General features: G+C 60.9%; 50 protein-coding genes (1 of these 50 running past the window's edge). 22 read left to right on the forward strand and 28 right to left on the reverse strand.

Features of this window, described 5'->3' with window-relative positions; translation table 11 throughout:
- The 5 genes from GA0061102_RS13645 to GA0061102_RS13665 form a co-directional block, all read right to left on the reverse strand.
- A partial coding sequence (locus GA0061102_RS13645) for a transposase (RefSeq protein WP_139115058.1) occupies window positions 1-278 on the reverse strand: 278 nt, incomplete at its 3' end.
- A 109-nt stretch (window positions 279-387) separates the two neighbouring features.
- Complete coding sequence (locus tag GA0061102_RS13650) at window positions 388-2790, reverse strand: hypothetical protein (RefSeq protein WP_092848366.1); 2403 nt, start codon at window positions 2788-2790, stop codon at window positions 388-390.
- Window positions 2791-2851: 61 nt separating this feature from the next.
- Complete coding sequence (locus GA0061102_RS13655; RefSeq protein WP_092848376.1) at window positions 2852-4147, reverse strand: adenylosuccinate synthase; 1296 nt, start codon at window positions 4145-4147, stop codon at window positions 2852-2854.
- Between the two features lie 203 nt (window positions 4148-4350).
- Window positions 4351-5148 carry a class I SAM-dependent methyltransferase gene (locus GA0061102_RS13660; protein WP_245298007.1) on the reverse strand — a complete coding sequence of 266 codons (798 nt, stop codon included), beginning with the start codon at window positions 5146-5148 and terminating at the stop codon, window positions 4351-4353.
- 193 nt (window positions 5149-5341) lie between these two features.
- Window positions 5342-6196, reverse strand: a complete 855-nt coding sequence (locus GA0061102_RS13665) for a GNAT family N-acetyltransferase (protein WP_092848385.1) — start codon at window positions 6194-6196, stop codon at window positions 5342-5344.
- A gap of 325 nt (window positions 6197-6521) precedes the next feature.
- On the opposite strand from GA0061102_RS13665, the gene GA0061102_RS13670 reads away from it, so the two are divergent.
- Together GA0061102_RS13670 and GA0061102_RS13675 are read left to right on the forward strand one after the other, a co-directional pair.
- Window positions 6522-7844 carry a UDP-glucose dehydrogenase family protein gene (locus tag GA0061102_RS13670; protein ID WP_092848387.1) on the forward strand — a complete coding sequence of 441 codons (1323 nt, stop codon included), beginning with the start codon at window positions 6522-6524 and terminating at the stop codon, window positions 7842-7844.
- Window positions 7845-7858: 14 nt separating this feature from the next.
- On the forward strand, window positions 7859-8863 hold the full coding sequence (locus GA0061102_RS13675) for an NAD-dependent epimerase (protein WP_092848390.1): 1005 nt from the start codon (window positions 7859-7861) through the stop codon (window positions 8861-8863).
- A 162-nt stretch (window positions 8864-9025) separates the two neighbouring features.
- Here GA0061102_RS13675 and GA0061102_RS13680 read toward each other — a convergent pair whose 3' ends face one another.
- The 3 genes from GA0061102_RS13680 to GA0061102_RS13690 form a co-directional block, all read right to left on the reverse strand.
- Complete coding sequence (locus GA0061102_RS13680) at window positions 9026-9754, reverse strand: class I SAM-dependent methyltransferase (RefSeq protein ID WP_092848393.1); 729 nt, start codon at window positions 9752-9754, stop codon at window positions 9026-9028.
- Between the two features lie 69 nt (window positions 9755-9823).
- The gene (locus GA0061102_RS13685; protein ID WP_092848397.1) at window positions 9824-10213 is read right to left on the reverse strand and encodes a RidA family protein; all 390 of its coding nucleotides are present in this window, start codon (window positions 10211-10213) and stop codon (window positions 9824-9826) included.
- Between the two features lie 60 nt (window positions 10214-10273).
- A complete protein-coding gene (locus tag GA0061102_RS13690; protein WP_245298008.1) occupies window positions 10274-11203 on the reverse strand; it encodes a DMT family transporter in 930 nt (309 codons plus the stop codon).
- A 215-nt stretch (window positions 11204-11418) separates the two neighbouring features.
- On the opposite strand from GA0061102_RS13690, the gene GA0061102_RS13695 reads away from it, so the two are divergent.
- Window positions 11419-11844, forward strand: coding sequence for a hypothetical protein (locus tag GA0061102_RS13695; protein WP_092848400.1), 426 nt, complete (start codon window positions 11419-11421; stop codon window positions 11842-11844).
- A gap of 51 nt (window positions 11845-11895) precedes the next feature.
- Here the strand turns inward: GA0061102_RS13695 and GA0061102_RS13700 are convergent, their stop codons facing one another.
- The 6 genes from GA0061102_RS13700 to GA0061102_RS13725 form a co-directional block, all read right to left on the reverse strand.
- Entirely contained in the window at window positions 11896-12507 is a 612-nt protein-coding gene (locus GA0061102_RS13700; RefSeq protein WP_092848403.1) for an alpha/beta hydrolase, read from the reverse strand.
- Window positions 12508-12521: 14 nt separating this feature from the next.
- Window positions 12522-13454, reverse strand: coding sequence for a VOC family protein (locus GA0061102_RS13705; RefSeq protein WP_092848409.1), 933 nt, complete (start codon window positions 13452-13454; stop codon window positions 12522-12524).
- A 167-nt stretch (window positions 13455-13621) separates the two neighbouring features.
- Window positions 13622-14323, reverse strand: coding sequence for a uracil-DNA glycosylase (gene ung / locus GA0061102_RS13710; protein ID WP_092848417.1), 702 nt, complete (start codon window positions 14321-14323; stop codon window positions 13622-13624).
- Window positions 14324-14470: 147 nt separating this feature from the next.
- Window positions 14471-15100, reverse strand: coding sequence for a septation protein IspZ (locus GA0061102_RS13715; protein WP_092848421.1), 630 nt, complete (start codon window positions 15098-15100; stop codon window positions 14471-14473).
- Between the two features lie 90 nt (window positions 15101-15190).
- Window positions 15191-17638 (reverse strand): GcvT family protein, encoded by a 2448-nt coding sequence (locus GA0061102_RS13720; protein ID WP_092848427.1) that lies wholly within the window; start codon window positions 17636-17638, stop codon window positions 15191-15193.
- Between the two features lie 9 nt (window positions 17639-17647).
- The gene (locus tag GA0061102_RS13725; RefSeq protein ID WP_092848438.1) at window positions 17648-18526 is read right to left on the reverse strand and encodes a choline/ethanolamine kinase family protein; all 879 of its coding nucleotides are present in this window, start codon (window positions 18524-18526) and stop codon (window positions 17648-17650) included.
- A gap of 308 nt (window positions 18527-18834) precedes the next feature.
- Here GA0061102_RS13725 and GA0061102_RS13730 point away from each other — a divergent pair, with 308 nt between their 5' ends.
- Window positions 18835-19644, forward strand: a complete 810-nt coding sequence (locus tag GA0061102_RS13730; RefSeq protein ID WP_092848441.1) for a DeoR/GlpR family DNA-binding transcription regulator — start codon at window positions 18835-18837, stop codon at window positions 19642-19644.
- Window positions 19645-19668: 24 nt separating this feature from the next.
- Here GA0061102_RS13730 and GA0061102_RS13735 read toward each other — a convergent pair whose 3' ends face one another.
- Window positions 19669-20598 carry a LysR substrate-binding domain-containing protein gene (locus GA0061102_RS13735; RefSeq protein ID WP_092848444.1) on the reverse strand — a complete coding sequence of 310 codons (930 nt, stop codon included), beginning with the start codon at window positions 20596-20598 and terminating at the stop codon, window positions 19669-19671.
- A 117-nt stretch (window positions 20599-20715) separates the two neighbouring features.
- Between GA0061102_RS13735 and GA0061102_RS13740 the strand changes: the two genes are divergently transcribed.
- Window positions 20716-21738, forward strand: a complete 1023-nt coding sequence (locus GA0061102_RS13740; protein WP_092848453.1) for a YeiH family protein — start codon at window positions 20716-20718, stop codon at window positions 21736-21738.
- On the opposite strand, the gene GA0061102_RS13745 is transcribed toward GA0061102_RS13740, so the two are convergent.
- The 7 genes from GA0061102_RS13745 to GA0061102_RS13770 all read right to left on the reverse strand — a co-directional run bounded on the left by GA0061102_RS13745 (window position 21701) and on the right by GA0061102_RS13770 (window position 32167).
- A complete protein-coding gene (locus tag GA0061102_RS13745; protein ID WP_425348532.1) occupies window positions 21701-23524 on the reverse strand; it encodes a bifunctional diguanylate cyclase/phosphodiesterase in 1824 nt (607 codons plus the stop codon). The genes GA0061102_RS13740 and GA0061102_RS13745 overlap by 38 nt on opposite strands.
- Window positions 23525-23660: 136 nt before the next feature.
- On the reverse strand, window positions 23661-25445 hold the full coding sequence (locus GA0061102_RS13750) for an IlvD/Edd family dehydratase (protein ID WP_092848882.1): 1785 nt from the start codon (window positions 25443-25445) through the stop codon (window positions 23661-23663).
- A 7-nt stretch (window positions 25446-25452) separates the two neighbouring features.
- Entirely contained in the window at window positions 25453-26337 is an 885-nt protein-coding gene (locus tag GA0061102_RS13755; protein ID WP_092848459.1) for an NAD(P)-dependent oxidoreductase, read from the reverse strand.
- A 3-nt stretch (window positions 26338-26340) separates the two neighbouring features.
- Window positions 26341-26484, reverse strand: coding sequence for a hypothetical protein (locus GA0061102_RS32945; protein ID WP_159432163.1), 144 nt, complete (start codon window positions 26482-26484; stop codon window positions 26341-26343).
- 189 nt (window positions 26485-26673) lie between these two features.
- Window positions 26674-29871, reverse strand: coding sequence for an efflux RND transporter permease subunit (locus GA0061102_RS13760; protein ID WP_092848463.1), 3198 nt, complete (start codon window positions 29869-29871; stop codon window positions 26674-26676).
- Between the two features lie 120 nt (window positions 29872-29991).
- On the reverse strand, window positions 29992-31182 hold the full coding sequence (locus GA0061102_RS13765) for an efflux RND transporter periplasmic adaptor subunit (protein WP_092848469.1): 1191 nt from the start codon (window positions 31180-31182) through the stop codon (window positions 29992-29994).
- A 172-nt stretch (window positions 31183-31354) separates the two neighbouring features.
- Complete coding sequence (locus GA0061102_RS13770; protein WP_092848479.1) at window positions 31355-32167, reverse strand: alpha/beta hydrolase fold domain-containing protein; 813 nt, start codon at window positions 32165-32167, stop codon at window positions 31355-31357.
- A 234-nt stretch (window positions 32168-32401) separates the two neighbouring features.
- On the opposite strand from GA0061102_RS13770, the gene GA0061102_RS13775 reads away from it, so the two are divergent.
- Complete coding sequence (locus tag GA0061102_RS13775; protein ID WP_092848486.1) at window positions 32402-33313, forward strand: LysR family transcriptional regulator; 912 nt, start codon at window positions 32402-32404, stop codon at window positions 33311-33313.
- A gap of 61 nt (window positions 33314-33374) precedes the next feature.
- On the opposite strand, the gene GA0061102_RS13780 is transcribed toward GA0061102_RS13775, so the two are convergent.
- Window positions 33375-33833 (reverse strand): carboxymuconolactone decarboxylase family protein, encoded by a 459-nt coding sequence (locus GA0061102_RS13780; RefSeq protein WP_092848488.1) that lies wholly within the window; start codon window positions 33831-33833, stop codon window positions 33375-33377.
- Between the two features lie 135 nt (window positions 33834-33968).
- Here GA0061102_RS13780 and GA0061102_RS13785 point away from each other — a divergent pair, with 135 nt between their 5' ends.
- Complete coding sequence (locus tag GA0061102_RS13785; RefSeq protein ID WP_092848491.1) at window positions 33969-34853, forward strand: sigma-70 family RNA polymerase sigma factor; 885 nt, start codon at window positions 33969-33971, stop codon at window positions 34851-34853.
- A 5-nt stretch (window positions 34854-34858) separates the two neighbouring features.
- Here the strand turns inward: GA0061102_RS13785 and GA0061102_RS13790 are convergent, their stop codons facing one another.
- Window positions 34859-35620, reverse strand: a complete 762-nt coding sequence (locus GA0061102_RS13790; protein ID WP_092848494.1) for an AraC family transcriptional regulator — start codon at window positions 35618-35620, stop codon at window positions 34859-34861.
- A 140-nt stretch (window positions 35621-35760) separates the two neighbouring features.
- Here GA0061102_RS13790 and GA0061102_RS13795 point away from each other — a divergent pair, with 140 nt between their 5' ends.
- From GA0061102_RS13795 to GA0061102_RS13825, 7 genes are all read left to right on the forward strand, one after another.
- Window positions 35761-36708, forward strand: coding sequence for a DMT family transporter (locus GA0061102_RS13795; protein ID WP_092848497.1), 948 nt, complete (start codon window positions 35761-35763; stop codon window positions 36706-36708).
- Between the two features lie 82 nt (window positions 36709-36790).
- Complete coding sequence (locus tag GA0061102_RS13800; RefSeq protein WP_092848502.1) at window positions 36791-37513, forward strand: GntR family transcriptional regulator; 723 nt, start codon at window positions 36791-36793, stop codon at window positions 37511-37513.
- A 101-nt stretch (window positions 37514-37614) separates the two neighbouring features.
- Window positions 37615-38895 carry a cysteine desulfurase-like protein gene (locus tag GA0061102_RS13805; RefSeq protein ID WP_092848510.1) on the forward strand — a complete coding sequence of 427 codons (1281 nt, stop codon included), beginning with the start codon at window positions 37615-37617 and terminating at the stop codon, window positions 38893-38895.
- A 181-nt stretch (window positions 38896-39076) separates the two neighbouring features.
- The gene (locus GA0061102_RS13810; protein ID WP_092848517.1) at window positions 39077-39859 is read left to right on the forward strand and encodes an HpcH/HpaI aldolase family protein; all 783 of its coding nucleotides are present in this window, start codon (window positions 39077-39079) and stop codon (window positions 39857-39859) included.
- A 187-nt stretch (window positions 39860-40046) separates the two neighbouring features.
- Window positions 40047-41255, forward strand: coding sequence for a pyridoxal phosphate-dependent aminotransferase (locus GA0061102_RS13815; protein WP_092848885.1), 1209 nt, complete (start codon window positions 40047-40049; stop codon window positions 41253-41255).
- 80 nt (window positions 41256-41335) lie between these two features.
- Window positions 41336-42133, forward strand: a complete 798-nt coding sequence (locus GA0061102_RS13820; RefSeq protein WP_092848524.1) for an ABC transporter substrate-binding protein — start codon at window positions 41336-41338, stop codon at window positions 42131-42133.
- A gap of 196 nt (window positions 42134-42329) precedes the next feature.
- The gene (locus GA0061102_RS13825) at window positions 42330-43004 is read left to right on the forward strand and encodes an amino acid ABC transporter permease (protein ID WP_092848530.1); all 675 of its coding nucleotides are present in this window, start codon (window positions 42330-42332) and stop codon (window positions 43002-43004) included.
- Window positions 43005-43069: 65 nt separating this feature from the next.
- On the opposite strand, the gene GA0061102_RS13830 is transcribed toward GA0061102_RS13825, so the two are convergent.
- Window positions 43070-43585, reverse strand: coding sequence for a MarR family winged helix-turn-helix transcriptional regulator (locus GA0061102_RS13830; RefSeq protein WP_092848533.1), 516 nt, complete (start codon window positions 43583-43585; stop codon window positions 43070-43072).
- Between the two features lie 97 nt (window positions 43586-43682).
- Entirely contained in the window at window positions 43683-45251 is a 1569-nt protein-coding gene (locus tag GA0061102_RS13835) for a phytoene desaturase family protein (RefSeq protein ID WP_092848542.1), read from the reverse strand.
- Between the two features lie 396 nt (window positions 45252-45647).
- On the opposite strand from GA0061102_RS13835, the gene GA0061102_RS13840 reads away from it, so the two are divergent.
- From GA0061102_RS13840 to GA0061102_RS13850, 3 genes are all read left to right on the forward strand, one after another.
- Entirely contained in the window at window positions 45648-46430 is a 783-nt protein-coding gene (locus GA0061102_RS13840; protein ID WP_092848551.1) for a cyclase family protein, read from the forward strand.
- A gap of 77 nt (window positions 46431-46507) precedes the next feature.
- On the forward strand, window positions 46508-48097 hold the full coding sequence (locus GA0061102_RS13845; protein WP_092848554.1) for a phytoene desaturase family protein: 1590 nt from the start codon (window positions 46508-46510) through the stop codon (window positions 48095-48097).
- A gap of 24 nt (window positions 48098-48121) precedes the next feature.
- A complete protein-coding gene (locus tag GA0061102_RS13850; RefSeq protein ID WP_092848557.1) occupies window positions 48122-48628 on the forward strand; it encodes a MarR family winged helix-turn-helix transcriptional regulator in 507 nt (168 codons plus the stop codon).
- Between the two features lie 57 nt (window positions 48629-48685).
- Here the strand turns inward: GA0061102_RS13850 and GA0061102_RS13855 are convergent, their stop codons facing one another.
- A complete protein-coding gene (locus GA0061102_RS13855) occupies window positions 48686-50245 on the reverse strand; it encodes an indolepyruvate oxidoreductase subunit beta family protein (RefSeq protein ID WP_092848560.1) in 1560 nt (519 codons plus the stop codon).
- A gap of 9 nt (window positions 50246-50254) precedes the next feature.
- Window positions 50255-52408: a thiamine pyrophosphate-dependent enzyme gene (locus tag GA0061102_RS13860; protein WP_092848562.1), complete on the reverse strand. Its 2154-nt coding sequence runs from the start codon at window positions 52406-52408 to the stop codon at window positions 50255-50257.
- A 376-nt stretch (window positions 52409-52784) separates the two neighbouring features.
- Between GA0061102_RS13860 and GA0061102_RS13865 the strand changes: the two genes are divergently transcribed.
- From GA0061102_RS13865 to GA0061102_RS13885, 5 genes are all read left to right on the forward strand, one after another.
- A complete protein-coding gene (locus GA0061102_RS13865; RefSeq protein WP_092848570.1) occupies window positions 52785-54320 on the forward strand; it encodes an ABC transporter substrate-binding protein in 1536 nt (511 codons plus the stop codon).
- Window positions 54321-54547: 227 nt separating this feature from the next.
- Entirely contained in the window at window positions 54548-55555 is a 1008-nt protein-coding gene (locus tag GA0061102_RS13870; RefSeq protein WP_092848579.1) for an ABC transporter permease, read from the forward strand.
- Window positions 55548-56441, forward strand: a complete 894-nt coding sequence (locus tag GA0061102_RS13875) for an ABC transporter permease (protein ID WP_092848588.1) — start codon at window positions 55548-55550, stop codon at window positions 56439-56441. The genes GA0061102_RS13870 and GA0061102_RS13875 overlap by 8 nt, the downstream gene beginning before the upstream one ends.
- Window positions 56438-57310 carry an ABC transporter ATP-binding protein gene (locus GA0061102_RS13880; RefSeq protein WP_092848591.1) on the forward strand — a complete coding sequence of 291 codons (873 nt, stop codon included), beginning with the start codon at window positions 56438-56440 and terminating at the stop codon, window positions 57308-57310. Before GA0061102_RS13875 ends, GA0061102_RS13880 begins: the two co-directional genes overlap by 4 nt.
- On the forward strand, window positions 57307-57671 hold the 5' portion of the coding sequence (locus GA0061102_RS13885; protein ID WP_092848599.1) for an ATP-binding cassette domain-containing protein. 484 nt of this gene lie beyond the right edge of the window; 365 of the gene's 849 nt are visible here — the first part of the coding sequence; it begins with the start codon at window positions 57307-57309; its stop codon lies off the right edge, out of view. Before GA0061102_RS13880 ends, GA0061102_RS13885 begins: the two co-directional genes overlap by 4 nt.

Below are 57671 nucleotides of genomic sequence, written 5' to 3' on the forward strand. Positions count from 1 at the left end.
ATCGTCTCCACATTACGCCGGCATTCACGCTCCAGTCGCCGGGAGGAGCGCACCTCGTTGAAATAGCCGTAGATGTAGAGCTTCAGCAGATCACGCGGATCGTAGGGGGGACGACCTGTCGAGGCCTCAACCGCTCGCCTGAATCCGAGCTGCGCAACATCAAGCCCATCGACAAAGGCATCGATCACCCGCACCGCAGCATCTGCCGCAACGTAATCCTCGATCCGGGCTGGCAACAGCGACGTCTGACCCCGATCAGTCCCTGAAATGTATCCCATGAAAATGGCCGCATCGTTTCCAATGCGGCCACCTTAATTGATTTGCCGGACTTCTCACACAGGCTGCGCGCAAGCCCGCCTTTTTCATGTCTTTCGATGCCTGGAGAGCTTACTGGCCGCTCGAAGCAACGCCGCCAAGAGCCTGCCACTCCGCAATCGCCTTGTTGAAGGCATCCGTGCCGGTCGGGCCCTTTTCCATAGTCAGCAAGGCACGACGACCGTTGCGGTAGACGACGGGAATGTCGATCCAGTTACGGCTCTTCAAAAGGTCGAGGTTGGTCTTGCGCGCATCCGGGAAATCGTTGAGAGCGACCATATAGACATCATCGGTAACCTTGGCCGGCACAGCGATGAGGGCATCGCCGCGATCCTGCTCGGTCGCCTTCAGTGCAACACGTTGCACATTGTCGATCGCCCCACCCTCGAAATTCGCCGGCACCTGGAAGGCAAGCTCGATCAGATGGCTGGCAGGAAGCGAAGGGTCCGCATTTCGAGAAACGGTGATCGTTGCCGCCAGGCCGCGATCCGGAACGGTGATAAGACCCTGCACCGAGGGCTCGGGCCGGCCATCGGCGCCTTTGCCTTGCTGCAGCGACCAGCTGACCGTGCCCTGGAAGGCGGAAGGCGACGTCTGGCCGAGGCGCTCCTCATAAAGGAAAACCTTCTGTCCGTCGGTAGCCGAAGCCGTCTGCTGCGCAGCCGGTTGTGAAGGATTGGCGGTGGCGGCCTGCTGTTGATTTGCGGCGGCGGGGGCCTGCTGGCTCGTCGAAGCCTGAGTATCGGCGGCAGGCGGCTGGGCCTGGGGCACACCCGCATTGTTCGCAGGCGGCGTCGTTGCCGCAGCACCAGCAGGCGGCGTTGCCGCAGCGGCCGGAGCCTTGGAAGCCACATTTTGCTCGGCCACGGACTTGCCTTCGACAACGCCAGGCTGAGCACCTGCTGCGGGACCTTTATCCTCTTCCGTGCCATTGGACAGGAGCCGCTGCGTGAACTTGGTATTGACCGTATTGGGATCGCTGTTCAACGCAGCGACATCGGTATTGCCGGCGCCCGCAGGCTTGGCGGCAGCCGCACTATTCTGCGGGAGCGTCGCCGAAGGCTGGGCCGGTGCGCTGTTCGTAGCTTTGTTGCTTGCCGTATTGTTGTTTGCCGGATCCGAGGCGGGAGGCGTCGCGGCACTCTTCGGTGCGGAGCTGACGAGCTTCGTCACCATATTGTTGAGCGCATCGCGGTTCAGCCAAGCGGCATAGCCACCACCGCCCACAACCGCGAGGCCGACAAGCGTCAGGATGATACCGGTGACATTGATGCGGCGACGCTTCGGCTCCATGCGGAAGCTTTTGCCCTGCAGCTTCGCAGCCATCGCCTGATCGAGATCCGGCGGCATGGACGAAGCTCCTCCACGATCCCCTTCCGCGCGCTTGTCGAAACCGGCAAGCTCCTTCAGCTCGCGCCAGCCATCGTTGTCAGTATCGGCATCGGTGCCCGTTTTGCGGGGAGAATGCACGTCGGCGAAGAGATCGACGTCCTCGAAGGCGTTGTCCGACAGCTGCTGGGCGGGCTGCATCGGTTGAGAAGCAGCCGGGCCTGGCTGCAGCTCTTCGAACACATCCGCGTCCCAAGCGAAGGCTTTGTTGGCAGCTGGTGCCGGCGCCTTCACATGTTCGGGTGGCTCTATAGGATGACCGAACACCGTGTCGGCAAAAGCTGCAGCCGGCATGACCGGCTCTTCACGATGCGGAACGGCGGGCTCGGGAGCAGCGCGGTGCAGCGGCGCATCGACCTCAGCCCAGATCTGCTCCACCTGGCTGATGACGTCGTCAACCGCTGCTCTTCCAACCTGCGGCGCAGGAGCCGCATGGACGGGCTCGGCGGCAACAGGCACCACCTCTTCCGCAGGGTGCTGGGGTTCTTCGTGGTAGGTTTCCGGTTCGTCGTGATGGACCGGTTCGTGGGCCGGCTCCACATGAGCCTCGGCATGATGATGCTCGCCAACGTCATGGTGCGCAGCAGCAACATGCTGCCCTTCCTGATGAGGCTCGCTCCATTGCTCTGCGGGCGCAGGCTCCTCTGGCCAATGCTGCTCAACAGATACAGCCGCCTCGTGATGGGCAGGCTCTTCATGGACCGGTTCTGGAGCGCTCGTCTCCTCATGGGCGTGAATCTCGGCAGGGGCCGGCTCAGGTTGATGCGCATGGAGCTCCGGATGAGCTTCGACATGATGTTCTTCGACCGGCTCGGGAGCCGCCGCTTCATGTACGACAGGCGCTTCGGCGGCCGGCTCTTCAGCCGCCGGCAGAGCCTCGGCATGTTCGGCTTCGACCTCGACGATCGCGGCTTCGAGCTTGTCGAGCTGGCGGCGTAGCATCTCTTCCGGCGGGCGCGGCTTCATGCTCTCGAGCTGCCGCTGAACGGCACCACGAGCCCGATCGTAAACCTTGACCCGCATCTCGGGAGTATTTTCCGTCAGGCCGTCAACGGCCCGTCGAATGACTGCTACAAAATCCGCCATCAGTACTTTCTCATGATGCCCAGCGAGCAGCCGGGCCGGGATTCGTCATAGGTTCGCGACTTTAGCCCTCAAAGGGGTCCGTCACAAGTATGGTGTCCTCGCGCTCAGGGCTGGTCGAAAGCAGCGCCACCGGTGCACCGATCAGTTCTTCAACCTGGCGGACATACTTGATCGCCTGGGCTGGCAGATCGGCCCATTTGCGTGCGCCGACGGTCGACTGCTTCCAGCCTTCAAGCGTGATGTAGAGCGGCTCGACACGAGCCTGCGCCGCCTGGCTCGCCGGCAGATAGTCGATCTCCTTGCCATCAAGCTTGTAGCCGACGCAGATCTTCAGCTCGTCGAGGCCATCGAGCACGTCGAGCTTGGTAAGCGCGATACCGGTGATACCCGAGGTCTTCACCGTCTGGCGCACCAGCACGGCGTCGAACCAGCCGCAACGGCGAGGACGGCCGGTATTGACGCCAACTTCGCGGCCGACGGTCGACAGATGCTTGCCGATCTCGTCGTGCAGTTCGCATGGGAACGGCCCTTCGCCGACGCGGGTCGTATAGGCCTTGGTGATGCCGAGGACATAGCCGAGTGCCGTCGGTCCGAGACCGGAGCCGGCAGCGGCCTGTCCGGCAACCGTGTTGGACGAGGTCACGTAAGGATAGGTGCCGTGGTCGTTATCGAGCAGCGCGCCCTGCGCACCTTCGAAAAGGATACGGGCGCCGGCCTTGCGCTGCTCGTCGAGCAAGCGCCACACCTGATCGATATAGGGCAGGATGTGTTCGGCGACGGAGGTCAGCTCGTGATGCAGGGCATCGAAGGAGATTTCGTCGACGCCCATGCCGCGGCGCAGCGCATTGTGATGGGTCAGAAGCCGGTCGATCTTGGCCGGCAGAGTCTCCGGCTCGGCGAGGTCGATAACGCGGATGGCGCGGCGGCCGACCTTGTCTTCGTAAGCCGGGCCGATACCACGGCGCGTCGTGCCGATCTTCGTGCCGCTGTTGGAAGCGGCATCTTCCCGCATGGCATCGAGGTCGCGATGCAGCGACAGGATCAGCGGCGCGTTTTCGGCGATGCGCAGCACGTCGGGCGTAACGGCAACGCCTTGTGCACGCAGTTTTTCAACTTCGGCGACGAAATGATGGGGATCGACCACGACGCCGTTGCCGATGACGCTCAGCTTGCCGCGCACGAGGCCGGAGGGCAGCAGCGCCAGCTTGTAGCTGACACCGTCGACGACAAGCGTATGACCGGCATTGTGCCCGCCCTGAAAGCGCACAATCACATCGGCGCGTTCCGAAAGCCAATCGACAATCTTGCCCTTGCCTTCATCGCCCCATTGTGAACCGATCACTACAACGTTCGTCATTCTTCAATTCCCGCTTCCTGCGCACGGAGGCGCGCCTTGCTCAAACCCGCGCATCTATAGAGCTTTGTTTTTGGGAAAGCGACCCTGTTGTCTCAGGAGATTCCGCTTTTTGCATGACGAATCAGCACGCCCAACAGGATTTCTCCCTCGGAACGGCCGGACGGGGCCAGGATCGACCGCGTCCGGCCGGCGTCGATTCCCGATCAGATACCGGGTTTATGTGCGACGACGTGAAAGTATTCATGCTCAGGCAACGCAACGTCGCCGATCGCCTCTCCATCCAGGTCGAGCAGCAGCGCAGGCGTTGCAAAGCCGGCCTCGGCCAGCTGCGACTGGAGCTGCATGGGTGTCGTCGCATAGACCATCACGCCGAAATCGTGTGCGCCGTGCAACAGGATGGTATGTTCGCCATCGCGCTGTTCGAGGGGCCTCAAACGATGCTGACGCAAGGTACCGGCGATGCGCCCTTCGACATAGCGAAGCGTCCTCAGCCCGAGCCGCACCGGATTGGCCGTCCATTCCAATCTGCGATAGTCGATATGATGCTCGAAACCATGCCAGCCGCGATGAAATGTGGAGAAGACGAAAGCACCACCGGAGGCAAGAACACGGGTCGCCTCGAGCAGAACAGCCCGCCGGCCATCGGCATCGACCGAGTCGATACCATTATAGCTGAAGACGACAAGATCGAAGCTGGCATCCTGGAATGCCGACAGATCGCGCGCATCCATGATCTCGAAACGGAGATCGGGGTGATTATGGCGACAAAGGTCGACCATCTCGGGCGTGTAGTCGATACCGACGTAGTCGCTGGCAGTCGCACGCAAGAGATCGGCTGTGCGGCCCCCACCGACACCGATATCGAGAATGCGCCCCCTGCCCGCTCGCGGGGTAGCAATGGAGAAAGCGATGCGCTCGCCTTCATTGAGATAACCGCTGCTGCGGCGATAATCCCGCAAGGCCCAGGGATTGCGCCAGGTCTGCCGGTTAATACTTTCCATGACATGCATAGCCGGACTCCAACAAAGAAAATGAACAATCATTGTTCGATTTTTCCCCTAGGCGCCCCCGGACGATCTATATATTAGCTGAATCGGAGATGCAGCTGCTAAGGTTGTTTAAACCTCCAACCGAGCCATTAATCGTCTGTTAGGGTTAACGACACGGCTTCTTGCCGGCGAAACGTGAGCGGCGCTAGCCGAGTTCGAGCGTGGTCACGCCGAACACGCGATCGAGCGGTATCTCCGGCGCCTTGCCGCGATACATGCGGGCCGTCTCGAAGACCGGCGACAGACCACAGTCTTCTGCGAGTTTGATACCTTGTACATTGTCTGCCGGCACGTCCAGATAGACCGGTGCCCCCTCGGCCTCGCCCAGCAGCCTTGCCAGCAAGGCCCGCGCTACGTCCGGCTTGTTGGCGAAAAGCGGACCGATCTTATAGCCGTGGAAACAGCGGCGAATGGTCCCGTAGCCGCGAACCCTGCTGCCACCGCCGACGATGAAGGTTGTCCGTCTTTCCGGTGCCCCACACCATGCCTTGATGAAGGAATGGCGCAGACCGGGGAAGATTCCAGCATCGTAATGCACCAGCCCTTCAAGCTTGCCATTCGTGACCGGCACGACCTGCCCCGACTGATCTCCTATGTCGGGTGCTTTGGCGATGCCGGCGTAGCGCAGCGTCCGATAGGCTGTTTCGAAGCCGTGGCGGCGGTAATAATCCTGCTGTGCAACGACGCCGTCCAACCCGACAATACGATTACCGGCGAGCATCATGCCCTTGTTCCAGAGCTGCTTGCCATATCCTCTGCCGCGAAATTCCGGGTGCAGCATGTAAAGGCCGAGAAAGGCAAAGCTCTCGCCATACCGGACGACCGAGATACAGCCGACCGGCACCTCTCCAATCGCGCCGACGAGGAAACCCGATGGATCCGCCTCCCAGAATGCAGGGGCATCATCGACACCGGGATTCCACCCCTCCTGCCGAGCCCATTCCAGAGCGAGTTCCAATTCCCCGGCTCGCATTGTACGCACGGCAAAAGTCGATTTCATGCAATAGTCCCGAACCGCCCATTCTATTTCGTTCCAGCGGAACGATTACCCTTGATTCATCATGCGGCAACATGTTGCCGATCACAAGCGAGAGGTATGATAAGCTTAAAGTACAAAGGCTTCGTTTAACTTTGCACCCAGGTAACGGCACCAGTAGAACGACGGAAATGCAAACAGCTTCTGTGACACTTCTGTCGCAATTGTCCCGGCCGAGGATATCGCATATAGGCGGCACGAATGATCCTGTGTATAAGCGCAGGTGATCGCCAATGCCGGCTCCGCGTCTTAACGCCGGGCCTGGCGCCAGCAAGAGGATTGAAGTTTCATGCGCATCACGATGATCGGCTCGGGGTATGTAGGGCTTGTGTCTGGCGTCTGCTTTGCCGATTTCGGCCATGACGTTATCTGCGTCGACAAGGACGCCAGCAAGATCGCAGCGCTGCAGCACGGCGAGATGCCGATCTTCGAACCAGGCCTCGAACAGCTCGTCGCAGATAATGTCCGTGCCGGGCGCCTCTCCTTCACGACGGAGGTCGAGACGAGCGTTGCCGGAAGCGACGTCGTCTTCATCGCCGTCGGCACGCCTTCTCGCCGCGGCGACGGCCATGCCGACCTCTCCTACGTTTACGCCGCCGCGCGCGAGATCGCAGAGCACGTCAAAGGCTTCACCGTCATTGTTACGAAATCGACCGTGCCGGTCGGCACCGGCGACGAAGTCGAGCGCATCGTCCGCGAAACCAATCCGCAGGCCGATGTCGCGGTCGTCTCCAATCCGGAATTCCTGCGCGAAGGTGCTGCCATCGAGGACTTCAAACGTCCGGACCGCATCGTCATCGGCCTCAATGACGATCGCGCCCGCGGCGTCATGACCGAAGTCTACCGGCCGCTCTACCTCAACCAGGCACCGCTGCTCTTTACCGCCCGCCGCACGTCGGAGCTGATCAAATACGCCGCCAACGCCTTCCTTGCCATGAAGATCACCTTCATCAACGAGATGGCCGACCTCTGCGAAAAGGTGGGAGCCAATGTGCAGGAAGTCTCGCGCGGCATCGGCCTCGATGGCCGCATCGGCTCGAAATTCCTACATGCCGGCCCCGGTTACGGCGGCTCCTGCTTCCCGAAGGACACGCTGGCACTGGCAAAAACCGCCCAGGATTTTGACAGCCCCGTGCGCCTGATCGAAACCACGATCTCCATCAACGACAACCGCAAGCGCGCCATGGGCCGTAAGGTGATCGCGGCGATGGGCGGCGATATCCGCGGCAAGACCATTGCCGTGCTCGGCCTGACCTTCAAGCCGAATACGGACGACATGCGCGACAGCCCGGCGATCTCAGTCATCCAGACGCTGCAGGATGCCGGCGCGACGGTGACGGGCTACGATCCGGAGGGCATGGACAATGCGCGCCTGTTGATCGACAACATCGCCTATGCCGACGACGCCTATGCTGCGGCGCGCGGTGCCGATGCGCTCGTCATCGTCACCGAGTGGAACCAGTTCCGCGCGCTGGACTTCGCCCGGCTCAAATCCGTCATGAACGCGCCGGTCCTTGTTGACCTTAGAAACATCTATCGCCATGACGAGGTCACAAAGCACGGCTTTGCCTATACAAGCGTCGGCAGACCCTCTAACGACGCCACACTGTAAGCAAAGGCCGACCAATGCGTTATCTTATCACCGGCACCGCCGGCTTCATCGGATTCCATCTCGCCAAGCGCCTGCTCGATGAGGGTCATTTCGTGGTCGGTTTCGACGGCATGACGCCCTATTACGACGTCAAGCTCAAGGAAAAGCGGACCGCGATCCTCGCCCGTTCCAACGGCTTCAAGGCCTTGACAGGCATGCTCGAGGACAAGGCTGCGCTGGACCGCGCGGCGGAACTCGCCGAGCCTGATGTGATTGTTCATCTCGCAGCCCAGGCGGGTGTGCGCTACAGCCTCGAAAATCCGCGTTCCTATGTCGATTCCAATGTCACCGGCTCGTTCAACGTGCTGGAATTGGCAAGAAATCTGCAGCCGAAACACCTGCTGCTGGCATCGACCTCCTCTGTCTACGGCGCCAACGAAAAGATCCCGTTTGCCGAAAGCGACAAGGCCGACGAGCAGATGACGATCTACGCGGCAACCAAGAAGAGCATGGAGCTGATGGCGCACAGCTATGCCCATCTCTTCAACGTGCCTACGACCGCCTTCCGCTTCTTCACCGTCTATGGCCCCTGGGGCCGCCCGGACATGGCGCTCTTCAAATTCGTCGACGCCATCCGTAACGACAGGCCGATCGAAATCTATGGCGAAGGCAAGATGAGCCGCGATTTCACCTATATCGACGACCTCATCGAAGGCATCGTGCGCCTCATCGGCGTCGTTCCTTCGGAGGAAAGCCGGGTCGTCTCGGAGACGGTCATCGACACCCTGTCGAAAAACGCGCCCTTCCGCGTCGTCAATATCGGCGGCGGCCAGCCTGTGGGATTGATGACCTTCGTCGAAACCATCGAGACGATGCTCGGCAAGAAGGCGATCCGCAAGATGCTGCCGATGCAGCCGGGCGACGTGCACAACACCTATGCCGTGCCGGACCTGCTGGTGGCACTTACCGGCTTCAAGCCGCACATCGAAGTCGACGAGGGCGTACGCCGCTTCGTCGAGTGGTATCAGGAAAACTACTAAGCGAAACCGGGCTGCCCGGCCGGGCGAGAGCAATTCCAGGAAAAGTGCGCAGCGGTTTTCCGTCCGGAATTGCGTCAAAACAATAAAGCAGAGCGGTTCGGAGATTCCGTGAAGACCTGAACCGCTTTACTCCCGGCCGAAATGGGAGCGCCCTCCCCGCCGTCAGGTTCGTGTCGAAATCAGCAGAAACATCGGCCGCTCGCGCTCGATCACCCAATCCGGATGCAAAGCCAGATCTTCGTCGCTCGGTGACCATTCCTCGACATGGGCAATGGCAAAACCGGACTTGATCAGCAGATTGAGCGTCGTGCCCATGGTGCGATGCTGCTTCAAGACACCTTCGGCGAGCCAATTCGTCAGCCTCTTTCCCTCGATCTGGTAGGAGCTCAGGGGCCAGATCTTTCCGCCATCCTCATCGGTCAGCCATTTCGGCTGCCGCGGTGCCATGTAGATCGGATGCTCAATCGAAAAGATCAGCCGCCCGCCGGGCTTCAGCGCCTGCCGGATCGTCGTCAGAAGTCCGGCGAAATCCTCGATATAGTGGAACGCCAGAGAGCTGTAGACGAGATCGAAGCTCGCCTTGGGAAGCTGCAGCTTTTCCAGATCCATCCTGTCGTAGCGTATGCGTGGGTCCGTCGTCTCTGCACGGGCGCGCGCAAGCATCTTGTCGGATACATCAAGCCCCAGCACGCTGATAGCACCCTGCTCGGCTGCCCAGCGGCAAAACCACCCGAAACCGCAACCGAGATCCGCAACGTCGAGGCCATACAGATGTGGCAGAAGAGCCTGCATTGCCGGCCACTCGGCCGCTCCTGCCAGACCCTCTACCGACCGCCGAAGCTGGCTATAGCCCTCGAAGAAGCCTGGATCGTCGTAAATATTCTGGGTCATCACAGCCTCATGAAACGCGGCAGGCCGATCCGACGGCGCCAGTTGCAGGAGCCGTGACAGCCGTACGCATCACATCACCTTCGCCGCCGTGATCTCGACCTCCACCAAAAACTCGGCCCGGGTAAAGCCGCTGACGATCAGCAGCGTCGAGGCCGGTTTCGGATCCAGCGTATAGCGGTCGCGAACGGCCATATAGGCCGGAATATCCTCGCGCGTGGTCACGAAGCCGGCGATGCGGATCACGTCGGCAAAGCTCATTCCGGCTTCATCGAGAATGGCGTTGATCGCTCTGAAACAAAGATCGGCCTGCGACGTAACGTCAGGCGGAATGCGGTCATCGAGACCGATGCCGAGCTGGCCGGATGTGACCAAAAGACTGGCGCCCGGCGACACCAGCAGACCGTGATTGTAATTGCCAAAGGGACGGCGGACGGACGGCGGATTAAATATCTTCTTCATCGATATCGACTCCTCGTGATTGGGAGATTTCAGCATTTTGAGACTGAGCCGACAAGCCGTTCAATGCGCTTGTGCTGAAGTAACCGCCCGATTTCGCCGTACCTCCAGCAGGATGTGGCCGAAAAGCGCGGCAAGGACGATCGGCCCGCCGATCAGCGTTGCCGTCGACGGACGCTCGGCAAAGACCATCCAGACCCACAGCGGCGTCAACGGCACTTCGAGCGCCGTCAGCAGCGCTGCATCGGAGGCCGGAACGAGCCGTGAGCCGAATGTATAAAGACTAAGACCCATCGCATTTTGAATGATGCCGAAAGCAATGATCAAGCCGAGATCCTGACCCGAGACGGCAAGCGGCGACGCAAACCAGAAGGTCGTGAAAGAGCAGAGCCAGGCAGAAAGCGCCATGGCCGGCAGCATAGGCACGTCGCGATGCCGCCGCATGATGACGGCGAGAGCAGCGACCGTCAGCGTCATGACGGCGGCCAGCCCCTTGCCGAGCCAGCTGCCGCCGTCGCTCGCGTGCCCCGAAAGCATGACAAGCACGCCGATGAAGGCGATGCCGCTGGCGATCAGCGTCCGCACATTCGGACGCTCGCCGATAAAGAGGAAGGCGACGCCCGCGGTGACGAAAGGCACGGTGGCATAGATGACCATGGCATCGGCAACCGACGTATAATAGATCGAGCCGATCCCGCTGATCATCGACGCCGTGGAAAAAATCGTCGCGGCCAGCGAAGGGCCGCGCATGGAGCGCAGGATGCGAAAGGCGTTGCGGCGTTCGATGTAGAAAAACAGCGTGAAGACACCCAGGCCGGAAACGACCCCGCGGCAGAAGAGAATGGTCATGAGGTCGGCATGGATGGCTCGCACGAAGAGGCCGGAGGTCGACCAAGCCAGCGCCGAAAGCGCGACATAAGTCACGCCCAGCCTATATTGTTGCTGTTCCACCAGCGTTACCATCAGCTCCTCCGTCGCCTTGCGGCAGATCATTAGCGAGTGCCAATGAGGCTCACAAGCAAAGCTTGCGCCGCGGCATGTCGTGTATGCCGGAAGATGGTGAGGGTTGCAGGAAGGCCACGCCCCCGATCCGGTCGGTTGAGCGGCGGATAGCCGACGCATTTCCGAACGCAAAGTTGGGCATATTCACCTTGCAGATATTATTTGCCCGTCTACGGTTTGCACGGTTTCGATCAAGGGAGAATCAATTGCGCTTGCTGTCAGCCACTTTGTTCGCATGCGGCTGCGTCAGCCTGGTCGACGCACCGCTATGGCCGCCGGCAGAAACCTATGTCGACACGACGATGCAGTGCAGTCAAAGCAGCAATCCTGCCCGTTGCCAGCATATGCGCGATCGGTGGAAAGCCGAGTATGAAGAAGCGATCGCCGGCGGATACCGAGCGCAGAAACATGTGGCCTTGTGCCTGAGCACCGGCTGCGATGGGGCGATCCAGCCCGACAAGATGCTCGGCTGCGCCTGGCGTATCGTCATCGCCGATGTAACGCACGCTCAGCCGGACAGTATGGATCGCGCCAATCTCAATCGCTTCTGTGGAACGGACTATATCGACGCAAAGGGAAAGCTCGAAGCCGCCTCGCAAGCCAAAGCGATGCAGCGGCAGATCGGCAAATAACGGGCCGCGGAACAGCCTGTGACTATTCCGCGGCCATGGTCTTGATCGGCCTTACGCGTAGGGCGCGAGGAAAGCACGGATGGCTTCGATCTCGTTCGGCCGGATGTCATGGCCGCCGGCATGCCAGTCGAGCCTCACCTGTGCCTCTTGCCGCGTAAAATAGTCGGCGAGCGCCTTGGTGACCGGTGCGGGCGCGATCGGATCCCGTTCGCCCGCGGTGATCAGCACGCGCCTGCCCTGCAGCCTGGCATTGTCCTTCGGCTCGAACGGGATGAGCGGATGCATCAACACGGCCGCATCGAAAAGGTCGCCATGCTCGATCAGCACATTGGCGAGGATGTTGGCGCCATTGGAAAAGCCAAGGCCGAGCACCTGCGACGCGCTGTATTCCGCCGCCAGGCTTGAGACGTAGTTCGCCATCTTTTCCGTCGCCCGGGCGAGGTCAGTCATGTCATAGACGCCCTCGCCCGTACGGCGGAAGAAGCGCGCAGCCCCATGTTCCGAAACGTCGCCACGCGGCGATACGATGGTCGCGTCCGGCAACAGACGGGCGGCGAAATCGAAGAACTGGTTCTCGTCACCGCCAGTACCGTGGAAGGTGAAGAAAATGGGCTTTCCGGGTGCACCGGCCTTCAGCCGGTGCACATAACTCGTGTCAATCATGGTCTTTCCTCCGATTAGCCTTCCAGCGGCTCCAGATGCTGCTCGATCAAGCCGCGCAGATGCGTGTGCTGTTCGGGCAGCTTCAGCGCTTCGCCGAGATGAGCCGTATCCTCGTCGCGGTTGAAGCCGGGTTCATTGGTGGCGACTTCGAACAGCACGCCGCCCGGTGTGCGGAAGTAGATCGCCCAGAAGTAGTCACGGTCGATGACCGGCGTGACCTGATAGCCCGTATCCATCAGCGCCTTGCGCACTTCGAGCTGCTTTGCGCGGTTCTCGACGGCAAAGGCGACATGGTGTACGGAGCCGGCACCCGGAAGCGCGCGGTTGATGTTCGGCATCGTCTCGAGGTCGACATAGTCGGCACCGTTGCCGCCGGGAATGGCAAGCCGCTTGACGCCCTCATGCGTGTCGACAACTTCGTAGCCCATGTACTTCAGCAGTTCCGCCGTGGCGCCCTCGTCCCGCAGCCGCATGGCAACGGAATGGAAACCCCTGATAGCGTGCTCGGCATCGACGCCGCCATGCGTCCAGGGCAGGCGGTTGTCATCCTTCACCTCGACGAGAGCAAAGCCATCGCCATCCGGACCTGCAAAATGCAGGCGCTTTTGGCCGAAGGATTCGTCAACCTTCAGGCCTTCGACACCACGCTGACCAAGTCGCTCGGTCCAGTAACCGATGGCACCTTCCGGAACGGAATAGATCGTATTGCCGACTTCTCCGGTACCCGGGCGACCGCGCGCCATCTTCGGAAACGGGAAGTAAGTCATGATCGTGCCGGGTGTGCCGATCTCGTCACCATAGTAGAGGTGATAGACGTCGGGAGCGTCGAAATTCACCGTCTTCTTGACGCGGCGCAGGCCCAGCGTGTCCGTGAAGAACTTATTGTTGGTGCGAGCGTCTTCCGCCATCGAGGTGACGTGGTGAAGACCTTTGATCTGATTAAGCATCTCTGACCCCTTGTCTCGCCTGCACCGGCAGGCGTTTCTCATGGGCAGAAGATGGTCTTGTGGGCGGCTTTTCGATAGCCCCCAATAGCCAAACGGATTGTCTTCAATGAGTGAACGATAAATTCGGATCGTTCAATGACGCGCAATCTCTTCCGAAAAGCGACACCTCACTGAGCTTCCGGATTGCTCGGCAAGGCCCAGTCGATCGGTTCCCTGCCATGTTCGGCAAGATAGGCATTGGCCTTGGAAAAATGCCGGCAGCCCAGGAAGCCGTTATGGGCTGATAGCGGTGATGGATGCGCCGCCTTCAGCACCAGATGGCGCTCCGTATCGACAAAGGCTGCCTTCTTCTGCGCATAGGAGCCCCAGAGCATGAAGACGACGCCATCGCATTCGTCATTGACCTGGCGGATGACGGCGTCGGTGAAGCGCTCCCAGCCCTTGCCCTGATGCGAGGCGGCCTGCGATTCCTCGACCGTCAGCACGCTGTTGAGCAGCAAGACGCCCTGCTTCGCCCAGCTTTCCAGAAAGCCGTGGCGCGCCGGCGGAATGCCGAGATCAGTTTCAAGCTCCTTGTAGATATTGACCAGTGACGGCGGAATGCGCACGCCGGGGCGGACGCTGAAGCAGAGCCCATGCGCCTGGCCGATGCCGTGATAAGGATCCTGCCCGAGAATGACGACCTGCACCTCGTCGAGCGGGGTCAGATCCAGCGCCCGGAAATACTCGCTGCCGCGCGGAAAGATCACCTTGCCGCGCTGCTTTTCCTCGACAAGAAAGGATTTGAGCTGCTGCATGTAGGGGCTTTCGAATTCCGGAGACAGCGCCTCTTTCCAGCTTTCTTCCAGCTTGATACCCGCTTCCGCCATTGACTATGCCTCCATCTTCGTCAGCAGTTCGATTGAGGGCGAAAGCGCCGGCAAGTCAAGAAAATGACTTGCATTGCAGCAGGCAGATCACAGCTTTCCAGCAATAGCGCGGTTCGATCCCGGCTTATGTCGGCAATGACGACTGCCCTAGGCGGACGTCGCTGCCGACGGCAATTGCGCCATCTCTCCCGTCGAGATCAATAGGGCTTCGCGTTCGGTAGCGAGCATGGCTCGCATCCGTCGCCTCACCGTGAGGCGTATGGCAGCAAATCCAGCCAGCATCAGCACCACTTTGCTGCCGATACTAAAGGTAGGCATGACGACTGCCCATGTGGACAGATCCCAGGCGATAGCAACAAAGGCGTTGAGTGCGGCAGACAAGAACATGAGGCTGGCCCAGACAAAGCCCAAATAAATTGCGACATCAGGCGCGACTGTGCGGACAATAGCCGGCAGGTACCGGTTCATCCAGCCTGGCTTGAGCATCACCACGCCGACAATCGAATAGATGACGCTCGGCTTGAATAGCACGAAACGGGGATCGTCCGTCAGCAGCGTTGCCGCGCCGGCAGCGATGACCAGAAGGAGGCTCAGCCACTCCATGGTACCGATTGGCTTCCGTCGGAGGTATTGTATCCCGATTTGGACAAGACCAAACGCTATCGCCGAGCAAGCCGAAAGGGCCGCATTATGCGTGAGGGAAAGCAGAACGACGAAAAATAGGCTTGACGCCAAATCGGCGAGCAGCAGCTTGACCGCATCAAAAAAGCTTTTCATCACACCCTAGCTCTCACTGCGACGTCTGTGATGTTCATAAAGCCACTGGCCATCGCCAGCAAGAGATTGCCCGCAACCCCTTCCGGCAAATCACCCCTTGATCCGCGTCATCTGCGGATCATAGAGCGGCTTCAGCGACACCCGGCACGGCACGCGACGCTGCGCGACATCAAGTTCGTAGCGACCGGAAAGCACAAAATCTTCCGTCACTCCCCCGGGATCGCGAACATAGCCATAGCCGATGGCCTTGCCGACGGTGTAGCCGTAGCCACCGCTCGACAGCCAGCCGACACGCTGACCATTGCGATAGATCGTCTCACGGCCGAGAAGCACGATCTCGGGATCTTCGGGCACGAAGCAGGCAAGCATCTTCTTCACGCCGGAGGCCAGTTGCTGCTCGATGGCTTCCCGGCCGCGGAATGCGACGTTCTTCTTCATCTTCACCGCCCAGGTAAGCCCAGCTTCGACCGGCGTATGATCCGGCCCGATATCGGAACCCCAGGCGCGATAGCCCTTCTCCAGCCGGCAGCTTTCGATGGCACGATAGCCGGCATTGACAAGGCCATGCTCGCGGCCAGCGGCCATCAGCACGTCATAGACGGTGGCGACATATTCCACCGGCACATGCAACTCATAGCCGAGTTCGCCGACATAGGTGATGCGCAACGCCCTGACGGGGCAACCGGCGATACCGACGGTTCTCACTTTACCGAAGGGGAATGCTGCGTTGGAAACATCCGCCGATGTCACGGCCTGCAATATCTCGCGCGACTTCGGCCCCATCAGCGACAACACGGAATAGGCAGAGGTCACATCCACCAGCTCCGCATGCATCTCTGACGGAATATTCCGAGCAATCCAATCGAAGTCATGCGTGGCGAAGCCGGTGCCGGTGGTGATATAGAATTCGTTCTCGGCGACGCGGGCGACCGTGACGTCGCATTCGATGCCGCCCCGGTCGTTCAGCATCTGCGTATAGGTCAACGCACCCACAGGCTTGGCGACATCATTGGCGGCAATCCAGGAGATCGCTGCCTCGGCATCCCTGCCCTTCAGCACGAATTTGGCAAAGGAGGTCTGGTCGAAGATGACAGCTGCCTCGCGAACCGCCTTGTGTTCGCGGCCGGCGGCATCGAACCAGTTCTGCCTGTTATAGGTATAGACGTCCTTAGGCTCCTCCCCCGAAAAGAGATCGGCAAACCAGTTCGGCCGCTCCCAGCCGAGCTTTTCGCCGAAGCAGGCGCCCTGCGCCTTCAACCGATCGTAGAGCGGCGACTTGCGGCACGGCCGGCCGCTGGAATGTTCCTCGAACGGCCAGGCCATGGTGTAATGCTTGCCGTAAGCTTCGAGCGTACGGGTGCGCACCCAGTCGATATCGAAATGCGGACGGCCGAAGCGCCTGATATCAACAGGCCAGAGGTCATAAGGCGGCTCGCCCTTGACGACCCATTCGGCGAGCGCCATACCCGCGCCGCCCGCAGAGGCGATGCCGAAAGCGTTGAAACCGGCACCAACGAAGAAGTTCTTCAGCTCAGGCGCTTCGCCGAGGATGAAGTTGCCATCGGGCGTAAAACTCTCCGGACCGCAGAGCAACTGCTTGACGCCTGCCGTCTGCAGCGCCGGCACCCGCACCAGCGCCTGCTCCATGATCTGCTCGAAATGATCGAAATTGCTGTCGAGCAGCGTGTAGTGGAAATCCCTGGGGATGCCGGCGAGCGCCCAGGGGATTGGATTGGGCTCATAGCCGCCCATGACCAGTCCGCCGACCTCTTCCTTGTAATAGGTTAGCCTGTCAGGATCGCGCAGCGTCGGCAGATTCGAAGGCACGCCGAAGGATTCGGTGATGAGATATTGGTGCTCGACCGAGACGAGCGGCACATTGACGCCGAAACGGGCGGCAAAGGTCCGCGTCCACTGCCCCGCGCAGACGACGACGCGCTCGCATTCGATCCGTCCCCTCTCGGTGACGACGGCGCGAATGCGGCCCTTTTCGATCTCCAGATCGAGAACTTCCGTATCCTCGAAGATCGAGACGCCGCTCATGCGGGCGCCCTTCGCCAGCGCCTGGGTGATATCGGAAGGGTTGGCCTGCCCGTCGGTCGGCAGGAAGGCAGCACCGACCAGATCCTCGATATCCATCAACGGCCAAAGATCGAAGGCTTCCTTGGGCGTCAGCAGATGCATCTGCAGGCCAAACGACTGCGCCGTGGTCGCCTGCCGCTTGACCTCCGTCCAGCGCTCCTCGTTGCAGGCGAGACGCAGACCGCCATTCATCTTCCAGCCGGTGGCAAGGCCGGTTTCCGCCTCGAGCTTCTTATAGAGATCGACGGAATAGCCGAGCATCTGCGTAATATTGGCACTGGTGCGCAGCTGACCAACGAGACCAGCGGCGTGAAATGTCGTGCCCGAGGTCAGCTTCCTGCGCTCCAAGAGCACGGTATCAGTAAAGCCGAGCTTGCCGAGATGGTAGGCAGTCGAGCAGCCGATGATGCCGCCGCCGATGACGACGGTCTTTGCTGTAGTCGGCAGTTCCTTCATCGTGTCACCTCAAGAGTTGCGAAAGCTCTGCCAGGCGCTTTCAAACCGCCGCAGATTTTCAGCTGTATAGGAGGAATAATCGAAATCGATGTCGGAATGGATTTCCGAAACCATGCTCCACATCGTCTCGCGCAGGAGCGAAGCGCATTTCATCGCCTGATAGCGTCGGCGCAAATCGTTGCTGACACCAGCCTCGAAATAGGCTTCCAGCATCGCCTCTTCCTCCGCTTCGGTGAATTCATTGTTGGAGGCTAGCCCGCCAAGATCGAAAAGCGGCGTGTTGAAGCCGGCATAGTCCCAATCGATCAGCCAGAGCCGCTTGCCATCATCGAGGAAATTCGCCGCCAGTAGATCATTATGGCAGAAGGCGATCTCGAAAGGTCCGGCCGCACACTCGAGCCGCTCGGCGATATCCAGAAAGGAAGGCAGCAGCGGTTTATGACGACTCCCGCCGGCCTCCAGGAGAGCCGCATAATCTCTTACCACATGAAAGACCCAGAAGATCGCCGCCGGCCCGCGAAAATGCCTGGCGACATCGCGATGGCAGGACCGGATGAGCGGCACGATACGGCTGATCATTGCCGGGGTTCGGATATCATCGGCCGACAGCGGCCTTGCGTCGATGTAATCGAGCACCAATATGCCGGGCTCGTAATAGATCACGGCAGGCGAGAGACCGGCTGCATGGGCAGCCCGGCTCGCCGCTACCTCATTGGTGCGGCTGATGTGGTGGACGGGAATGTCCGACCCGAGCCTGACCACGAAACGCTGGCCGTCGTTGGTGACCAGATAGTTGCGATTGGTAATGCCGCCAACGAGTGGAGCGATCTCGAGCGGCCCGCGCCAAATAGCGAGAGAATGTATCCTATCTTCCGGCGTCGCAGTCATTCCCCCTCCGGCGCTACTGCTCAGCATTCTCTGGACGGGAAGGTTCCTCACAAACGCCTAGCTGTCAAGATCAATCCACAAAATGAAACGAATGTTTGGTTTTTTGTTGGATTTGAGAGCAAATCCCAATTGGATCGGCGACAGATATTGCAATAGAGCGCTTCACCGTCGGCCAGATTTGCCTTAAAAACTGCAGCGCGAGGCGTGCGGATTGATTTGCAAACCTAGATGCTTCTTTGGCGTCAGCGCCTGCTCGATCCGCAAGCCGCAATATGTTTTGGGATCATACCCTCAATAGGATCAGAACCATGTCGGGCATGTCCCAGGCACCGCTTCACGCCAATCATCGCGAGCGCGAGATTCTCGAAGAACTCCGGCTGGCTGGCGGCGGTAGCCGCATTCAGTTCCTTGCCGAACGGCTCGGCGTTTCGGAAGAGACGATCCGCCGCAATATCCGCAGCCTGGAGACCAACGGTCTTGTCACCAAGGTACATGGCGGCGTCCATATCAAGGACTCGATGATCGAGCCGCCGCTGCACCTGCGGATGAACGAGAATGCCGAGGCCAAGCGGATGATCGCTACCTCGGTGGCAGCCATGATCGAGGACGGCGATACGCTCTTCCTCGATGTCGGCTCCACCACAGCCTTCATCGCTGTCGCCCTGCAAAAGCACCAGAAGCTCTTCGTCGTCACCAATGCCCTGTCGGTGGCCCATGCGCTCGCCACCCGCAACGGCAACCGCGTCTTCTTCGCCGGCGGCGAATTGCGCGGCCACGACGGCGGCGCCTTCGGCATGGAAGCCGCCAATTTCCTGCGCCGCTTCAACATACGTCATGCGATCCTGTCAGTCGGCGCCATCAACGCCACATCCGGCTTTATGCTGCACGATCTCGAAGAGGCGGAATATTCGCGGGAAGCGGCAAGCCGCGCCGAAAATTGCATTATCGTCGCCGACAGCGCCAAGTTCGGACGCAGCGCCCCGATCATCCTGAACGAGCCGTCAAGCTTCGACACGCTGGTCACCGACGACACACCGCCGGCCGATATCCTCGCCATGCTCGAGCGCAACGAGATAGAACTGGTGGTCGCCAACCGGCAGCGGATGGATCGGCGATAGCCGATCAGCCGGCTATTGCTACCGTCAAGCCTTTTCGCCGTGCCCATCCGGATCGAAATTGACGAATTTGCGGTAGCTCTTGCACATAGTCTCCAGCGTATGGGCGGCCTTGCTGGCATGGCGCTCCTTGTGGCGCAGCAGACGAAAGCTGCGGGCCGGAAGATCGAACGCCGCCTGCACCAGAAAACCCTGTCCGAGATAGGCCTTAGCCGCCGCGCTGGAAATGGCCGCCGCACTGTGCCCGGCGCAGACTGCCGATAGCACGGCCTCGTTCGAGGGAAGGACGAGCGCAACCTTGAGGTTACGCGCCAAAGCGCCAAGCTTGGCAATCGCATTCTCGAATTCAGAACGGGTGCCGGACCCCTCCTCGCGCATCACCCAGGACGTATCGGCAACGAGGTCGGCAATCGTCAGCTGCCGCCCATTCGCCCAGGGATGATAGGGTGGCACGACGACGACAAGCGCATCCTGCGCAACGATATTCATCGACAGAGCCGGCGCATCCACTTCGCCCTCGATGAATCCCAGCTCGGCCGCGCCATCGATGACAGCCTCGGTGACGGTTCGCGTATTGCCGATCGTCAGATCCAGCTCGATGCCGGGATAATCACGCTGAAACCGCATCAGCAAAGGCGGCAGCCAGTAGCTTGCGATTGTCTGGCTGGCATAAAGGCTGAGCCGGCCGCGCTGCAGACCGCCCAGTTCGGACAGCATGAGTTCTGCCGAACGCACGCGAGCAAGCGTCGCCTTGGCCTCGCCCAGGAACGACCGCCCCATCTCCGTCAGCTCGATCCGCCTGCCGACGCGATGAAACAACTCCACCCCGTAATAGGCCTCGAGGTTCTTGATCGCCGAACTGACGGCCGAGGGCGTCAGGTTGATGGCCTCAGCGGCATTGGTCAGATGTTCGCGCTCGGCGACGGCGACGAAAATTGCGAGTTGCTCGAAGGTCATGGGAAATCATTCTAATTTATCGAACGAAACATAGGATAATATTCGATGGATGTCGACATCCGCAGGTGAGACTTTCCAGCCGTCAGCAAACTCAGAAAAAACGAATGGCGGCATGACATGTCCATTGCTCAACAAGCACACAAGATCCTCCCAGGCCTCGCTCTCACCTGTGCCGTCGCAATTGTCGCCTATGCCGGCGAGCATGTCGAAGTCGGCCTTTTCGGCGGCCGCTGGATCGAAAGCCTGGTGCTTGCCATAGTGCTCGGCATTGCCGTTTGCACCTTCAAGCCGCTGAAGCCGTCCATGAAGCCGGGTATCGATTTCAGCGCCAAGATCCTTTTGGAAATCGCCATCGTGCTTCTCGGCGCATCCATCAGCCTCTCGGCCATTCGCGGCGCGGGCGTCTGGCTGATTGCCGGCATCGCCATCGTTGTCGTGCTTTCGATCGCCGCAACCTACATGATCGGGCGGCTGCTCGGCCTGCCGCCGAAGCTCGCAACGCTCATTGCCTGTGGCAATTCGATATGCGGCAACTCCGCGATCGTCGCCGTCGCTCCCGTAATCGAGGCTGACTCGCAGGAGATTGCGGCAGCGCTCGCCTTCACTGCGGTGCTGGGCATCGCCGCCGTCTTCCTGCTGCCGTTTCTCTACTTTCATTTCGGCATGAGCGTGCCGCAATATGGCACCCTGGCCGGGCTGACCGTCTATGCCGTTCCGCAGGTGCTTGCAGCAACCGCCCCCATCGGCCTTCTCGCCGTCCAGACCGGCACCCTCGTCAAGCTCGTCCGCGTTCTGATGCTCGGGCCCGTCATCTTCCTGCTCGGCATCATCACCAAGGTCGAGACGACCGAACCGAATAGAAATGGCAGCCGTCACCCCTCGCTGGTTCCGTGGTTCATCTGCGGCTTCCTCGGGCTGATGGCGATGCGTTCCTTCGGCCTTATTCCAGGCGTTCTGGTCGCTCCGATGGAATCGGTATCGGGCATCCTGACCGTCATTGCCATGGCAGCACTCGGGCTTTCGGTGAATGTCCGCTCCGTCGCCCATGCAGGGGGCCGCGTCATCGCCGCCGCCACGCTGTCGCTGCTGATGCTGGGCGTAATCAGCTACGGTCTGATCGTCGCGTTGCAGATCCAGTAGAATCGCCCGCGCCGCCAACCGTGGATCGGCTCCTGCCTTTTGCATGAGCCGATTTCAGCAGGGCTGCGATCTGGCTTTCCGGCGATGGATAGCCGATGGCGTAGCCTTGAAGTTCGTCGCAGCCGACCTCAGCCAGAATGCGCGCATGCTCTTCGGTCTCCACGCCCTCAGCAATAACCTCGACATTCAGGGCCCGTGCTATGTCGACGATCGAGCTGACCAGCCGGCGCTGCTCATCCGACACCGTCACAGCCGTCACCAGTTGCCGATCGATCTTCAGCCGTTTCGGCTTCAGCTTCACAAGGCCGATCAGCGAAGCATGGCCCGACCCGAAATCGTCGATCTCGATATCGATCCCCATCTTCTTTATCCCGTCGATATTGGCAAGCACCCTGTCGTCGGGATCGTCGAGGAAGATGGTTTCCACGAGTTCAAAGGCGATGGCATGGCGCGGTATCTTCAGCGCCTGCAGCCCCTCGATCAAATCGGGATCCGCGAGACGGCGGCCGGAAATGTTGACGGCGATACGCGGCGGCACGAGACCGCGCGAAACCCAGGCGGCGCGGTCGGCTAGCGCCCACTTCAGCACGGCGGCATCGATCTCAGGGGTCAGTCCATATTCATCGGCTACTTTGAGGAAAGCGGCAGGGTTCAGCAGCCCCTTCTCCGGATGCCGCCAGCGAGCCAGCGCCTCCAACCCGACAATGCGGCGGCTGCGGGCGTTCACCTGAATCTGATAGAAGGGTTCGATCTGCCGCAGCACCGGCGCCAGCCGCAGCTCGTCGGCCAGCCGACGCTCCGCATGCAACTCAGCCTGGAGCGCCGGCGTAAAGAACTCCACTCGGTTGCGGCCGAGCTTCTTGGCCTGGAAGAGCGCCACGTCTGATTCCGCCAGCAGATTGCCTGCATTGCCTGCCTGGCTCAATGCCACCCCAATGGAGGCGCCGACGCGCAGCATCTCGTTGCCAAAGCGCACTTCGCGCCGCAATCGCGAGAAAATGTCGCTCACGATGGCTTCCAGCCGCTCGGTGCTGCCGACATTGACCAATATGGCCACGAATTCATCGCCACTAACGCGGGCGACAATATCATGGGCGGTGATCGCCGCGGAAATACGCGCAGCCACGCTTTGCAAAGTCGCGTCGCCGGCCGCATGTCCCCATGTATCGTTGATCTCCTTGAAGCCGTCGAGATCGATATGGAGCACAGCCAAGGTTTCGATCGTCGCATCCTTGCGCAATTCGGCAAGCCGGCGGTCGAAGTAACGCCGATTGGGGAGTCCGGTCAGATAATCATGATCGGCAGCATATTCGATACGGGCCCGGCTCTGCTCGAGCGCCACCGCGCGTGCCTCGGCAATCGCCTTCTGGCTGGTTAGTTCCCGATTGAGCAGGACATCGGCGGTGACATCCCATTCCGCGCCGATGAAGGATGGCGAGCCGTCAAGACCTTCGTAGAAGTGCGCTCGCGACCGTATATAGCGCACCTCCCCGCTGGGCAGAATGATGCGAAACTGGGAATTGTAGAAGCCCCGCATGTCGAGAGCGACCTGAAAGTCTCTGACGGCCTTCTCGACATCCTCGGGATGGAGTGCGTTCATCCAGACATCGGATGACACCCGGCGATCCTGCAGCCCGGTCCCGTAGAGCCGGTGCATCTGCAGGTCCCAGAGCAGTTCCTTGTCATCGACATTGTGCTGCCAGACGCCGATTTGAGACGCGTCGAGCGCTAGCTCCAGCCTCCTCAGCAGGTCCTGGAACTCTTCTTCGGTTCGCCCTGATGCCACCTTTGCCAAAGAGCCTCCCTTCGGAAACTGGAGAGATTACATAGCCGCAACCCGGTAAACTTGCACTACTCCACTTTCTCGAACTTTAACGGCAGCTCGATCCGCCCTTCACGGCCGGATTCCGGCAAGATTCCCGTTAGTGATTATGCCGTGGCGGACTGGCCGCGATATTGCGGAAATCGGCTGCACCGTCGAGCACGGCGCCATCGGAAAGCTGCGTCACCGAACGGCGATAGATGCGCTGCCACGGCGTCGCATCCGGCGGCACTGCCGGCACGCCGTCGCCCTTGCGACGCTCGATTTCCGCCTCGTCCACCAGCATGTCGCAGCGGCCATGATTGAAATCGATGCGAATCATGTCGCCGGTCCGCAACCATGCAAGCCCCCCGCCGGCAGCGCTTTCCGGCGAAGCATTGAGGATCGAGGGGCTGTCGGCCGTGCCCGACTGGCGCCCGTCGCCGATGGTCGGCAGGCTGCGGATGCCCCGCCTCAAAAGAGCATCCGGCGGCTGCATGTTGACGACTTCGGCCGATCCCGGCCAGCCGATCGGCCCGGCTCCGCGGATCACCAGGATGGTTCTTTCGTCGATGCCGAGATCCGGATCGTTGATGCGCTTATGATAATCCTCCGACCCGTCGAAAACGGCGGCTATGCCCTCGAATACGCCTTCATGACCGGGCTCCTGCAGATAGCGGCTGCGGAATTCTTCCGACACAACGCTCATCTTCATGATGGCGAAATCGAACAGATTGCCCTTGAGAACGAGGAAACCGGCCCGCTCCTTCAGCGGATCGGCGAACGGGCGGATGACCTCGCGATCTGTCGCCTCTCGGCCCTTCAGGTTCTCCGCCATCGTCTTACCGGTCACCGTCGGACAGCTTCCGTCCAGCTTTCCGGCCTGCAGCAGCTCCCACATGATGGCCGGAACGCCGCCGGCGCGATGGAAACGCTCGCCGAGATAGGCGCCCGCCGGCTGCACATTGGCAAGCAGCGGAATATCGAAACCATGCACCTGCCAGTCGTCAGGATAAAGCTCGACGCCGGCATGCTTGGCCATCGCAGCCAGATGCGGCTGCGCATTGGTCGAGCCGCCGATAGCTGAATTCACCCGGATCGCATTGAGGAAAGCCTCGCGCGTCAGCACATCCGAAGGCTTGATATCTGCAAGGACCAGCTCGACCGCCCGCCTTCCGGTGCGATAGGCCATCTGGCCACGCTCGCGATAGGCGCCGGGAATGGCGGCGCAGCCGGTCAGCGACATGCCGAGCGCTTCCGCCATGGCATTCATGGTCGAGGCTGTTCCCATGGTGTTGCAATGGCCGATCGAGGGCGCCGAGGCAAGCGACGCCTCCATGAATTCCTCTTCATCGATCTCTCCCGCGGCCAGCTTGCGGCGCGAGCGCCAGATCACCGTACCCGATCCGGCAAGCTCGCCCTCATGCCAGCCGTCGAGCATAGGGCCGCCGGAGAGAACGATTGCCGGAATATTGACGGTAGAAGCGGCCATCAGCGCCGATGGCGTGGTCTTGTCGCAGCCGGTCGTCAGGACGACGCCGTCGAGCGGATAGCCGTAGAGCACTTCCACCAGACCGAGATAGGCCAGATTGCGGTCGAGTGCCGCTGTTGGGCGCTTGCAGTTCTCAAAGATCGGATGTGTCGGAAATTCGATCGGAATGCCGCCTGCATCGCGAATGCCGTCGCGCACGCGCTTGGCAAGATCGAGGTGATGACGATTGCAGGGCGTGAGGTCGCTGCCGCTCTGGGCAATGCCGATGATCGGCTTGCCGGAGCGCAGCTCTTCCGGCGTGATGCCGTAATTCATGAAGCGCTCGAGATAGAGCGCCGTCATATCGATGTGATCCGGATTGTCGAACCAGTCCTGCGAACGCAGACGACGCTTGGATGCTCCCTTATCGCTCATCTCTTCCTCAAGCCTTTCCTTGGGCATTCTTATCTTCCAGATGCTGCAGCAGACCGCTGTGATCCAGCTCCCCGCCACCACTCTTGACGAATTCTGCAAATTCGGCCCTGACAGCTTCGGTCAGCGGTAAATTGAGCGACAGGCCTTGGGCAGCGGCAAGTGCCGTATCGAGATCTTTCAATTGATTGCGGGCGGTTCCACCCGGCTCGAAATTGCGCTCGATCATGCGCTGGCCATGCAGTTCCAGGATCTTGCTCTCGGCAAAGCCGCCGCGAATGGCGGCGCGAAAGGCCTCGCGCGAACCGCCGCCGGCTTCGACCAGCAGCATCGCCTCCGCGACGGCGCCGATCGTCACCGCAACGATCTGCTGATTGCCGAGCTTTGCGAGCTGTCCGGTGCCGCTCGGGCCAACGCGCGTCACGCGACCGAGAGGCGCCATGATCTCGCGAACGCTGTCTATGACATCGGCATCGCCGCCGGCCATGATCGCAAGCGTCCCTGCCTTCGCACCCACGACTCCGCCTGAAACCGGAGCGTCGATATGATGAATGCCGCGCTCGGCGAGCGCTGCCGCATGTTCGCGCGCAACGGCCGGCGATATCGAGCTATTATCGATCACGACGGCACCGGCTTCCAGCGCTTCGGCAACGCCGCTGCCGAACAGGACTTCGCTGACGGCACCGCCATTGGTGAGCATGGTGAAGAGCACCGCTGCTCCCCGCGCCGCCTCCACCGCCGTATCCGCGACGATGGCGCCGTCGGCGGCCAGAGGCTCGGCCTTGCTCCGGTCGCGATTCCAGACGGTCACCGCAAAGCCGGCCGCGAGCAGCCGCCGCACCATCGGCGCCCCCATCAATCCCGTACCGAGAAAAGCGATCTTCTTGCCACTCATCGACTATCCTCCGAATTGGAACGCGCGGGCTCCGGAAGCAATATGGCGATCGACCATGCCGACGCATCCGGCAATGATCTCCTGCACACTATTGCCCTTGAAACCCACCGGCTCCGCGAGCGGCTCCTCATGCTCGACGTACGTCAATCAACTCATCCAAAAGCTTGATAGACCTATGGTGCCAGCATGCAAAGGAAATCAGCGGCCATACGGCAAATTCCTCTGGAGCCCAATAGATTAGGCAAAACAGAAATATAGATCACATAAAAGAAAAGGCGGGACCTTGAGGTCCCGCCTTTGGCGCGTCGAGCACTGGAGTACCGCTTGGCACGGCCCTTATTCGGCGGCGATCGGGAGTACCTCCGCCGAATGTTCGTTGTCGTTGTGATGGTGCTGCTTCAGCGGACGGTTGCCCGTCAGGCTGCGGATCAGCACATAGAAGACCGGCGTCATGAAGATGCCGAAGAAGGTGACGCCGATCATGCCGGCAAACACCGCAACACCCATGGCCGCGCGCATTTCGGCACCGGCACCAGTCGAGGTGACCAGCGGCACAACACCCATGATGAAGGCCATGGAAGTCATCAGGATCGGACGCAAACGCAGGCGGCTAGCCTCTATCGCGGCCTGAACCGGTGTGCGCCCTTCGAATTCCAGCTCGCGGGCAAATTCCACGATCAGGATCGCGTTCTTCGCCGACAAGCCCACCAACACCACCAGGCCGATCTGGGTGAAGATGTTGTTGTCCCCACCCGTGAGCCAGACGCCGGTCAGCGCCGCCAATACACCCATCGGCACGATCATGACGATGGCGAGCGGCAAGGTCAGGCTCTCGTATTGGGCGGCCAGCACGAGGAAGACCAGCAGCAGCGCCAACGGGAAGACGACGACGCTGGAATTGCCTGCCAGAATCTGCTGGTAGGTCAAGTCCGTCCATTCGAAGTCTATACCGGGCGGCAACGTCTCATGCAGAATCTTCTCGATCGCTGCTTGTGCCTGGCCCGACGAAAAACCGGGCGCCGGGCCGCCATTGATGTCGGCCGCCAGGAAACCGTTATAGCGGTTCGTGCGTTCCGGACCGGTCGTGGCGTTCACCTTCAGCAGGGCTGAAAGTGGGATCATCTGACCCGATGCCGAACGGACCTTCAACTGGCCGATATCTTCCGGCTGAGCCCGGAACTTGGCATCGGCCTGCACGCGGACGCTGTAGGTGCGGCCGAAGGCGTTGAAGTCGTTCACATAGAGCGAACCGAGATAGATCTGCAGCGTCTGGAAGACGTCGGTGACGGAGACCCCGAGTTGCTCGGCCTTGGCGCGGTCGAGATCGGCGAAAAGCTGCGGCACGTTAATCTGGAAGCTCGAGAAGATGCCGGCGAGTTCCGGTGTCTGGTAGGCCTTGCCGATCACTGCCTTGGCCGCCTGGTCGAGCGCCTGGTTGCCGAGGCCGGCGCGATCCTCGATCTGCAGCTTGAAGCCGCCTGTCGTGCCGAGACCGTTGACCGGCGGCGGCGGGAACATGGCGATGAAGGCATCCTGGATGACGCCGAACTTCTGGTTCAGCGCCATGGCGATCGCCCCGCCAGAAAGGTCCGGCGTCTTGCGCTCGTCGAAGTCCTTCAGCGTCACGAAAACGACGCCGGCATTCGAGGAATTGGTGAAACCGTTGATCGACAGGCCCGGGAAGGCGATCGCATTGGCGACGCCCGGCTGCTTCAGCGCAATGTCCGTCATGCGCTTAATCACGTCTTCCGTACGGTCGAGGCTTGCGGCATCCGGCAACTGTGCGAAGCCGATCAGATACTGCTTGTCCTGCGACGGCACGAAACCGCCTGGAACCGTTGTGAACAGACTATAGGTTGCTCCCACCAGCGCGAGATAGATCACCATGACGATGCTCTTGCGCGACAGCAGGCCGCCGATGCCCTTACCGTAGTATTTCGAACCGGCTCCGAACGCCCGGTTGAAGCCGCGGAAGAACCAGCCGAAGACCGCGTCCATGATCCGTGTCAACCGATCCTTCGGCGCATGATGGCCCTTCAGGAGCAGGGATGCCAGTGCCGGAGACAGGGTGAGCGAGTTGAAGGCCGAGATGACCGTCGAGATGGCGATCGTCAGCGCGAACTGGCGGTAGAACTGGCCGGACAGGCCGGAGATGAAGGCTAGCGGCACGAAGACCGCGACGAGGACCAGCGCGATCGCGATGATCGGACCGGAGACCTCCTTCATGGCCTTGTAGGTAGCGTCTCGCGGACTGAGCCCGTTCTCGATATTACGTTCGACGTTCTCGACCACCACGATCGCGTCGTCCACGACAATACCGATCGCTAGCACCAGGCCGAACAGACTAAGCGCGTTGATCGAGAAGCCGAAGACATACATCACCGCAAAAGTGCCGATGATCGACACCGGGACGGCGATTAGCGGGATGATCGAGGCGCGCCATGTCTGCAAGAACAGGATGACGACGAGGACGACGAGCGCGATGGCTTCGAGCAGCGTGTCGATCACCTTCTCGATCGAGGCACGGACGAATTTCGTCGTGTCGTAGACGATCTCGTACTTAACACCCGCAGGCATGGCCTGCTGCAGCACGTTCATGGTCGAGCGCACGTTATTCGCGATCTCGATCGCGTTCGAACCGGGCGCCTGGAGAACCGCGACGGCGACGGCCGGCTTGCCGTCGAGCAGCGAACGCAGCGTATAGTCTTGCGCACCAAGCTCGACGCGGGCGACGTCGCGAAGGCGGGTGATCTCGCCGTTGGCGCCCGTCTTGACGATGATGTTGCCGAACTCCTCAGGGGTGCGCAGGCGGCCCTGGGCATTGACGTTGAGTTGCAGATCCACGCCCGGCCGGCTGGGTGAGGCACCGATGATGCCAGCCGCAGCCTGGACGTTCTGCGAGCTGATCGCATTGCTAATGTCGCTGGCGGCAAGATTATGCTCGGCCGCCTTCTGCGGATCGATCCACACGCGCATGGAATAGTCGCCGGCGCCGAAGACCTGCACCTGCCCGACGCCTTCGATCCGGGCGAGCCGATCCTTAATGTTCAGGGTCGCATAGTTTCGCAGATAGGTGATGTCGTGGTCGGCCCCGTCCGAGACGAGGTTGACGACCACGATGAAATTGGGCGAGCTCTTGACGGTTGTGATGCCGAGGGCACGGACTTCCGCGGGCAGGCGCGGCTCGGCCTGCGAAACGCGGTTCTGCACGAGCTGCTGCGCCTTGTCCGGATCGGTGCCGAGCTTGAAGGTGACCGTCACGTTGAGAGCGCCGTCTGATGTCGCCTGGCTGGACATGTAGAGCATGCCCTCGACGCCGTTGATCTGCTCTTCGAGCGGCGTCGCCACCGTTTCGGCGATGACGGTCGGGTTGGCGCCGGGATAGGTGGCGCGCACGACAATAGACGGGGGCACGACCTCTGGATATTCGGAGATCGGCAGCGCTCTGAGGCCGATCAGGCCGGCGACCACGATGAGGACCGAAAGAACACCGGCAAAGACCGGACGGTCGACAAAGAATCTGGAGATGTTCATATCAAAGCCCCCTCTGGGGTGAGAACGGATGCAAAATTCCTGTCCGACGATTTGAGAGCCGCCGGCGGATCATGTGATTTCGGAATGTCGGCCTTCTGCCCTCGGGCAGAAGGCGAAGTCTTACTGAGCGGTCGCGACCTTCTCTGCCAACTGCGGTGCGACGACTGCACCGGGACGGATGCGCTGCAGCCCGTTGACGACGATCTTTTCGCCGGCTTTCAGGCCGTTCTCGATCACTCGCTGGCCGTCAACCAGCGACCCGAGCTGGACCTGCCGGTAATTGACCTTGTTCTCGCCATCCACGACGAAGACGAACTTCTTGTCCTGGTCGGTGCCGACTGCCCGATCATCGATGACGATCCTGTTCTCGGCCTTCGGCTGACCCATACGGACCCGCACGAACTGGCCGGGGATGAGACGTCCGCCGGGATTGTCGAAGACAGCCCGAACGCTGACGGTGCCGCTTGCCGCATCGACTTCGTTGTCAATCAGCTGCAACTTACCCTTGATCGGCGTGCCGCTGTCACTGGAGGTGCCGATCTGAACCGGGATCTGCTCGACCGGCGGAACCGCGCCACCGGTCGCCGGCAGCTCCGCCAGCGCCTGGGTGACGGTCTGCTCGTTCGCATTGAAGCTCGCATAGATCGGATCGACCGAAACGAGCGTCGTCAGCGCCGGGGATGACGAGCCGGCAGCGACGAGGTTGCCGACGGTGACGGCGATCTTGCCGACGCGGCCGGCGATCGGAGCGCGGACCTGCGTATAGTCGAGGTTCAATTGTGCCGTCTGCAAGGCCGCTTGCGCCGCCTTCAGATTGGCTTCCGCTTCGGCATAGTTGCTGGTGCGCGCATCCATGTCGCTCTGCGAAATCGTCTTGTTGTCGAAGAGCTTCTGGCCGCGGCCGACTTCGACCTTGGTCAGATCGAGCTTCGCCTTGGCAGCCGATACCTGCGCTTGTGCCTGTGCGACCGTTGCCTCATAGGGTGCAGGATCGATCGTCACAAGCAGGTCACCCTGCTTGATCAAAGCCCCTTCGCGGAAGTGCACTGACTGAATTGCGCCGGCGACCCGTGGGCGAACTTCGACGCGGTCGATGGCTTCCAGCCGGCCGGAAAACTCCTGCCAGGATGTGATATCGCGCGGCTCCACGGCTGCGACCGTGACCGGGATGGCCGGCTTCGCTACCGGACCGGTTGCCTCGGTTGCCTGAGCACCGCGCGGCAGCTCCAGATAGAAAGCCGCGCCTGAAATGGCCACAGCAACACCCATGCCGGCGCCCCACAGGGCCCAGCGCTTACCGTTGGACTTCATGTTAGTCTCTCCTTTGGTCCCCTCTTGGGACGCGGGAACCGAAAATTCCTATTGTCTCGATACAGTCAGGGGCCTGAAGCGCCGCGTATCCTCGCGGAGATCGCTTCTGCCTTTGCTTCCGGCATCCCATCCAGATCGGCGTTTTCCCTCGCGATCGGAATGCTGCCGTCGATCAAGCCTGCACGTCTTCGACAAAACCCTTGAAACAACAGCATACATCGTGTTGCCATGAAGGCCTGTCCTTCGAATGCCCGCCGTAGAGAGTGGGCCAGCCTGTCCCGGCGGGGAGGACTTGCTGGCGAACACGGACGCCAGCATCTCTCAGCCGACTGCCGTATTCCATGCTCTCGTCGCGGAGCGGGTCGTCCTCGGCCGTGAGCACCAATGCCGGCGCAAGGCCCGAAAGCCGCGAACAGTATCGAGGCGCCGCATAGGGGTGACAGACACCGCCCAGGAAACCCAGGTAACGGTTCCAACCCTCCGTCCAGCGCTCGCGCATGCCGCTTTCCTCCGCCTGGAGGAAAGATTTCGACCCCATGAAAGGATCGAGCAAAGGCGATATCAACACCTGTCCGTCCAGCGAACCGGGTATTTGATCGCGCGCCTTTAAAGCGACACCCGCTGCAACATTGCCACCCGATTCCTCTCCGGCGACAAACAGCAGCGATTTTTTCGCCCCGCCCAGCGCAAGCATGTTCCGCTTGTTGCTGAGGTAAGCGAGAATCCCGTAGGCGCATTCGAGCACCTTCGGAAAAGCATTCTGATTACAGCTCGTATAATCAGCCGCAACCACGATGGCTCCGGCCTCTGCGAGGCTTGCCGCCACCGGTCTGTTGATCGCATGGTCGGTATCGAGAAAAGCGCCGCCGTGCAGATAGAGCACGAGGGGTGCCGCCTTCTTCAAACCTTCGCCGTTATAGATCCGAGCTGCCACCGGCCCCGTAGGCACGTTTTCCAGCACAACATCTTTCCACGGCGCACTCATCGACCCAAATCCCTATCTGTTCGAGTGAATATGATCCATATCCAGCAGCCCTCTAACATGCTTTCAATCATATTCTCGATAATGCGGTCTTTGGCGCCCCCATGCCGCATTGCAACAATCACGATTAGAACATATTGTTATTCCGCTTCGAGAATAAGTAGCCTATATTCGATCAGACTATTCAGGATCACAAACAATCGACCTCTTTTCTGCGAGGTCAAGGGACATCACAGAATGGACCAATTATCAGCAATGCGGGCGTTCGCGCGCGTGGTCGAGACGGGTAACTTCACCCGCGCCGCCGCAGCCCTTTCCATGCCGAAGGCGACGGTGACGACGCTCATCCAATCGCTCGAGGCGCATCTTCACGCCAAGCTTCTGAACCGGACGACCCGGCGCGTCATGGTGACGACGGACGGTGCGCTTTATTACGAGCGCGCCATTCAGATCCTCTCCGAAATCGAGGAACTGGATGGCAGCATCAGCAATTCGCAAAGCCTGCCGGGCGGCCGCCTGCGCGTCGAAATGGCCGGCGCCTTCGCAGAACGGATCGTCATGCCCGCGCTATGTGACTTCCACCAGCGCTACCCCGACATCCACATCGATCTCGGCGTCGGCGACCGGCTCGTGGACTATCTGGCCGAGAATGTCGATTGCGCCTTGCGCGCCGGCATGCCCAGCGACCAGTCGCTGATCGCCCGGCGCGTCGGCGAAATGCACTTCGTCACATGCGCATCTCCCCTTTATATCGAGAAGCACGGCGTCCCGGAACGGCCGGAGAACCTTGAAACCAGTCACCATGCGGTCTGCTACTTTCGCTCGCAAACCGGCCGTACGGTTCCTTTCCTCTTCGAACGCGGCAATGAGTCTCTGGAGATCAGCCCCCGCTATATCGTCTCGGTAAATGACGGCCGCAGCTACATTCATGCGGCGTTGACCGGCCTCGGCATCGCGCAGGTGCCGAGCTTCATGGCGCGAGATGCCCTTGCCAGGGGAGACCTCGTGCCTGTCCTCTCCGGCTGGACCCGGCCCGTTATGCCCATGCACATCGTCTATCCGCCCAACCGGCACCTCAGCAATAAGGTGCGCGTTTTCGTCGATTGGCTGGCGAAATTGCTGGTGACAGCACGGGTTGGAGAAGCCTGAGACCAGGAAATCGCCTTCTCCCCTTTCGCAGGGGAGAAGGATCGGCACGCTCCGGCGTCCTTCAGTTCCAGGAGGCTCCTGCGCGCTGGCGAACTGTGGAGTTCAGCCGGTTCCAGACATTGTCGAGCGCGATCGCAACGATGAGGGCGGACAATGCCTTCTCGTCGTAATGTCTTGCGGCTTCATTCCAAATCTCGTCGGTGACGGCATCCGGACGGTCGGCAAGCCGGGTGACGGCTTCGCCAAGTGCAAGAGCCGCGCGCTCGGCATCCGAAAAATAGGGCATTTCGCGCCAGGCAGAGACGCCGACGATACGTTCCATCGTTTCGCCCGCCTTCTGCAACTTGCGAAAGCCCATATCGGTGCAGACGCTGCAGCCGTTGATCTGGCTGACGCGAAGATGCACGAGGTCCATGGTGTTTTCCGAGAGGCCACGATCTTTGATCGAATTGCTGACGGCCATAAGCGCCTGCAGTGTTTCGGGCAGGACGAGAGCTGGGTTCTTCATGCGAGCTTGCATTGTTTCTTTCCTCTGTTTTTGAGAGCGCTGTTGCGGCTCTCGTTCAGACGATGCACTTTCCTGCCGATCCGCTGTCACACCGGCCGGATTTCGTTCGTCATAGGTCTGACGGAACACGATGAGGGAATGTGACCGATGGACGAAAAAAAGTGGCGGGCGGAAAAATTCGAGGCGAACCGGCCGCATCTGCGCGCCGTGGCCTATCGCATGCTCGGCTCGCGCACAGAGGCCGAGGATGCCGTGCAGGAAACGTGGCTGCGCCTGGTCAGAAGCGACACGTCTGATATCGAAAATCTCAGTGGCTGGCTGACGACGGTGACGGCACGCATCTGCCTCGACTTGTTGCGAGCCCGCAAATCCCGTCGCGAAGAGCCGCTGACAATCCACGTTCCCGAGCCGATGGTGGTGCATGAGGCCGGAAACGGCACCGACCCGGAACAGGATGCGTTGCTGGCCGATTCCGTCGGTCTCGCCCTCTTGGTCGTCCTGGAAAAGCTCAATCCGGCCGAACGGCTCGCCTTTGTTTTGCACGACATGTTCGACGTCTCTTTCGACGACATCGCCCCGATCGTCGGCCGCACAACGGTCGCGACACGGCAACTTGCGAGCCGCGCCCGCCGCCGCGTGCAGGACACGCCACCAACGACGGAGGTCGATCTCACCCGCCAGCGCCATGTGGTCGATGCTTTCCTGACGGCCTCCCGCGTTGGCGATATGCAGGCGCTACTGGCCGTACTCGATCCAGAAGCGATCTTCCGCCCGGATGCCGTCGCGGCTCATATGGGCTCCGTTGGAGAAATCCAGGGGCGTACCGCCGTCGCGGCAACCTTCAACGGCCGCGCGCAGGCAGCCCGGCCGGCGGTCATCGATGGCGCTGTCGGCGCCGTCGTGGTTATCGGCGGGCAGCTGCGCATAGCGCTTCGCTTCACCCTCAATGATGGCAATATGGTCACGGCTGTCGATGCGGTGGCCGATCCGGAACGGCTGCGCAAGCTCGAAATCCTATTGATCGAGCCATGAACGCGCTAACGCATCTGCGTCGGGCTCGTCCCCGTCAGCCGGCGAAACATAGCGATGAAAGCGGAAGCGTTACTATAGCCCAGTCGCGAGGCGATCTGCTGCACCGGCTCGCCGGCTTCGATCAACGACAATGCGGCAACGAGCTTCGATCGCTGGCGCCATTCGTTGAAGGAAAGGCCGAGATCGTCCTGGCATCGGCGCGACAGAGTCCGCTCGGTCGTGCCCATCCTGCGCGCCCATTCGCTGAGGGAGTGCCGATCGCCGGGATCGGCCTGCAGGGCGCTGAGCACCGGGCCGAGCAATGGGTCGTCGGAGAACGGAAGATAGTTTTCGCAGCCGGGCGCCAGGCAAATTTGGTCGACCAGAACCTGCGCGAGCCGCAGGTCTTCGACGGTTTCCGGCATGGTGATATCCCGGGCAGCAAAATCGGCAAGGATTGCCTTCAGCAGCGGGCTGATGCTCAGCATCGAGGGCTTGTCGGGCAGACCGGCGCAAAGCGCGCGCTCGACATAGACGGTCACATAGCGCAGATCATGCTGGTTATGGGCGCCATGCATCGTGTCCGGCGGCAGCCAGATGGCATAATGCGGCGGCGACAGATAGCGCACGCCCTGAATGTCGAACTCACAGACACCGATAAGTGCATAGTTGAGTTCGCCCCACGGCTGGCTCTTTCTGGGAAAGACCGTGCCCGCTTTGTAATTCTCCGTCCGAAAGGAAACGGGATTGGGCGGATCGCCCTGAATGCGTGGAAGCCTGTCCGGCATGTCGTCATTTCATTACTGATTGTCCTAATCTCGTTATATACCAGAATTCGGACAAGCGGTAGAAGAGCCTCACGGTGGCGGAGCATCTTCGCCATTGCTCGTTTCGCATCGAAGCCAGAACGACGTCGGGAGACTGTTCCATGAGCAACCAGTCGAACTCATCCGTATCCATCGTCAGTGCCGTCGGATTGGCGCCGCTGCTGACTGTGCTGATCTGGTCCGGCAACACCGTCGTCACCAAGGCCTCCGCCGGCGTGATCTCTCCGGGCTCCATCTCCTTCTATCGTTGGCTGCTCGCCTTCGTCGTGCTCCTGCCCTTCGTCGGCCGGACTGCATGGCGCAACCGTGCCGCGCTGCGCGAGCATTGGCTGAAGCTCGCCACACTCGGCGCGCTCGGCATGGTGATCTACCAGAGTCTCGCCTACGAGGCGGCCAAGACCACATCGGCCGTCAACATGGGCGTGATGGTTGCTCTGATGCCGCTGATGTCGACCTTGCTCGCCGGCCTGCTGGCAGGCGAAAGACTGACGACCGCCAGCCTCGCAGGCAGCGCCATTTCGCTGATCGGGCTTGTCTATCTGACATCACAGGGGGACCCGATGCGACTGGTGAATGGCGGCTTTCACGTCGGCGACGGCCTGATGATCATCGCCGTCCTCTCGAATGCGCTCTATGGCGTCATGCTGAAGCGCTGGGCAATGCCGATACCCATGTGGCAGCAGCTCTTCTGGCAGATCGGTTTTTCGACTCTGCTGCTGATCCCGATTTTCCTGATGGGCGATATCTCGCCGGTCACCGCCGCAAACCTGCCGCTGATCCTCTATGCTGCTATCCCGACCTCGCTCGTCGCCCCTCTCTGCTGGATGATCGGCATTCAAAAGCTCGGAGCGAGCCGGACGTCGCTACTGATCAATCTGCTACCCATCCTCGTCGCGGCACTGGCCTCGGCACTTCTTGGGGAGCAGCTGCATTCCTACCATGCCATCGGCGGCGCCCTCGCCCTCATCGGTGTCGGCCTTGGCCTGCGAAAGGCCCCGGCGAGGACCAGTCAAGCCGATGAGGCAAGCTGGGAGGCTGAGGAAGCCTGAGGGGGGGACGGAGACGCCCCTTTCCTTTCGCCTGTCCTTCGTTCTACGATGAACGAGTCCCAGCAGTGAAAAGGAAGCAAGCGTGCGCATAGCCCTGGAACCGGTGTCCTCCAGAACGACGATCCAGGAGAGCGTCTATCAGCAGCTGAGAAATGCGCTCATGGCCGGCAATTTCGATCCGGGCCAGACCCTGACGATCGCCTCGCTCGCCGAAACTTTCGGAACCAGCAACATGCCGGTCCGCGAGGCGCTGCGCCGGCTGGCCGCCGAAAATGCCCTGGAAGTCGCCGCCAACGGCTCGGCCCGCATTCCGATCGTGACACTCGCCCGTTTGGATGACCTTTGCCGCGCCCGCATCGCTGTGGAGGGCCTGGCCGCCGAGCTCGGCTTGCCGAACCTCACCCCCACCGACATTGAAACGCTCGAGCGCATCGCCGGCGAACAGCATGTTATCGGCCTCGGCGCCAACGTCTACGACCTGATGGCCAAGAACCAGCAGTTCCACTTCACCATCTACAGCGCCTCCGGTTCCGAGGTGCTGCTGCAGCTCATCGAGACTTTGTGGCTGCGCTTCGGTCCCTACATGCGCATGCTCTCCGCCTCCGTCGAGCCTTTGATGCGCAGCGGCCAGCTCGATCCTGCCGGCGAGCATGTTGCGATCGTCAAGGCGCTGAAGGCCGGCGATTTTGCCGCTGCTCGGGATGGGGTCGTCGCCGATATCAGACGTACCCATGAAATCCTGCAGGATTACTGCCCGGCAACGCAGGATGAGCCGCGCAAGGGCTCCAGCTCCTCCCGCCGCTAAGCTTCCGACATGGGGCTAAGAAATTTGGTTGAACCTTAAAGTATTTTGTGATCAAATGATCAAACTAGAGATTTCAACCCGATATCCAGAGCGAGATCCCCATGAGCTCCGCCGCTTCCGCATCGCAATTCGCCGGCCATAACAGTTTTCCGGTCGACGAGGTCCGTGCTTTGTTCCCGGCCATCCAGAAGGCGGGCGACTTCGTCTTTCTCGACAATGCAGGCGGGTCGCAGGTGCCGCAGACGGTGGTGGACGCCGTCGCCAACCATCTGATCGATTTCAACGTCCAGCGCATGGCGAAATACCAGTACAGCCAGGGCGTGGACCGCAATCTCGACGAAGCGCGCGAAAGCGTCGCCATGCTGGTCAACGCCTATCGCCCGGAAGAAATCTCCTTCGGCCAGAATGCTACCTCCTTCATTCGCCTGGTGAGCCTCGGCATTGCCAAGCTGCTCGGCGAGCGCAATGAGATCGTCATCACCGACATGGATCACGATGCCAACATCGCCACCTGGCTCGCCCTGGAAGCAGACGGCGCCAAGATCGTCTGGTGGCGCATGCGCGAGGACGGCACGCTGCATCCCGAAGATCTGAAGCCGCTCCTGAACGACAAGACCCGCCTCGTCGCCTGCACCGTCACGGCGCATTCCATCGGCACGATCGTCGATGTCGCAGCCGTCTGCAAACTGGCGCAGGCGGCCGGCGCCGAGACCTTCCTCGATTGCGTCCATTACGGCCCGCATGGCCTGATCGACGTTCAGGCCTGGGGCTGCGATTATCTCGTCTGCTCCGGCTACAAGAATTTCTCGCCGCACATGGGCTTCCTCTGGGGCCGCTACGACGCGTTGGTCAAGCTTCCCACATTCAAGGAAGACTTCATTCCGGACGTGCCGCCCTACAAGATCGAAGTCGGCACCTTCACCTATGAGAACGTCGCCGGCATGAACGCCGCAGTCAAATATCTCGAAGGCCTCGGCCGGCGCTTCCTGCCGACCGGCAACCATAGCCGCCGTGAAGCCTTGGCTGCCGCCATGGGCGCGATCCGTCAGTATGAGCTGATGCTGTCCCGCGAGATGATCGCCGTACTCAAGCGCCATGGCGCCACCATCTACGGCATCTCCGACGAAAACCGTCTCGAACAGCGCGTTCCCACAATCTGCTTCAACATGCCAGGCATCACCCCGCAGGAATTCGCCGATGAGATGGGCAAGGAACGCATCGGCTTGCGCGACGGTCACATGTTCGCACCGCGCCTGATGAGGCGCCTTGGCCTTTCGATGGAAACGGGCGCCATCCGTGTATCGCTGGTGCATTATAACAAGATCGAGGAGATCGCTCGGTTTGAGGCGGTGCTGACCAAGGTCATGGCGCGGCGCAAGTAAGCTGCGCCCATGAGCGGTGGCGGCGCCCGAACAACTCCGCCACCGCAATGCCTCCGTGTCGTCAGCTGCAATCGGCAATGACACGGAAAGCGGCCTTGAGTTCAGAGTGGAATACCGCTTCGCAGCTAGGGCTTTTCGGTCTATCCCTCGTTGAGAGGACCGCTGTAGTGTGAGGAAGAGGATGAGCGATTTTCGCCGGAATTGTATCGAGCGCAGGCTGATCGTCGGCACCTTTGCGGCCATCCCGCATCCGGTCGCCATCGAAGTTGCGGCGGCCTCCGGCGTGGATTTCCTCTGCATCGACTGGGAGCACGCGCAGATCAGCCGCGAGCGCATCGAGGACCTGATCCGCGCTGCAAATGTCCACCAAGTCCCGGCCATGGTTCGTGTACCTGGACACGCTGCCGAAGACATTGCAGCTGTTTTGGATGCCGGCGCGGCCGGCGTTTTGATACCAAGGATTTCAACCGCTGAGCAGGCTCGGGCTGCCGTACGGGCCACGCGCTATCCGCCGCTTGGTGCGCGTGGCGTCGGTCCTGGCCGCGCGGCGGCCTATGGCTACCGCATCCCCGATTATCTCGCCAAGGCCAATGCCGAACTGGTGCTTGCCATCCAGGTCGAGACGGCCGAAGGGCTGGCCAACGTTGCCGATATCGCCGCCGTTGACGGCATCGACCTCATTTTCATCGGCCCCGGCGATCTCTCGGTCTCGATCAATGCGATGGGACCGGCGGGCAAGGACAAGCTCGACGGCGCCATCCGCGCCATCGCCAAAGCGGCTCTTTCGGCCGGCCGTGCGGTCGGTATTTTCCGCCCGTCGCCAGACGATGTCCGCGCCTGGTCGGAAGGCGGAATAAGCTTCTTCGTGCTGGCCAGCGACACGATGTTTCTCGGCGCCGGCATGGCAGCGGGCATCGCTGAGGCAAAGAAGCATCAGAGCGCTTCGGAGGCCGAGGAAAAATGAACGATTCCAGGCCTTTAAAGCACACAACGACAGCAACCGAAGCGGATAAAAGCATGGACTTTTAAGCTTAAAATTTGTCCTTGAAATGCATTCGTTTTTGGATAAGCATTCGAAAATGAAGAGCAATCCAGGCGCAGGTTTGGGCCGTCGTTTCGTTCCTTCAACACCGATTTCCCAGGGGAATTCCTTGTCTCTTCTGCCGCAGCACAATTTGCCGAACGCAATCGCCGGTCGCGACGCCCTTGAAGGCATCCGCGCACAGATCCGCGACATGCGCACCGACAACATAGCCGTCCTCGCCAAGCGCGCGCGGGAACTCGGCGGCGTCATACCGCTCTGGTTCGGCGAAGGCGACATCGTGACGCCGGCCTTCATCCGCGACGCCGCAAAGAAAGCACTGGACGATGGCGCGACCTTCTATGTCCCGAACATGCGCGGTCTCCCGACACTGAACGAGGCGCTCTCGGAATATCAGACCCGCTGGCACGAGCGCCCCATCCCCATCGAGCGCACCACGGTTGCCCCCGGCGGCATGCAGGCGCTCTACATGGCGCTTGAATTACTCGTCGACGTCGGCACCAATGTCGTCTACGTCGCGCCGCAATGGCCGAACATCCACAATGCCATTCATCTGATCGGCGGCGAACCGCGCGCCGTATCGCTCGATTTCGATACCGACTGGCGCCTCGATCTCGACAAGCTCTTTGCCCGCTGCGATGCCCGCACCCGTGCAATCTTCCTGTCGACGCCCTCCAACCCGACGGGCTGGACGGCTTCGCGCGAAGAGATGCTGGCGCTGCTCGATTTCAGCCGCCGCACCGGCATCTGGATCATTTCTGACGAAGTCTATGCCCGCCTCTATTTCGACGGCGAGATTGCACCGTCGATCCTGCAGGTGGCGGAAGACGGCGATCGCGTGATTGCGATCAACAGCTTCTCGAAAGCATGGGCCATGACCGGCTGGCGCGTCGGCTGGCTGACGCATCCTTCCGCCGTCGCCGACCAACTCGGCGCGATGACGCAATATGTCAACAGCGGTACATCGGCGATGGTACAGGCGGGAGCTGCCGCGGCATTGCGCCAAGGCGAGCCGCTGATTGCCGAGATCCGCGGCCGGATCAAGGCCGGCCTCGACCTTGCCTATGAGAAGCTGCCAAAAATACCGGGCATGATCCTGCCGGAAAAGCCGCGCGGCGGCATGTACGCCTTCTTCGCGCTGCAGGGAGAGGCCGACGCGACAGCGCTTTGCGAGCGCATTCTGGAGACGGCCCGCGTCGGTCTGGCGCCCGGCTATCACTTTGGAGAATCGTCGCGCGCATTCCTGCGCATGTGCACCTTCCGCGAAACGGAACAGATGCGTCTCGCCCTCGACCGCATGGTCGATGCGATGACATGAGACGGCCGCCCGGACGGGCGGACGGGGAATACCGCGGGTAAGAGGAAAACCCGCAGCCATAACCAGAGGGAGACTAAAAAATGCATATAACTCGTCGCAGTCTGCTGGTCCTAGCGACCGCCGTCGGCCTTGCCGGCGGAAGCCACTTTACCTATGCCGCCGATGCGCTGAATGTCGGTTCCTATCCCAACAACCCGCCCTTCGAATACAAAACTGCCAATGGCGGTTTCGAAGGCTTCGAGGTCGATGTGGTCAACGAAGCGGCCAAGCGCGCCGGCATGACCACCAACATCGCCGACTATGGCTTCCAGGCCCTGTTTGCCGCAACGAGCTCCAAGCGCATCGACGTGGCGATCTCGTCCATCACCATCACGCCGGAGCGCCTGAAGTCGCAGTCCTTCACGCAGCCTTACTACGACTCCGACATGGGCGTCGCCGCCAAGGAAGGCAGCTCGATCAAGGCGCTCGCCGATCTCAAGGGCGCGGTCGTCGGCGTACTCTCCGGCTCGACCGGCGAAAAATGGGTCAATGACAACAAGGCCGCTAAGGGTTTTGCCGACGTCAAGGGCTACAATTCACAGCAGGACATGTTCCTTGATCTCGGCGCCGGCCGCATCGACGCCGTCGTCAGCGACATTCCGGGCATGCAGTATCTCTTCGTCAAGACCAAGGGCTTTGCCATCAAGGATCGCATCAAGACCGGCGAACAATACGGCCTGATGATGACCAAGGATTCGCCACTGCTCGGCAAGATCAACGACGCCATCACCGCGATGAAGAAGGACGGCACGCTGGAAAAGATCCACGAGAAGTGGTTCGGCAGCAAGGCGCCGGCAGGCTCCTCCACCGTCACCGAATTGCCTATCCCCAAGGCGTGATCAAAAGATCATCGTTGAAATGAAACTACGCCGGTCGTAACGGCCGGCGTAGATACAAGAGCAATTCCAGCAAAAGTGCGAAGCGGTTTTGCGTCCGGAATTGCGTAAAAACAAAGAGATAGAGCATTTCTGCGACTCCGTTTAATGCGGAAATGCTCTAAGAAATCTTGTCTTCGTCTTGCACACGGGAGTGCCAATGTCTTTCGTCGATACCTTCTTCAATTCCGACGTCATGATCTCGGCTTTCCCGCAGCTGCTGCGCGGGCTTTGGATGACCATCGCGCTCGGCGTGGTCAGCATCCTGATCGGCGTGACCGGCGGCCTCTTCGTCAGCCTGGTCCGCCTCTATGCCCCCAAGCCGCTGCAGCTGCTGACGATCGCCTATATCGACATCATGCGCGCTATGCCGATGCTGGTCGTGCTGATCCTGATCTACTACGCGCTGCCTTTCGTCGGCATCAGCTTTTCGGCCTGGTGGTCGGCGATCATCGGCTTTTCCATCGTGCTTGCAGCCTACTCGGCCGAAGTCTTCCGCTCGGGCATCGAAAGCGTGCCGCGCGGCCAGTTCGAAGCCGCTGCCGCTCTCGGCATTCCCTTCCTGATCACGCTCTACAAGGTCGTGCTGCCACAGGCGGTCCGCATCGTCATCCCGCCCACCACCAGCAACTGCGTGTCGATGTTCAAGGATACGTCGCTCGCTTCGACGGTGGCGCTGCCGGAACTGCTGAAAGAGGGCCAGAATGCCCAAGGCTTTTACGCCAATCCCTCGCCGCTGATCATGGCCGCGGTGATCTACGTCATCCTGCTTTGGCCGATGGTGCGTCTGGTGAGCGTACTGGAGAAGAAATTCAAAAGCGAACGCGCCCACTAAAACAACTCCGAGGAGTGCAGAGCGGTTGGGGGTTTCATGAAACGCGGAACCGCTCCGGAGGGGCGTCAATCGAAGTCGTTGCCGGAAAGATGGTTGCTGACGGAGGTCTTCACCTCACCGATATCCTGCCAAAGCTCGGTGATGATGGCGGGGTCTACATCGGCCATCATATCTCGCAACCAGCCCTCATGGGCAGCGGCCATGGCGCCGAACAGCTCCACCCCCCTTTCGGTCAACTTCGCGACCGTCACGCGCCGGTCACCGTCAGGCGTCGCGCGCCGCACCAGCCCATCCGTCTCCAACCGTTCCACCAGCCCCGTGACATTGCCGTTGGTAACCATGGTACGCTTGGAAAGCTCGCCGAGGCGTAGGCCATCGCGTTCGCGATAAAGCTGCGCCATCAGATCGAATTGCGGCAGGGTCGCGCCGAACTCGTTGCGCAGCCGGCGACGGATTTCCTGCGAAATCAGCTTCGTGGTCGACAGCATGCGCAGCCAGAGCCGTAGCTCCAGCTTTTTGCCTTCCTGCGCTCCTTGAACGATGATCTCCAGATCAACGTTTACACTCTCGGACTCTGTCATGACGTCGCCTCGGTCTATCGTTCCGCATCGCTGATCTAAGCGATCTAGGGAGCAATATTTGAAACGTCAAAGGTTTGGGCGTCAAGTCGCTTGGCAGTCACTTGGCCAGCATTTTCCCCAGCATGAAACCGGAACCGGCACCCGTTCCCGCACCCGGCCATGTCGAGGCCCCGCACATGAAGAGCGAAGCGACCGGCGTCTTGTAACGCGAATAGCCGGCAACGGGGCGGAACAGGAAGTTCTGGTCGAGGTGATGACTACCCGAGAGATTGTCGCCGCCGACGAGATTTGGATTCTCGCGTTCGAGATCGACGGGAGAAAAGACCGAACGGCCCAATATCTTGCCACGCAAGCCTGGGGCGTAGCGCTCGATGATGTCGAGGACCCGCTCCGCATAGGCATCCTTGATCGCGTCCCAGTTAGCGCCGGTGATTTCGCCTGCGGCGTCGCCACGGAATTGCGCCGGCAGGACGCGCACCTGTATCCAGAGCACATGCTGCCCGGGAGGCGCGCGCGAGGGATCGATGGCTGTAGGCTGGCCGACCACCAGGGCAGGCTCGACAGGCAGCAGGCCGCCCATCGCCTCAGCATAGACGCGGGACATCATTTCGAGATCCGGCGCGATATGCACATAGGCGAAATTCTGCAGCGCCTTGCCCGCCGTCCAGTCCGGAAGACCCGATAGCGCCAGATGGATCATCATCGTGCCGGGGCCGGCACGGAAGCGGGAAACCTTGCCGTCGAATTCCTGCCGCGACGGATCCTGATCGAGAAGCTTGCCGAAGAGGATCTGCGGATGGATGTTGGCGATAACGGCGCGCTTCGCTTCATAGCGGCGTCCATCGGCAAGAACGACGCCCGTCGCCTTCCCGCCTGCCGTGACGATCTTGTCGACGCGCGTGCCCAGCATCAATTCGCCGCCCTTGCTCTTCAGCACGGCCGCCATCGCCTTGATGATCGTATCGGCTCCCCCCTTGCCGATCACCATGCCGAAGGCCTGATTGGCCATGGATTCGAGATAAGGAAACAGCGCACCGCCGGCGACATCGGGCGCAAAATCGAGATGCAGCCCCCAGGCAGCCATCATCGTCTTGAGCTTGGTATTCCGGAAGCGGGCGTCGAGAAAATCGCGCGGCGAGGCAAACAGCGTGCGCGCCGTGTCGTAGACCCAGCCAGTCCCCTTTTCGCGCCACGCCTTCCAGACGACCTTGGCGGCGGCCATGGAGGGCATGGGCGAGCCGAGCAGACCGAAGATATGCGGAGCATCCGCACCGAACTGCGAGAGCATATTGCGCCAGGCGGCAGCATCCTGCGGCGATATATCGGCGATGGCACCCGCAGTCTTCTCCAGATCGGTACTGACGCCGAGGTAGCTATTGTCGCGGAAGACGCTGGCGAAGCAATCCGCAGCGGGCACGAAGCCGAGGCCTTCGGCCAACAACTCATTCTTGTACTGCGCAAAGAAGGCGGAGCCGGCGAACATGGAAAGGTTCATTGCGCAAAGATCGTGCCTAAAGCCGGGCAGCGTCACCTCGCGGGTTTTGACCGCGCCGCCCGGCTCGGCATTGCCCTCGATGACGGCAACCTTCCAGCCTTTCGCCGCCAGATGCACCGCCGCCGCCAGGCCATTGTGCCCCGCTCCCACTATGATCGCGTCATAGCTCATCGTTCGCCCCTCACTCGTCGGTGATTATTATTGTCACATGCATACATCTTGAGCTTTAAGCTTCAAGTATTTATTAGCGCGAATTTTATCTACAAAGACAATCCTGGATAGAATTGAATCAAGTAACTCTCGAAATTTACCTTCATTTTCAGCGCTTTGCCTGATCCGGGAAAGCAACTTAAAAGGTGTCAATTTTGGACGCTGAACCCATCGCGCGATGCTTGCAATATCATATATTGTGACATAGGCTTCCCTCATTCTGCCGCCGCGCGGACCCGGTGCCGGGAGGAAAGGCACCCCGCACCTGGCGAAAACGACTTCAAGCTCGACCTCGAAAAAGAACTCGCCAGGCGGCTTCTTGCATGGGGTCATGCGACAACAAGGGGAACCCAACATATGACCGCTACCACACTCGCCAGCCTCGCCTCGGCCCTGCTTTCAGGCTCCGTCAAGGTCGTCGATCTCACCGCGCCGCTCGGCCCGGACACTCCGGTGCTCTACCTGCCGCCACAGTTCGGCAAGAACACGCCCAAGGTCAAGGTCCACACAATCTCCGAATACAACCAGGACGGCCCGTTCTGGGCCTGGAACTGGCTGGAACTCGGCGAGCATACCGGCACTCACTTCGATGCACCCTGCCACTGGATCACCGGCAAGGACAATCCGAACAACACGACGGATACCATCCCGCCGCAGAATTTCGTCGCTCCGGTCAACGTCATCGACCGCTCCAAGGAAGCCGCCGCCAATCCCGACTATCTGCTGACGGTCGACAGCATCAAGGAATGGGAAGCCCAGCATGGCGCGATCGATGCCGGCACCTGGGTGCTGCTGCGCACCGACTGGTACAAGCGCAACGGCTCGACCGAGGCCTTCCTGAACGCCGATGAAAATGGCCCCCATTCTCCCGGCCCGACGGCCGAGGCGATCGAATATCTGCTGAGCAAGGGCATTGTCGGCTGGGGTTCGGAAACGATTGGCACCGATGCCGGATCCGCCGGCGGCATGAACCCGCCCTTCCCGGCGCACAACCTCATGCACAAGGCCAACCGCTATGGCCTCGCCAGCCTCTCCAATCTCGATCAGCTTCCGGCCAAGGGCGCCGTGCTGATCGCCGCTCCGCTGAAGTTCGTCAAGGGAACCGGCTCGCCGGTTCGTGCTTTGGCGTTGATTGCATGATAGTCTGGGAAGGCTGGGGCCTGGGGTAAATTAGGCCCCTCCTTTCCACTTTATCTTGCCTATGAGGGGCAGCGGCAATGGGCGATCATGATTACATCATCGTCGGCAGCGGCATCAATGCGCTTGTCGCGGCCGCAATGCTCGGCAAAAAGGGCCACAAGGTGCTCGTCCTCGAGCGCAACGACCGCATAGGCGGTTGCCTGCGCACCGAAGAGATCACCGAGCCCGGCTTCATCCACGACGTCATGGCAACGACCATGGTGCTGTTCCTCACCTCGCCCGCCTATGGCGCCATCGGCAAGGATCTCGAGGCGCGCGGCCTGGAATTCGCCCATGCCGACCTTCCCACAGGCGTGCTGCGGCCCGACGGTTCGCATGTCATCTTCTCCAAGGACAGGCGGCGCAATATCGCCACCTTCGACGAATTGTCGCTCGGCGACGGGCAAACCTTCTCTCGTGAGATGGAAGCACTTGCCGCCGACGCGCCATTCCTGTTTTCCCTGCTCGGCGGCGCACTGTGGTCGGGATCGACCCTTAAGACTGTTGCCAAGCAAGGCTGGAACCGCGGCCTGCGCAAGCTGGCTGCCTGGTTTGGCGACGCCTTGACGCCGGCACGCGGCTATCTCGAAACCAGTTACAGGTCCGAGGATATCCGCGCACTTTGGGCGCCCTGGGTACTCCATTGCGGCCTCGGACCCGAAAGCGCCTACTCCGCCGAAATGCTGAAGGTGATCGGCTTTGCACTGGAACTCGGCGGTACGCCAATCGTCAAAGGTGGCGCCGCGAAACTGCTCACGGCCTTCGAACAACTGATTACCGATCACGGCGGCGAAATCCGTGTTGGCGCCGATGTCGCAGCCATCATTCCAGGCCCTAATCGCCGTGCTGACGGCGTGCGCCTTGCAAGCGGCGAAATCTTGAGGGCCAAATCCGGCGTCATCTGCTCGATGACACCCAACCAACTCTATGACCGTCTGATGGGGGATTGGCCGGATCCGATGCCGGTCGAGGTCAAATCCGGCGTCGCCAACTACCGTTACGGCAAGGGCGACATGCAGATCCACTATGCGCTCTCGGAGCCGCCGCGCTGGAAGGCCGATGCCGAACTCGGCAAGGTTGCGCTGCTGCATCTGACCCCTGGCCTCGACGGCGTCTCGCGCGCCGCCAACGAATGCGAGCGCGGACTATTGCCTGCCGAACCCACCGTCTGCGTCGGGCAGCCCGTCGCGCTCGATCCGAGCCGCGCACCGGAAGGCAAATCGATCCTCTGGCTGCAGCTTCCAGAAGCACCCCGCCATATCAAGGGCGACGCCGCGGGCGAGATCGCAACACCGGAGGACGGCCGCTGGACGGTAGAGGTGCGGGAACGCTACGCCGACCGCATCGAAGCGATGCTAGCAAGCCATATCGAGAATTTCTCCAACATAAAGCTCGCACGGCGATCCTATTCTCCGGGTGATCTGGAAGCGATGAACATGAACCTCGTCGGTGGCGACCCCTATGGCGGCTATTGCGGCCTCGACCAGTTTTTCATCTGGCGTCCCTTCAAGTCATCTGTTAACCACCGCACCCACATATCGGGCCTGTACCACATCGGCGCTTCCGCGCATCCCGGTCCAGGCCTTGGAGGAGGCTCCGGCTTCCTGCTCGCATCATCGCTGAAGTAACAAGTTTCCTAGGGAGCATCGTCGATGGAAGAACGGTTTTCAGGCACCGTTTTGAGGCGCAAGCGGGATGAGAACGCTAAGCGCCCGACCATGGGCGAAATCGGCCTCAATCATTTCGCGCCCTATCTGATGAACCGGCTGATGGCGCGCTGGAACGCCAATCTTTCGGAAGAGCTGCGCGAATACGACATGACGACCGCCAAGATGCGCGCGCTCGCCGTCCTTTGCGTTTCCTCCAGCGTTACCATCAACGAGCTCTCCGTCTTTGCCGTAACCGAGCAGTCGACGATGAGCCGCACCTTGGATTCTCTCGAACAGCAGGGCTACATCCGCCGCCAGCCGCGTGTCGAAGACATGCGCATCCGCGACGTCTCCATCACCGAGGAAGGCCGCGCCGCCTTCGAAAAGGTGTGGCCGACCATGTACGACCTCTTCCTGCAGATGTTCGACGGCGTCGACGAGGCCGAATATCGCACTTTCATCTCGACACTGCACAAAGTGCTGCACAACATCCGCAAGCACGAGATCTGAGGAGGGCTGCTTATCCGCCCCTGGCGGGCGAGATAAGGCTCCGCACTCGCCGCAACCTCAGAGCGTCTCCACAGTCTTCAACGCGCCATCGAGAGCCGTACCCTTCTCGTCCAGCAGCGCCGCCTGCCGCAGTCGCTTCATCCAAGCGGCTCCGTCCTCACGATCGCGCAGCATCGGCAGGGCCGACATGACGCGATCGAACTTCGACAGACCGCGCGCATGCGTATCGGAATAGCCTTTGACAAGGCGGCGGTTGCCGAGCACCTCGACGGCGAGATCGTAGTTCGCCGCCAGCAGGTTGGTCGCGGCCGTGAGCCAGGCTTCGCGATGCTCGACCTCGCGCGAATGACGCAAAGTGCCGCGACGGATACGGCGCAGCGCAGAGACCGTATAGAGGCCGAAGAACCAGAACAGCGTGCCTGTCTTGACGCGCCGGCCCTTATTGACGAAGCGGTCGAGCCGCGCGAACAGGAGCGGCCGGCTCTCGATCCACAGGCCCATGCCCTTCGGCATCGTGCCGCAGACTTCATCCATGCGCGGATGCATGTATTCCGTCATGTAGACGATCTGGTCGTCCTTGGCGCCGACCTCCTTGCGCACCCGCTCGAAGCGCGAGCCGCGCACCTTCAGATCGGCGACGCGAATGACATCGTCGTAAGCCATGGCAACGGCAACATATTTCGCCGCCTGGACGGTGAAAGCGAAGGTTTTGTCCGCGCCCCCGGCTTTACGGTCAAGCGCATGAAGTGCAGCGACACGGGTCAGATACTCATCGGCATAGGCCGGATCCTGATAGTCCGTGAGCCTCCTGGCGCCGGCAAACAGAAGCGGATGAGCCACTTCCGGAAATTCCGCACGGATGCGATTGACCAGCCGGTCGAGTGCCGGGTGGCCGGCCGTGTCAGGCAGAGCATCGAAATGCTTCGTCGGCGTCGCGGAAACCGCATCGCGCGGCTTTTCCTTAACCCTGTCGAAAGCGGCATTGAACGCTTTAAGGCTCGGCTCGATGCCCTTGCCGCCAGCGCGGATCATCGCTTCGAAGGCCTGCTTTGCGAAAGGAAGCGCACCGGAGCCAGCCAGCGCCCCGAACATGGACGCAGAAATCACGCTGCCGTTCCTGACGGCCAGCGTCTCCATATCGAAGGCGATGGTGCGTTTGGCGGCGAAATCCGTGGCGTCGACCACGACTTCCGGGTTGCCGATGCCATCGCCTGGCTTCTCTTTCTCGCCCACCGCGAAAGAGCGATGCGTCGAGGCGATCAGCACGGTTTTGTCCGGCGTGACGAGGCCGCGCAGCACGGAACGGCCGGCCTCCATCAACTCGGCCGCCATGACGACATCGACATCGCCCGGCGTCGGCATCAGCGAAAAGATCGGCGCGTGGCCGTCGCGGGCCGGCAGCATCTCGATATAGTAGATCGTCGCGCCCGTTCGCTGCGCCACGCCGGGCACGGATGTCGTCTGCGCCATCCATCCTTCGGCTTCGGCAAGGCCGACGATCCAGTCGGCCAGCACGCCGCCGCCCTGCCCGCCCATGGCGAGAATGGCAAGTGACAACGGCTTGTCCGTCGAAAGTCTGTTAGCGCCGAGATCACTCATACTTACATGCTCGTTCATATCGCCCTCTCAATCTGCGAAGACGATGCGGCCGGCGCGGCGACGCGCCTGCAACCAACCGATAACGCGGGAACGCAGGCGGGCAACGAAGCGATCCCAACCCGTTGGATTGTGGATGATATCGGCACGGTAGAAGGAGGGACAGAGCGCCGCCGCCTCCGAAACCTCGCCGCAATTCCCGCAGCCGACGCAATTATTGTCGATCGCCGCCACCGGATCGTCCTTCAGCGGATCGTCGGTATGCTTGACCGACAGCGAAGGACAGCCGGAAAGACGGATGCAGGCGTGATCGCCGGTGCAGACGTCTTCATCCACGCCGAAGCGCTCCTTGACCATGCGCTTGCCGTCCTTGACCGCCTTGGCGAATTGCGGCTTCACGCGGCGCTGCTTGTTGAGCATGCATTCCGATGAGGCGACGATGATCTTCGGTCCCGGCTCCTTCGAGGTCAGCGCCTCACGCAGCGTGTCGCGCATCTTGCCGACATCATAGGTCCGGTCGATCTGGCGCACCCAGGTCGCGCCGATGCCCTTGACCGCATTGACGATTGAATTGTTGGTCTTGCGACGCGGATTGAGCGCGCGCGAGGACGGTATGTCCTGCCCGCCGGTCGCCGCCGAGTAATAGTTGTCGACGATGAGGATGACGCCGTCCTGCTTGTTGAAGACGGCATTGCCGACGGAGGTCGCCAGACCGTTGTGCCAGAAGCCGCCATCACCCATGACCGAGATCGCGCGCTTGTCGGCCGCGACATTGAAAGCCGAGGCGGCAGCCGGCCCAAGCCCATAGCCCATGGTCGTGCTGCCCAGATTGAAGGGCGGCAGGATCGAGAACAGGTGACAGCCGATGTCGCCGGAAATGTGGTGCTGGCCAAGCTCGCCTTCGACCAGCTTCATCGCCGCAAAGATCGGCCGCTCGGGACAGCCGATGCAGAAGCCAGGCGGGCGCGGCGGCACGACTTCCGCCAATGCCTTGATCTTCGGGTCGTTGAGGATCGGCGTCGGATCCGGCAGCGGCGCCTGGTTGCCAAGCAGCACGCGCTGATGGGTTTCCAGGAAATTCTTGATGCCCTTCATCAGGACAGGCGCGGTATATTCGCCGCCCATCGGCAGGACATCTTTGCCCGCGACCTTGGTCTGGATATCCCGGCGCCGCAGGATGGTGTTGAGCGACTGCTCGATATATTCGGGCGCCCCCTCCTCGACCATCAACACCGCTTTCTTATTGGCGCAGAATTCGGCCATCTGATCGTCGATCAGCGGATAGGCGACGTTGAGAACGTAAAGCGGCACGGCGGAATTACCGTAGACATCGGCAAGGCCGAGCTGCTGCAGCGCGCGCATGACGCCATTATAGGCGCCACCGAGCAGGATGATGCCGACCTCGCCCTCGGAGGGACCGAAATACTCGTTGAGCTGGCGTTTCTTGATGAAATCGACCGCCGCCGGCCAGCGTTTCTCCAGCTTCTCCTTCTCGTGCAGGAAGGAAGCGGGCGGCAGCACGATGCGGTTGACGTCACGGATCGGCGTCTCCAGCGCCTGCTTCAGCGTATAGGCCGGGCGCTTGTTGTCCTTGGCGACGAACTGGCCGTGCACATGACAGCTGCGGATGCCGACCTGCAGCATGACTGGCGTGTTGGAGGCCTCGGAAAGCTCGAAACCCTCCTCGACCGCCTGCACGATCGACGGCAGGTTCGGGCGCGGATTGAGCAGCCACATCTGCGATTTCATCGCATAGGCGTGGCTGCGCTCCTGCATGATCGAGGAGCCTTCGCCATAATCCTCGCCGATGATGATGAGCGCGCCGCCTGTGACACCGCCCGAAGACAGGTTGGAAAGCGCATCGGAGGCAACGTTCGTGCCTGCCGTCGATTTCCAGGTGACGGCGCCGCGCACCGGATACATGACGGAGGCCGAAAGCATGGCGGCAGCCGCCGCTTCAGATGCCGAGGTCTCGAAGTGGACGCCGAGATCCTCCATCACGTCCTTGGCATCGGCCAGCACGTCCATGAGATGGGAAATCGGCGATCCCTGATAGCCGCCGACATAGGATACGCCGGACTGCAGAAGTGCCTTGGTGATTGCGAGAATACCCTCACCGCGGAAGACATCGCCTTCCCCGAGCTTCAGATCCTCGACCTCGCGCGCAAAAGATCGCTCGGCCATAGATGTTACCCCTTTGCCCTACGGGCTTCTTTTAAATCATTTGCAAAATCATATTTTGAACCTCCATGGGCTGTCAACGAACAAATAGGAGATATCATACGCCATATTGCCATTGTAAGCGGGAACAAAGCAGCCGTCTTCGGAAACCGCAACCGCCACACCAACGATTGCCAACGCATATATATGCATACGCATAAAATATAGGCACCTTATCAAGGCACATGACAATCAGGGATCTGGATTTTTTGAAAGGGTCAGAGAAAGCGCTTGCCGCTCCGAAATACGTATTTTAAGATTAAAACATTCCGACAATAAATCGCCAGTGGCAGGCGGGCGTCATGCTTTTTCTGCCGCTTAACAGGGGAACGGAGTGACCATGACAACACTTACTCGGCGCGAGGCCCTGAGCCTCGGCGCAGCAGCATTCATTACTGGGATTCTCGCAGGCCGGACGCCTGTGGAAGCCGCCGAAGCCGGCACGCTGACCATCGCCTTCAACGTCAACCTGCCGTCCTTCGACCCGACTACCGGGCCGTCGGCAGTCAACCCGACGATCCAGGCGATCTATCGCTCGATTTTCGACCAGTTCATCGGCCAGGGGCCGGACCTGAAATTCCAGCCGGGCCTACTCACCGCCTGGGGCTGGAACGACGACAAAACCAAGGTCTGGATGGACGTCCGTGAAGGCGTCACCTGGCATGACGGCTCCAAGTTCACGCCGGCAGACATCGTCTGGTCGCTGGAGCGGGCCGCCAAACAGGAAACCGGCAACCCGATCCAGTTCATCTGGTCGACCGCCAGCAATTATAAGGTGGAAGGCAACCGCATTACCGGCGATGTCGTCCGCTTCGAGCCGACCTTCTTCAAGTGGATGGCGTTCCTCACCGGCTACGTCCTGCCGAAGGACTATTATACCAAGGTGGGTGCGGAAGGTTTCGAGAAGAAGCCCATCGGTACCGGCCCCTATATGGTCGACGCCTATGAGGGCAATTCCTATCTGCGCCTGAAGGCGAACCCCAACTATTTCGGCGGCAAGCCCGCCTTCGACACTGTTATCTTCAAGTTCGTGCCCGACACGACGAGCCGCGTCGCCGAAATCGAGTCCGGCTCGTCCGACGTGACGCTGGAAATCCCTTACGAAGATTTCGACCGGCTGAAACAGAAGTCCGGTCTGGCCGGCGTTGCCACTCCGATCTCCGACATCGGCATGATCTTCATCAGCAACGTCGACCCGATGCTCGATAAGAATGTCCGCCTTGCTGCCAACATGGCGATCGACAAGGACGCGATCATCAAGCGGCTGCTGCGTGGCTACGGCAATCCGCTGTCGACGCTCGAAGCTCCGGAATACGAAGCCTACGATGCCTCCATCAAGACCGCTTACGATCCGGAACAAGCCAAGAAGCTCCTGGCTGCCAGCGGCTATTCGACGAAAAAGCCGGTCAAGTTCACCATCAAGACGACCCGCGGCTTCAAGCCGAAGGACTACGAGATGATCCAGGCGATTGTCGGCATGTGGCGCAAGGTCGGCATCGAGGCTGAAATCGAAGTCTACGAAATCGCCAAGCACTACGAGCTGCGCGCAGCCCACAAGCTCGGGCCGGCGGCTTTCTACAACTGGGGCAACGCCATCGGCGACCCGACGACCTCGACCGGCTTCGCCATGTTCGGCCCCTCGCCGCACTCCGCCTGGAAGACCAAGGATGTCGACGACATGCTGGGGCCACTCTGGGTGGAAAAGGATGAGGCCAAGCGCATTGCCGGCTGGAAAGCGGCGATCAAATACATCGCCGAACAGGGCTATGTGATCCCGCTGCTGCAATATGTTCAGCCGATCGTCTACAAGTCGAGCCTGAAGGTAACGCCGAACGTTTCCGGCGCCTTGCAGCCGACGCTGGTGTCTAAGGGTTGATACGTCTAGCTTTGACCGTGTGGCCTTGCCCCCTCACCCTAGCCCTCTCCCAGCAAGCGGGGAGAGGGGACGACTTTTGTATCCTCGCCGGAACGCGTCGTTAGGGGTAGGCTGTAGATGCCTCTTTCCCCTTCTCCCCGTCAAAACGGGGAGAAGGTGCCCGACAGGGCGGATGAGGGGCTCAGGGCTCTCATCGCAATCAGCCGTGCGATCGGAATTCATAACGAATGATAGCAGTTTCCATTCTCAACCGCCTGATCATGGCCGTCGTTACGCTCTTTGGCGTAGCGCTGATCGTCTTCGTGCTACTGCGCGTCGTGCCGGGCGATCCGATCGCCATGATGATCTCACCGGGCGCAAGCCCCGCGGACATCGCAGCGCTCCGCGCCCATTACGGTCTTGATGCAAGCCTGACAACACAGTTCGGAATCTGGCTGAAATCGGTCCTCATAGGTGATTTCGGGACGTCGATCTCCCTGAAGCGTGATGTGCTATCCCTGCTCGGAGAGCGCCTCCCCGCGACGCTGGAACTTGCTTTTGCGGCCCTCGTATTGGCGGTTCTTCTCGGCGGTGCGGTCGCCATCGTCGGCACGCTTGCCCGCCGCACGATTTTCGAGCCCGTTATCGACAGCCTCAACGGCCTTTTCCTCGCCGTTCCGGATTTCGTCTGGGCTCTAGCGCTGGTCCTGGTTCTGGGGGTCCTGTTTCCGCTTTTCCCGCTCTCCGGCCGCATCGATCCGAGCATCGACGTGCAATTCGCAACCCCCTTCTATCTCGTTGAAAGTCTGGTGACGCTTCGCTTCGGGATCTTAGCCGACATCTGCGCGCATATGGTCATGCCGGTCCTGGCGCTGGGCCTGCCGCTGGCAGCCATCATCGCTCGCGTGCTCAAAGCCGCGCTCTCCGAGGCCATGGTGCAGGACTATATTCTGCTCGCCAAGCTGAAGGGCATGTCCGATCTGCGGCTGGTGCTGCAGGAAGCGCTGCGCAATGCCGTCGGCCCGACGATCGCGCTGACCGGCGTGCAATTCACTTTCCTGATCGGCGGCACCGTCATCGTCGAGCGCATCTTCGCCTATCCCGGCATCGGCAACATGGCCATCGATGCTGTCATCAACCGCGACCTACCGCTGATCCAGGGGCTTGTCCTGGTCTTCGGCGCCATCTTCATTCTTGTCAATCTGGCGGTCGATCTCCTGGTCGCGGCCTTCAATCCGAGGCTCGCCCATGGCTGACGTCACCTCGCCCGCCCTACCGAGACCACCCTCAAGAATGGCGAAACGCATTCGGGCACTGCTCTCCGAGCCGAAAGTGATCTTCGGCGGTGGCTTCATCCTGATCCTGATCATTCTCGCAATCTTCGCGCCCTATATCGCGCCGAAGGATCCGCTGGAGCAGGACCTGATGTCCGGAACATTACCGCCGGCCTGGGTGGATGGTTCCGATCCGGGCTTCCTGCTCGGCACGGATGATCTTGGCCGCGACGTGCTGTCCCGCGCCATCTTCGGCACGCGCATTGCTTTGACGGTCGCTTTCGTTGCGGCAGGGCTCGCGGCCTTCATCGGCACGCTGCTCGGCCTCCTCGCCGGCTGGTACGGCGGCTGGATCGACAAGGTGATCTCGCGCCTCGTCGATATCTGGATGGCCTTCCCGCCGGTGCTGCTGTCGATCCTGCTGGTCGCGGTCTTCGGATCCGGCGTGCATTCGGTCATCGCCGCCATCGTCATCATCGACTGGACGCGCTTCTGTCGCGTCGTGCGCTCCGAAACCCAGGCACAGGCGCAGATGGATTACGTCACCGCCGCCCATACGATCGGCTTTTCGCGGGCAAGAATCCTCTTCAGCGAAATCCTGCCCAATGTGACGCCCGTACTGATCGCCCTCGTCAGCCTGGAAATGGGCATCGCCGTCATCGTCGAAGCCATCCTGTCCTTCGTCGGCCTGTCGGTCGCATCCGACACGCCGACATGGGGCGGCATGATCGCCGAGGGGCGGCAGATGATCTACCAGGGCTGGTGGGTGCTGGTGGTGCCGCTGATCGCCCTTTTCGCGACGGTGCTGGCCTTCAATCAACTCGGCGATGGCCTGCGCCGCGCCCTCGATCCGGTGATGCGCCGATGACATCTCCGCTTCTTTCCATTGCCGGCCTTAGCGCCGTATCCGACCGCGACGGCGGCGCACTGATCCTGCGCGACGTTTCTCTCACGCTTGAGCGCGGCGAAGTACGCGGACTCGTCGGCGAAAGCGGCGCCGGAAAATCGACCATCGCCAAGGCGCTACTCGGCATCCTGCCTCGCAGCGTCCGCATCACCACCGGCTCGATTCTGTTCGAGAACCGCGGCCTTCTCACCCTTTCCGCGAGGGAATTGCGCGGCATCATGGGCAGCGAGATTTCGCTGATCCCGCAAGACCCGCAAACGGCGCTCAATCCCGGCCGCCGTATCGAGGCGCAACTGACCGACGGCCTCCGATTGAAGCGGGGCATGTCATCACGCGATGCTCGGCAGCGCGCGCTGAAACTGCTTGATGAAGTCCATATCCACAATCCCGAACGCGTATTGCGCGCCTATCCCCACGAATTGTCCGGCGGCATGCGCCAGCGCATCTTGATCGCCGCCGCCTTCGCACTGGAGCCGAAGCTGGTCGTGGCCGATGAGCCGACAACGGCGCTCGACGTCACCGTGCAGAAGCAGATCCTGCGGCTGATCCGCGGTCTGCAGGAGGCGCATGGCACCGCCGTCATCTTCGTCACGCACGATCTCGGCGTCGTCGCCCAGATCTGCGACAGCGTGACCCTGCTCTACGCCGGCAAGGTCATCGAAGAGGGGCGCACGAGCGACGTGCTCGCGCATCCCCAGCACATTTACACAAAATCGCTTGTTGCCGCCGGCCCGCGCTACGACCGGCCGGATGCCGGGCTGACACCGGTTCCGCAGGCTGTGTTCGACCAATTGCGCCGCGAGATCGGCATTGCGAAGGAAAGCCGATGAGCGTTTCCGACACCCTCCTGTCTGCTAAGGGCGTTGAGGTCACCTATGGTGCCAAACCACATCTCTTCGGCCCGGCGGGCCATGGCATCAAAGTGCTGCACGGCGTTGATATCGACATCCGCCGCGGCGAGACGGTCGGCATCGTCGGCGAAAGCGGCTCGGGCAAAACGACGCTGGGTCGTGCGCTGCTGCGGCTCGTCGATGTGACGGCAGGCGGCATCCATTTCGACGGCAAGGACATCACCCGCCTGCCCGATGCCGAAATGCGGCCGTTGCGCCGCCGCATGCAGATGATCTTCCAGGATCCGATGGCTTCGCTCAATCCACGCCACACGATCCGCCGCATCCTCGTAGAACCGCT

Source organism: Martinezella miluonensis (assembly GCF_900094545.1).
Lineage (GTDB): Bacteria > Pseudomonadota > Alphaproteobacteria > Rhizobiales > Rhizobiaceae > Rhizobium > Rhizobium miluonense.

What these genes read in the sequence shown, in the direction of transcription:
- GA0061102_RS13650 (WP_092848366.1), bottom strand. Translation starts at nt 2,790, where the DNA reads ATGGCGGATTTTGTAGCAGTCATTCGACGGGCCGTTGACGGCCTGACG.
- GA0061102_RS13655 (WP_092848376.1), bottom strand. Translation starts at nt 4,147, where the DNA reads ATGACGAACGTTGTAGTGATCGGTTCACAATGGGGCGATGAAGGCAAG.
- GA0061102_RS13660 (WP_245298007.1), bottom strand. Translation starts at nt 5,148, where the DNA reads ATGGAAAGTATTAACCGGCAGACCTGGCGCAATCCCTGGGCCTTGCGG.
- GA0061102_RS13665 (WP_092848385.1), bottom strand. Translation starts at nt 6,196, where the DNA reads ATGAAATCGACTTTTGCCGTGCGTACAATGCGAGCCGGGGAATTGGAA.
- GA0061102_RS13670 (WP_092848387.1), top strand. Translation starts at nt 6,522, where the DNA reads ATGCGCATCACGATGATCGGCTCGGGGTATGTAGGGCTTGTGTCTGGC.
- GA0061102_RS13675 (WP_092848390.1), top strand. Translation starts at nt 7,859, where the DNA reads ATGCGTTATCTTATCACCGGCACCGCCGGCTTCATCGGATTCCATCTC.
- GA0061102_RS13680 (WP_092848393.1), bottom strand. Translation starts at nt 9,754, where the DNA reads ATGACCCAGAATATTTACGACGATCCAGGCTTCTTCGAGGGCTATAGC.
- GA0061102_RS13685 (WP_092848397.1), bottom strand. Translation starts at nt 10,213, where the DNA reads ATGAAGAAGATATTTAATCCGCCGTCCGTCCGCCGTCCCTTTGGCAAT.
- GA0061102_RS13690 (WP_245298008.1), bottom strand. Translation starts at nt 11,203, where the DNA reads ATGATCTGCCGCAAGGCGACGGAGGAGCTGATGGTAACGCTGGTGGAA.
- GA0061102_RS13700 (WP_092848403.1), bottom strand. Translation starts at nt 12,507, where the DNA reads ATGATTGACACGAGTTATGTGCACCGGCTGAAGGCCGGTGCACCCGGA.
- GA0061102_RS13705 (WP_092848409.1), bottom strand. Translation starts at nt 13,454, where the DNA reads ATGCTTAATCAGATCAAAGGTCTTCACCACGTCACCTCGATGGCGGAA.
- ung (WP_092848417.1), bottom strand. Translation starts at nt 14,323, where the DNA reads ATGGCGGAAGCGGGTATCAAGCTGGAAGAAAGCTGGAAAGAGGCGCTG.
- GA0061102_RS13715 (WP_092848421.1), bottom strand. Translation starts at nt 15,100, where the DNA reads ATGAAAAGCTTTTTTGATGCGGTCAAGCTGCTGCTCGCCGATTTGGCG.
- GA0061102_RS13720 (WP_092848427.1), bottom strand. Translation starts at nt 17,638, where the DNA reads ATGAAGGAACTGCCGACTACAGCAAAGACCGTCGTCATCGGCGGCGGC.
- GA0061102_RS13725 (WP_092848438.1), bottom strand. Translation starts at nt 18,526, where the DNA reads ATGACTGCGACGCCGGAAGATAGGATACATTCTCTCGCTATTTGGCGC.
- GA0061102_RS13730 (WP_092848441.1), top strand. Translation starts at nt 18,835, where the DNA reads ATGTCGGGCATGTCCCAGGCACCGCTTCACGCCAATCATCGCGAGCGC.
- GA0061102_RS13735 (WP_092848444.1), bottom strand. Translation starts at nt 20,598, where the DNA reads ATGACCTTCGAGCAACTCGCAATTTTCGTCGCCGTCGCCGAGCGCGAA.
- GA0061102_RS13740 (WP_092848453.1), top strand. Translation starts at nt 20,716, where the DNA reads ATGTCCATTGCTCAACAAGCACACAAGATCCTCCCAGGCCTCGCTCTC.
- GA0061102_RS13750 (WP_092848882.1), bottom strand. Translation starts at nt 25,445, where the DNA reads ATGAGCGATAAGGGAGCATCCAAGCGTCGTCTGCGTTCGCAGGACTGG.
- GA0061102_RS13755 (WP_092848459.1), bottom strand. Translation starts at nt 26,337, where the DNA reads ATGAGTGGCAAGAAGATCGCTTTTCTCGGTACGGGATTGATGGGGGCG.
- GA0061102_RS13760 (WP_092848463.1), bottom strand. Translation starts at nt 29,871, where the DNA reads ATGAACATCTCCAGATTCTTTGTCGACCGTCCGGTCTTTGCCGGTGTT.
- GA0061102_RS13765 (WP_092848469.1), bottom strand. Translation starts at nt 31,182, where the DNA reads ATGAAGTCCAACGGTAAGCGCTGGGCCCTGTGGGGCGCCGGCATGGGT.
- GA0061102_RS13770 (WP_092848479.1), bottom strand. Translation starts at nt 32,167, where the DNA reads ATGAGTGCGCCGTGGAAAGATGTTGTGCTGGAAAACGTGCCTACGGGG.
- GA0061102_RS13775 (WP_092848486.1), top strand. Translation starts at nt 32,402, where the DNA reads ATGGACCAATTATCAGCAATGCGGGCGTTCGCGCGCGTGGTCGAGACG.
- GA0061102_RS13780 (WP_092848488.1), bottom strand. Translation starts at nt 33,833, where the DNA reads ATGCAAGCTCGCATGAAGAACCCAGCTCTCGTCCTGCCCGAAACACTG.
- GA0061102_RS13785 (WP_092848491.1), top strand. Translation starts at nt 33,969, where the DNA reads ATGGACGAAAAAAAGTGGCGGGCGGAAAAATTCGAGGCGAACCGGCCG.
- GA0061102_RS13790 (WP_092848494.1), bottom strand. Translation starts at nt 35,620, where the DNA reads ATGCCGGACAGGCTTCCACGCATTCAGGGCGATCCGCCCAATCCCGTT.
- GA0061102_RS13795 (WP_092848497.1), top strand. Translation starts at nt 35,761, where the DNA reads ATGAGCAACCAGTCGAACTCATCCGTATCCATCGTCAGTGCCGTCGGA.
- GA0061102_RS13805 (WP_092848510.1), top strand. Translation starts at nt 37,615, where the DNA reads ATGAGCTCCGCCGCTTCCGCATCGCAATTCGCCGGCCATAACAGTTTT.
- GA0061102_RS13810 (WP_092848517.1), top strand. Translation starts at nt 39,077, where the DNA reads ATGAGCGATTTTCGCCGGAATTGTATCGAGCGCAGGCTGATCGTCGGC.
- GA0061102_RS13820 (WP_092848524.1), top strand. Translation starts at nt 41,336, where the DNA reads ATGCATATAACTCGTCGCAGTCTGCTGGTCCTAGCGACCGCCGTCGGC.
- GA0061102_RS13825 (WP_092848530.1), top strand. Translation starts at nt 42,330, where the DNA reads ATGTCTTTCGTCGATACCTTCTTCAATTCCGACGTCATGATCTCGGCT.
- GA0061102_RS13830 (WP_092848533.1), bottom strand. Translation starts at nt 43,585, where the DNA reads ATGACAGAGTCCGAGAGTGTAAACGTTGATCTGGAGATCATCGTTCAA.
- GA0061102_RS13835 (WP_092848542.1), bottom strand. Translation starts at nt 45,251, where the DNA reads ATGAGCTATGACGCGATCATAGTGGGAGCGGGGCACAATGGCCTGGCG.
- GA0061102_RS13840 (WP_092848551.1), top strand. Translation starts at nt 45,648, where the DNA reads ATGACCGCTACCACACTCGCCAGCCTCGCCTCGGCCCTGCTTTCAGGC.
- GA0061102_RS13845 (WP_092848554.1), top strand. Translation starts at nt 46,508, where the DNA reads ATGGGCGATCATGATTACATCATCGTCGGCAGCGGCATCAATGCGCTT.
- GA0061102_RS13850 (WP_092848557.1), top strand. Translation starts at nt 48,122, where the DNA reads ATGGAAGAACGGTTTTCAGGCACCGTTTTGAGGCGCAAGCGGGATGAG.
- GA0061102_RS13855 (WP_092848560.1), bottom strand. Translation starts at nt 50,245, where the DNA reads ATGAACGAGCATGTAAGTATGAGTGATCTCGGCGCTAACAGACTTTCG.
- GA0061102_RS13860 (WP_092848562.1), bottom strand. Translation starts at nt 52,408, where the DNA reads ATGGCCGAGCGATCTTTTGCGCGCGAGGTCGAGGATCTGAAGCTCGGG.
- GA0061102_RS13865 (WP_092848570.1), top strand. Translation starts at nt 52,785, where the DNA reads ATGACAACACTTACTCGGCGCGAGGCCCTGAGCCTCGGCGCAGCAGCA.
- GA0061102_RS13870 (WP_092848579.1), top strand. Translation starts at nt 54,548, where the DNA reads ATGATAGCAGTTTCCATTCTCAACCGCCTGATCATGGCCGTCGTTACG.
- GA0061102_RS13875 (WP_092848588.1), top strand. Translation starts at nt 55,548, where the DNA reads ATGGCTGACGTCACCTCGCCCGCCCTACCGAGACCACCCTCAAGAATG.
- GA0061102_RS13880 (WP_092848591.1), top strand. Translation starts at nt 56,438, where the DNA reads ATGACATCTCCGCTTCTTTCCATTGCCGGCCTTAGCGCCGTATCCGAC.